General features: G+C 65.6%; 58 protein-coding genes and 1 pseudogene (2 of these 59 only partly in view). 37 read left to right on the top strand and 22 right to left on the bottom strand.

Annotated elements, in window-relative coordinates:
- A protein-coding gene (dxs, locus tag VGT77_RS09230; protein ID WP_327461788.1) for a 1-deoxy-D-xylulose-5-phosphate synthase crosses the window boundary here: on the top strand, positions 1 to 1,413 show its 3' portion. Its footprint begins 513 nt before the window's first position; only the last 1,413 of its 1,926 coding nucleotides appear in the window; its start codon lies off the left edge, out of view; its stop codon occupies positions 1,411 to 1,413.
- 17 nt (positions 1,414 to 1,430) lie between these two features.
- Positions 1,431 to 1,667 (top strand): hypothetical protein, encoded by a 237-nt coding sequence (locus tag VGT77_RS09225; protein WP_327461787.1) that lies wholly within the window; start codon positions 1,431 to 1,433, stop codon positions 1,665 to 1,667.
- A gap of 195 nt (positions 1,668 to 1,862) precedes the next feature.
- Here VGT77_RS09225 and VGT77_RS09220 read toward each other — a convergent pair whose 3' ends face one another.
- Positions 1,863 to 3,263 (bottom strand): methyl-accepting chemotaxis protein, encoded by a 1,401-nt coding sequence (locus tag VGT77_RS09220; RefSeq protein ID WP_327461785.1) that lies wholly within the window; start codon positions 3,261 to 3,263, stop codon positions 1,863 to 1,865.
- A gap of 115 nt (positions 3,264 to 3,378) precedes the next feature.
- Here VGT77_RS09220 and VGT77_RS09215 point away from each other — a divergent pair, with 115 nt between their 5' ends.
- The 3 genes from VGT77_RS09215 to VGT77_RS09205 all read left to right on the top strand — a co-directional run bounded on the left by VGT77_RS09215 (position 3,379) and on the right by VGT77_RS09205 (position 6,499).
- Positions 3,379 to 4,782, top strand: coding sequence for a hypothetical protein (locus tag VGT77_RS09215; protein WP_327461783.1), 1,404 nt, complete (start codon positions 3,379 to 3,381; stop codon positions 4,780 to 4,782).
- Positions 4,783 to 4,792: 10 nt separating this feature from the next.
- The gene (locus VGT77_RS09210; RefSeq protein WP_327461781.1) at positions 4,793 to 5,977 is read left to right on the top strand and encodes a VWA domain-containing protein; all 1,185 of its coding nucleotides are present in this window, start codon (positions 4,793 to 4,795) and stop codon (positions 5,975 to 5,977) included.
- An 87-nt stretch (positions 5,978 to 6,064) separates the two neighbouring features.
- Entirely contained in the window at positions 6,065 to 6,499 is a 435-nt protein-coding gene (locus VGT77_RS09205; protein ID WP_327461779.1) for a PaaI family thioesterase, read from the top strand.
- 93 nt (positions 6,500 to 6,592) lie between these two features.
- On the opposite strand, the gene VGT77_RS09200 is transcribed toward VGT77_RS09205, so the two are convergent.
- Both VGT77_RS09200 and VGT77_RS09195 read right to left on the bottom strand, forming a co-directional pair.
- Complete coding sequence (locus VGT77_RS09200; protein ID WP_327461777.1) at positions 6,593 to 7,444, bottom strand: MoxR family ATPase; 852 nt, start codon at positions 7,442 to 7,444, stop codon at positions 6,593 to 6,595.
- A 62-nt stretch (positions 7,445 to 7,506) separates the two neighbouring features.
- On the bottom strand, positions 7,507 to 8,172 hold the full coding sequence (locus tag VGT77_RS09195) for a DUF6975 family protein (RefSeq protein ID WP_327461775.1): 666 nt from the start codon (positions 8,170 to 8,172) through the stop codon (positions 7,507 to 7,509).
- 155 nt (positions 8,173 to 8,327) lie between these two features.
- On the opposite strand from VGT77_RS09195, the gene VGT77_RS09190 reads away from it, so the two are divergent.
- The 3 genes from VGT77_RS09190 (at position 8,328) to VGT77_RS09180 (ending at position 11,134) form a co-directional block, all read left to right on the top strand.
- Positions 8,328 to 8,753: a MerR family DNA-binding transcriptional regulator gene (locus VGT77_RS09190; protein ID WP_327461773.1), complete on the top strand. Its 426-nt coding sequence runs from the start codon at positions 8,328 to 8,330 to the stop codon at positions 8,751 to 8,753.
- A gap of 73 nt (positions 8,754 to 8,826) precedes the next feature.
- Positions 8,827 to 10,629 carry an acyl-CoA dehydrogenase C-terminal domain-containing protein gene (locus VGT77_RS09185; RefSeq protein ID WP_327461771.1) on the top strand — a complete coding sequence of 601 codons (1,803 nt, stop codon included), beginning with the start codon at positions 8,827 to 8,829 and terminating at the stop codon, positions 10,627 to 10,629.
- Between the two features lie 76 nt (positions 10,630 to 10,705).
- Positions 10,706 to 11,134, top strand: coding sequence for a response regulator (locus VGT77_RS09180; protein WP_327461769.1), 429 nt, complete (start codon positions 10,706 to 10,708; stop codon positions 11,132 to 11,134).
- Positions 11,135 to 11,137: 3 nt separating this feature from the next.
- On the opposite strand, the gene VGT77_RS09175 is transcribed toward VGT77_RS09180, so the two are convergent.
- Positions 11,138 to 11,806, bottom strand: coding sequence for a spermidine synthase (locus tag VGT77_RS09175; RefSeq protein WP_327461767.1), 669 nt, complete (start codon positions 11,804 to 11,806; stop codon positions 11,138 to 11,140).
- 71 nt (positions 11,807 to 11,877) lie between these two features.
- Here VGT77_RS09175 and VGT77_RS09170 point away from each other — a divergent pair, with 71 nt between their 5' ends.
- The 6 genes from VGT77_RS09170 (at position 11,878) to VGT77_RS09145 (ending at position 16,234) form a co-directional block, all read left to right on the top strand.
- Positions 11,878 to 12,042, top strand: coding sequence for a hypothetical protein (locus VGT77_RS09170; RefSeq protein WP_327461765.1), 165 nt, complete (start codon positions 11,878 to 11,880; stop codon positions 12,040 to 12,042).
- A complete protein-coding gene (locus VGT77_RS09165; protein WP_327461763.1) occupies positions 12,023 to 13,843 on the top strand; it encodes a hypothetical protein in 1,821 nt (606 codons plus the stop codon). Before VGT77_RS09170 ends, VGT77_RS09165 begins: the two co-directional genes overlap by 20 nt.
- On the top strand, positions 13,840 to 14,742 hold the full coding sequence (locus VGT77_RS09160) for a tyrosine-type recombinase/integrase (RefSeq protein ID WP_327461761.1): 903 nt from the start codon (positions 13,840 to 13,842) through the stop codon (positions 14,740 to 14,742). Before VGT77_RS09165 ends, VGT77_RS09160 begins: the two co-directional genes overlap by 4 nt.
- A 12-nt stretch (positions 14,743 to 14,754) precedes the next feature.
- The gene (locus VGT77_RS09155) at positions 14,755 to 15,702 is read left to right on the top strand and encodes an acetyl-CoA carboxylase carboxyltransferase subunit alpha (protein WP_327461759.1); all 948 of its coding nucleotides are present in this window, start codon (positions 14,755 to 14,757) and stop codon (positions 15,700 to 15,702) included.
- 110 nt (positions 15,703 to 15,812) lie between these two features.
- The gene (locus VGT77_RS09150) at positions 15,813 to 15,986 is read left to right on the top strand and encodes a hypothetical protein (RefSeq protein ID WP_327461757.1); all 174 of its coding nucleotides are present in this window, start codon (positions 15,813 to 15,815) and stop codon (positions 15,984 to 15,986) included.
- Between the two features lie 92 nt (positions 15,987 to 16,078).
- Complete coding sequence (locus VGT77_RS09145) at positions 16,079 to 16,234, top strand: DUF3008 family protein (RefSeq protein ID WP_327461755.1); 156 nt, start codon at positions 16,079 to 16,081, stop codon at positions 16,232 to 16,234.
- On the opposite strand, the gene VGT77_RS09140 is transcribed toward VGT77_RS09145, so the two are convergent.
- Together VGT77_RS09140 and VGT77_RS09135 are read right to left on the bottom strand one after the other, a co-directional pair.
- Positions 16,231 to 17,526, bottom strand: a complete 1,296-nt coding sequence (locus VGT77_RS09140; protein WP_327461754.1) for an MFS transporter — start codon at positions 17,524 to 17,526, stop codon at positions 16,231 to 16,233. The two genes, VGT77_RS09145 and VGT77_RS09140, sit on opposite strands and share 4 nt — an antisense overlap.
- Positions 17,527 to 17,639: 113 nt before the next feature.
- Positions 17,640 to 18,350 (bottom strand): PEPxxWA-CTERM sorting domain-containing protein, encoded by a 711-nt coding sequence (locus VGT77_RS09135; protein WP_327461752.1) that lies wholly within the window; start codon positions 18,348 to 18,350, stop codon positions 17,640 to 17,642.
- 181 nt (positions 18,351 to 18,531) lie between these two features.
- On the opposite strand from VGT77_RS09135, the gene pgsA reads away from it, so the two are divergent.
- The 3 genes from pgsA to VGT77_RS09120 are packed head-to-tail and all read left to right on the top strand — an operon-like array spanning position 18,532 to position 19,798.
- The gene (gene pgsA, locus VGT77_RS09130) at positions 18,532 to 19,104 is read left to right on the top strand and encodes a CDP-diacylglycerol--glycerol-3-phosphate 3-phosphatidyltransferase (RefSeq protein WP_327461750.1); all 573 of its coding nucleotides are present in this window, start codon (positions 18,532 to 18,534) and stop codon (positions 19,102 to 19,104) included.
- Positions 19,105 to 19,106: 2 nt separating this feature from the next.
- Entirely contained in the window at positions 19,107 to 19,361 is a 255-nt protein-coding gene (gene moaD, locus VGT77_RS09125) for a molybdopterin converting factor subunit 1 (protein ID WP_327461748.1), read from the top strand.
- Positions 19,358 to 19,798 carry a molybdenum cofactor biosynthesis protein MoaE gene (locus tag VGT77_RS09120; protein ID WP_327461746.1) on the top strand — a complete coding sequence of 147 codons (441 nt, stop codon included), beginning with the start codon at positions 19,358 to 19,360 and terminating at the stop codon, positions 19,796 to 19,798. Before moaD ends, VGT77_RS09120 begins: the two co-directional genes overlap by 4 nt.
- Positions 19,799 to 19,913: 115 nt before the next feature.
- Here VGT77_RS09120 and VGT77_RS09115 read toward each other — a convergent pair whose 3' ends face one another.
- On the bottom strand, positions 19,914 to 20,816 hold the full coding sequence (locus tag VGT77_RS09115) for a hydrogen peroxide-inducible genes activator (RefSeq protein ID WP_327461744.1): 903 nt from the start codon (positions 20,814 to 20,816) through the stop codon (positions 19,914 to 19,916).
- Between the two features lie 132 nt (positions 20,817 to 20,948).
- Here VGT77_RS09115 and VGT77_RS09110 point away from each other — a divergent pair, with 132 nt between their 5' ends.
- Complete coding sequence (locus VGT77_RS09110) at positions 20,949 to 21,494, top strand: peroxiredoxin (protein ID WP_327461742.1); 546 nt, start codon at positions 20,949 to 20,951, stop codon at positions 21,492 to 21,494.
- Between the two features lie 160 nt (positions 21,495 to 21,654).
- Positions 21,655 to 22,176 (top strand): carboxymuconolactone decarboxylase family protein, encoded by a 522-nt coding sequence (locus VGT77_RS09105; protein WP_327461740.1) that lies wholly within the window; start codon positions 21,655 to 21,657, stop codon positions 22,174 to 22,176.
- A gap of 111 nt (positions 22,177 to 22,287) precedes the next feature.
- On the opposite strand, the gene VGT77_RS09100 is transcribed toward VGT77_RS09105, so the two are convergent.
- Positions 22,288 to 23,796: a YifB family Mg chelatase-like AAA ATPase gene (locus VGT77_RS09100; protein ID WP_327461738.1), complete on the bottom strand. Its 1,509-nt coding sequence runs from the start codon at positions 23,794 to 23,796 to the stop codon at positions 22,288 to 22,290.
- A 116-nt stretch (positions 23,797 to 23,912) separates the two neighbouring features.
- Between VGT77_RS09100 and VGT77_RS09095 the strand changes: the two genes are divergently transcribed.
- The 7 genes and pseudogenes from VGT77_RS09095 to VGT77_RS09065 all read left to right on the top strand — a co-directional run bounded on the left by VGT77_RS09095 (position 23,913) and on the right by VGT77_RS09065 (position 28,337).
- On the top strand, positions 23,913 to 24,233 hold the full coding sequence (locus VGT77_RS09095; protein WP_327461736.1) for a hypothetical protein: 321 nt from the start codon (positions 23,913 to 23,915) through the stop codon (positions 24,231 to 24,233).
- Between the two features lie 68 nt (positions 24,234 to 24,301).
- Positions 24,302 to 24,436, top strand: a complete 135-nt coding sequence (gene rpmH, locus VGT77_RS09090) for a 50S ribosomal protein L34 (RefSeq protein ID WP_046348096.1) — start codon at positions 24,302 to 24,304, stop codon at positions 24,434 to 24,436.
- A 14-nt stretch (positions 24,437 to 24,450) separates the two neighbouring features.
- Positions 24,451 to 24,837, top strand: a pseudogene (rnpA, locus tag VGT77_RS09085) (ribonuclease P protein component); the annotation flags it as partial.
- Between the two features lie 2 nt (positions 24,838 to 24,839).
- Complete coding sequence (gene yidD, locus VGT77_RS09080; RefSeq protein WP_327461734.1) at positions 24,840 to 25,049, top strand: membrane protein insertion efficiency factor YidD; 210 nt, start codon at positions 24,840 to 24,842, stop codon at positions 25,047 to 25,049.
- A 9-nt stretch (positions 25,050 to 25,058) separates the two neighbouring features.
- Positions 25,059 to 26,780 carry a membrane protein insertase YidC gene (yidC, locus tag VGT77_RS09075; RefSeq protein WP_327461732.1) on the top strand — a complete coding sequence of 574 codons (1,722 nt, stop codon included), beginning with the start codon at positions 25,059 to 25,061 and terminating at the stop codon, positions 26,778 to 26,780.
- Positions 26,781 to 26,899: 119 nt separating this feature from the next.
- Positions 26,900 to 27,520, top strand: coding sequence for a ribosome biogenesis GTP-binding protein YihA/YsxC (gene yihA / locus VGT77_RS09070; protein WP_327461859.1), 621 nt, complete (start codon positions 26,900 to 26,902; stop codon positions 27,518 to 27,520).
- A gap of 148 nt (positions 27,521 to 27,668) precedes the next feature.
- Positions 27,669 to 28,337 (top strand): glutathione S-transferase family protein, encoded by a 669-nt coding sequence (locus VGT77_RS09065; protein WP_327461730.1) that lies wholly within the window; start codon positions 27,669 to 27,671, stop codon positions 28,335 to 28,337.
- On the opposite strand, the gene VGT77_RS09060 is transcribed toward VGT77_RS09065, so the two are convergent.
- Positions 28,328 to 28,780: a cupin domain-containing protein gene (locus tag VGT77_RS09060; RefSeq protein ID WP_327461728.1), complete on the bottom strand. Its 453-nt coding sequence runs from the start codon at positions 28,778 to 28,780 to the stop codon at positions 28,328 to 28,330. The genes VGT77_RS09065 and VGT77_RS09060 overlap by 10 nt on opposite strands.
- 112 nt (positions 28,781 to 28,892) lie before the next feature.
- On the opposite strand from VGT77_RS09060, the gene dapE reads away from it, so the two are divergent.
- Positions 28,893 to 30,017 carry a succinyl-diaminopimelate desuccinylase gene (gene dapE, locus VGT77_RS09055; RefSeq protein WP_327461726.1) on the top strand — a complete coding sequence of 375 codons (1,125 nt, stop codon included), beginning with the start codon at positions 28,893 to 28,895 and terminating at the stop codon, positions 30,015 to 30,017.
- Here the strand turns inward: dapE and VGT77_RS09050 are convergent.
- On the bottom strand, positions 29,999 to 30,757 hold the full coding sequence (locus tag VGT77_RS09050) for a sulfite exporter TauE/SafE family protein (RefSeq protein WP_327461724.1): 759 nt from the start codon (positions 30,755 to 30,757) through the stop codon (positions 29,999 to 30,001). The two genes, dapE and VGT77_RS09050, sit on opposite strands and share 19 nt — an antisense overlap.
- Before the next feature lie 155 nt (positions 30,758 to 30,912).
- On the opposite strand from VGT77_RS09050, the gene epsC reads away from it, so the two are divergent.
- Both epsC and VGT77_RS09040 read left to right on the top strand, forming a co-directional pair.
- Entirely contained in the window at positions 30,913 to 31,602 is a 690-nt protein-coding gene (gene epsC, locus VGT77_RS09045; RefSeq protein WP_327461721.1) for a serine O-acetyltransferase EpsC, read from the top strand.
- Entirely contained in the window at positions 31,599 to 31,943 is a 345-nt protein-coding gene (locus VGT77_RS09040) for a DUF2794 domain-containing protein (RefSeq protein WP_327461719.1), read from the top strand. The genes epsC and VGT77_RS09040 overlap by 4 nt, the downstream gene beginning before the upstream one ends.
- Before the next feature lie 63 nt (positions 31,944 to 32,006).
- Here VGT77_RS09040 and VGT77_RS09035 read toward each other — a convergent pair whose 3' ends face one another.
- The 4 genes from VGT77_RS09035 to VGT77_RS09020 form a co-directional block, all read right to left on the bottom strand.
- Entirely contained in the window at positions 32,007 to 33,101 is a 1,095-nt protein-coding gene (locus VGT77_RS09035; protein ID WP_327461717.1) for a hypothetical protein, read from the bottom strand.
- A gap of 57 nt (positions 33,102 to 33,158) precedes the next feature.
- Positions 33,159 to 34,085 (bottom strand): SDR family NAD(P)-dependent oxidoreductase, encoded by a 927-nt coding sequence (locus VGT77_RS09030; RefSeq protein ID WP_327461715.1) that lies wholly within the window; start codon positions 34,083 to 34,085, stop codon positions 33,159 to 33,161.
- A 75-nt stretch (positions 34,086 to 34,160) separates the two neighbouring features.
- On the bottom strand, positions 34,161 to 34,583 hold the full coding sequence (locus VGT77_RS09025) for a hypothetical protein (protein WP_327461713.1): 423 nt from the start codon (positions 34,581 to 34,583) through the stop codon (positions 34,161 to 34,163).
- Between the two features lie 123 nt (positions 34,584 to 34,706).
- Positions 34,707 to 36,488: an ABC transporter transmembrane domain-containing protein gene (locus VGT77_RS09020; RefSeq protein ID WP_327461711.1), complete on the bottom strand. Its 1,782-nt coding sequence runs from the start codon at positions 36,486 to 36,488 to the stop codon at positions 34,707 to 34,709.
- Between the two features lie 145 nt (positions 36,489 to 36,633).
- Between VGT77_RS09020 and VGT77_RS09015 the strand changes: the two genes are divergently transcribed.
- Entirely contained in the window at positions 36,634 to 37,854 is a 1,221-nt protein-coding gene (locus tag VGT77_RS09015) for a polyhydroxyalkanoate depolymerase (protein WP_327461709.1), read from the top strand.
- A 127-nt stretch (positions 37,855 to 37,981) separates the two neighbouring features.
- On the opposite strand, the gene chrA is transcribed toward VGT77_RS09015, so the two are convergent.
- Together chrA and VGT77_RS09005 are read right to left on the bottom strand one after the other, a co-directional pair.
- Positions 37,982 to 39,322 (bottom strand): chromate efflux transporter, encoded by a 1,341-nt coding sequence (chrA, locus tag VGT77_RS09010; RefSeq protein ID WP_327461707.1) that lies wholly within the window; start codon positions 39,320 to 39,322, stop codon positions 37,982 to 37,984.
- Positions 39,323 to 39,389: 67 nt separating this feature from the next.
- Positions 39,390 to 41,321, bottom strand: a complete 1,932-nt coding sequence (locus VGT77_RS09005; RefSeq protein ID WP_327461705.1) for an alkyl/aryl-sulfatase — start codon at positions 41,319 to 41,321, stop codon at positions 39,390 to 39,392.
- 112 nt (positions 41,322 to 41,433) lie between these two features.
- Here VGT77_RS09005 and VGT77_RS09000 point away from each other — a divergent pair, with 112 nt between their 5' ends.
- From VGT77_RS09000 to VGT77_RS08980, 5 genes are all read left to right on the top strand, one after another.
- Positions 41,434 to 42,060, top strand: a complete 627-nt coding sequence (locus tag VGT77_RS09000) for a DedA family protein (protein ID WP_327461857.1) — start codon at positions 41,434 to 41,436, stop codon at positions 42,058 to 42,060.
- A 53-nt stretch (positions 42,061 to 42,113) separates the two neighbouring features.
- The gene (locus VGT77_RS08995) at positions 42,114 to 42,287 is read left to right on the top strand and encodes a hypothetical protein (RefSeq protein ID WP_327461703.1); all 174 of its coding nucleotides are present in this window, start codon (positions 42,114 to 42,116) and stop codon (positions 42,285 to 42,287) included.
- Between the two features lie 21 nt (positions 42,288 to 42,308).
- Positions 42,309 to 43,832: a PAS domain S-box protein gene (locus tag VGT77_RS08990; RefSeq protein WP_327461855.1), complete on the top strand. Its 1,524-nt coding sequence runs from the start codon at positions 42,309 to 42,311 to the stop codon at positions 43,830 to 43,832.
- Positions 43,833 to 44,202: 370 nt separating this feature from the next.
- Complete coding sequence (locus VGT77_RS08985; RefSeq protein ID WP_327461701.1) at positions 44,203 to 44,331, top strand: hypothetical protein; 129 nt, start codon at positions 44,203 to 44,205, stop codon at positions 44,329 to 44,331.
- A complete protein-coding gene (locus VGT77_RS08980) occupies positions 44,332 to 45,000 on the top strand; it encodes a response regulator transcription factor (protein WP_327461699.1) in 669 nt (222 codons plus the stop codon).
- Positions 45,001 to 45,068: 68 nt separating this feature from the next.
- On the opposite strand, the gene VGT77_RS08975 is transcribed toward VGT77_RS08980, so the two are convergent.
- From VGT77_RS08975 to VGT77_RS08950, 6 genes are all read right to left on the bottom strand, one after another.
- Positions 45,069 to 46,598 carry a SulP family inorganic anion transporter gene (locus VGT77_RS08975; RefSeq protein ID WP_414713377.1) on the bottom strand — a complete coding sequence of 510 codons (1,530 nt, stop codon included), beginning with the start codon at positions 46,596 to 46,598 and terminating at the stop codon, positions 45,069 to 45,071.
- The gene (locus VGT77_RS08970) at positions 46,595 to 47,299 is read right to left on the bottom strand and encodes a carbonic anhydrase (protein ID WP_327461698.1); all 705 of its coding nucleotides are present in this window, start codon (positions 47,297 to 47,299) and stop codon (positions 46,595 to 46,597) included. The genes VGT77_RS08975 and VGT77_RS08970 overlap by 4 nt, the downstream gene beginning before the upstream one ends.
- Positions 47,300 to 47,382: 83 nt before the next feature.
- Positions 47,383 to 48,693 carry an ATP-binding protein gene (locus VGT77_RS08965; RefSeq protein ID WP_327461696.1) on the bottom strand — a complete coding sequence of 437 codons (1,311 nt, stop codon included), beginning with the start codon at positions 48,691 to 48,693 and terminating at the stop codon, positions 47,383 to 47,385.
- The gene (locus VGT77_RS08960) at positions 48,690 to 49,400 is read right to left on the bottom strand and encodes a response regulator transcription factor (RefSeq protein WP_327461694.1); all 711 of its coding nucleotides are present in this window, start codon (positions 49,398 to 49,400) and stop codon (positions 48,690 to 48,692) included. The genes VGT77_RS08965 and VGT77_RS08960 overlap by 4 nt, the downstream gene beginning before the upstream one ends.
- A 47-nt stretch (positions 49,401 to 49,447) precedes the next feature.
- A complete protein-coding gene (gene dctA, locus VGT77_RS08955; protein ID WP_414713376.1) occupies positions 49,448 to 50,794 on the bottom strand; it encodes a C4-dicarboxylate transporter DctA in 1,347 nt (448 codons plus the stop codon).
- A complete protein-coding gene (locus tag VGT77_RS08950; protein ID WP_327461692.1) occupies positions 50,791 to 52,395 on the bottom strand; it encodes a choline dehydrogenase in 1,605 nt (534 codons plus the stop codon). The genes dctA and VGT77_RS08950 overlap by 4 nt, the downstream gene beginning before the upstream one ends.
- A gap of 220 nt (positions 52,396 to 52,615) precedes the next feature.
- On the opposite strand from VGT77_RS08950, the gene VGT77_RS08945 reads away from it, so the two are divergent.
- Entirely contained in the window at positions 52,616 to 53,458 is an 843-nt protein-coding gene (locus VGT77_RS08945; protein WP_327461690.1) for an arylamine N-acetyltransferase family protein, read from the top strand.
- Positions 53,459 to 53,550: 92 nt separating this feature from the next.
- Positions 53,551 to 54,049, top strand: partial view of a transferrin-binding protein-like solute binding protein gene (locus tag VGT77_RS08940; RefSeq protein ID WP_327461688.1) — the 5' end (the start) only. Its footprint extends 680 nt past the window's final position; only the first 499 of its 1,179 coding nucleotides appear in the window; the start codon lies at positions 53,551 to 53,553; the stop codon falls past the right edge of the window.

The raw sequence follows: 54,049 nt of genomic DNA, 5'->3' as shown, positions 1-54,049 counted from the left end.
CGGCTGGTGGTGATCCTCAACGACAATGACATGTCGATCGCACCGCCGGTCGGCGGGCTGTCGGCCTATCTGGCGCGGCTGATCTCGTCGTCCGAATATATGGGGCTGCGCTCGCTGGCGAAGCGCGTGACGCGCAAGCTGTCGCGCCGGGTGCATGACGCCGCGGAAAAGGCCGAGGAGTTCGCCCGCGGCATGGCAACGGGCGGCACGCTCTTCGAAGAGCTCGGCTTCTACTATGTCGGCCCGATCGACGGCCACAATCTCGATCACCTCATTCCGGTGCTCGAGAATGTGCGCGACGCGGAGGAAGGGCCGATCCTCGTCCATGTCGTGACCAAGAAGGGCAAGGGCTACGCTCCCGCAGAAGCCTCGGCCGACAAATATCACGGCGTGCAGAAGTTCGACGTGATCTCGGGCAAGCAGGCGACTGCACCCGCCGGGCCGCCGCAATATCAGAACGTCTTCGGCGCGCAGCTGGTCAAGGAAGCCGAGCGCGATCCCGCAGTGTGCGCAATCACCGCCGCCATGCCGTCTGGCACCGGCCTGTCGAAGTTCGCCGAAGCCTTTCCGGAGCGCTTCTTCGATGTCGGCATTGCCGAACAGCATGCGGTGACCTTCGCGGCCGGGCTGGCAGCCCAGGGCATGCGCCCGTTCGCCGCCATCTACTCGACCTTCCTGCAGCGTGCCTACGACCAGGTGGTGCATGACGTGGCGCTGCAAAACCTGCCGGTGCGGTTTGCGATAGACCGTGCCGGGCTGGTCGGTGCGGACGGCGCAACGCACGCCGGAAGCTTCGATATCACCTATCTCGCCACGCTGCCGAACATGGTGGTGATGGCGGCCGCGGACGAGGCCGAGCTGGTGCATATGACGCACACGGCGGCGCTGCACGATAATGGGCCGATCGCGGTCCGCTACCCCCGGGGCAATGGCGTCGGCGTGCCGCTGCCGGAAACTCCGGAACGGCTGGAGATCGGCAAGGGCCGCATCGTTCGCCCGGGCAAGACGGTCGCAATCCTGTCGCTCGGCACGCGCCTCGAAGAGGCCCTCAAGGCCGCCGACCGGCTGGAGGCGCAAGGCCTGTCGACGACGGTCGCCGATCTTCGCTTCGCCAAGCCGCTCGACGAGGAACTGGTCCGCAAGCTGCTGACCAGCCACGAAGTCGCGGTGACGATCGAAGAAGGCGCGATCGGCGGCCTCGGCGCGCATGTCCTCACCATGGCGAGCGACACTGGCCTGATCGATGCCGGCCTGAAACTGCGCACCCTCCGCTTGCCCGACACCTACCAGGACCATGACAAGCCGGAGCTCCAGTATCGCGAAGCCGGGCTCGACGCCGACGGCATCGTCGACACGGTGCTGAAGGCCCTTCGCCGCAACAGCGTGGGAGTAGTGGAAGGGGCGAGAGCCTGACGGACGAGCAGTTCGAGATGCCGACTGAGGCCGAGCGGGAGGAGCTGAAACACCTGTTCGGCAGGATGTCCGAAGGCAATCAGCGACTGAGCGCCGCCTTGGCACGGATCGATGCTCTCGAGGCACGCTGGACATCGTTCGATGACGCCAAGTTCAAAGAAGAGCTCTACGAAAAGCTGGATGCCGACGGCTCGGTGAACTGGAGCATCTTCTCCGACGTGCTGGGCCTCTCGCAACAAGCGCTCGCGTCATGAGTATCTGCGCGATTTGCTCAGCGGAGAGCGAGACATTGCGCTGATGCAGGAAGGCGGACCGCGCCCTCTCAGCCGCCGAGGCCGCTATGGCTCATTCCATTGCCAATCGGGAGCGCATCGCCTCCGTCGAGGGCATGCTGAACTACGCCATTATGCGATCGGGAGGCCAGCGCCGGCTCCCACCCGAATAGTCGCCTACCGATCGATATAGGCAATTTCGAAATTGCCCCAGCGGCGGCCGTTGATCCAGAGCGGCACGAAGACGTTCTTGACCATCAGCTGCTCGGTTCCGCGCTCGAGTTGGTAGACGGCCATCATGAAGGGCGCGTCGCTCCTGACGGCGCGCATTGTAGTTTCGTCGGCGAGGATGCGGCGGTTGCGGCAGTTGCGGTCGTTCCACTCGCGGTCGCCCGGCTTGGGCGGCTTGGAGCGCTGGCTCTGGTGCGTCGGCAAATAGCCGTTCACGTCCGAGATGACCGAGCCCTCGATCGAGCCGTCGCTGTCGGTAACCCGGTCGATGATGGGCTGAACGAAGCGATCAGCCCAATCCGCGAAGTTGGTATCGAACCGCTCCGGATCCGATCCTGGGATCAGCCGGTAGTTGGTGTCGAACACATCGGCGGGGCGAATTTCGCCGCGCTCGATGGCCCGTTCGATCAGCTGCTGGATTTCGTCGCGCGCGCTTAACGCCAGTTCCACGTAGCGCTGATCGTCATGCGCGAAGCCGCTATGGACGAGCTGGTCGAACATGCGGTTGGAGAGCAGCTCCATCTCGCTCATCTTGGCCTGGGCGTCGATCAGCAGGTCTCCATTGGCACGCGCCTCCCGCACGAAGCCGGCCAGCTCGTCTTTCACACGGATTGCATTGTCGTGAATGTGGCTGGTGGAGCGGGCGATGCCGTCCGACTGCTGCTCGACCAGTTCCACGATCTGCGCGACCTCGCCGACGGTATCGTTGACCCGCCCGAAGCTTTCCTGGGCGGAGCGGCTCTTGGCTACGCCCGCGCCGATCTCGGCCACGAAGGTCTCCGCTTCGTGAGCCAACGAAGCGACGGTGGCGCTGATCTCTTCGGTGGCGCCGCGCGTGTCCTGAGCAAGCTTCTTCACTTCGGCGGCGACGACGGCGAAGGTGCGGCCGGCGGCACCGGCGCGCTCGGCTTCGATCGCGGCATTGAGCGCCAGCATGTTGGTCGTTCGCGCGATCGAGTCGATGCCGGCGGTCACGCGCTGCACCTGAGTCATCGCGGCGGCGAAATTGGTCACCTGCTCGCCCAGGCGAACCACCAGCTCCGTCAGCGCGGTGAAATCGTCCATAGACTGGCGGATGATGCGCGTGCCTTCGTCGAGCTTGGTGCGCGCCTTTTCGGCGAGCAGCCGCGCTTCGTCGGTGGAATCAGCGGCGCGCCGCTGGTCCGCCTCGAGGAACGCAGTGACCTTTTCCAAGTCGGCGAGCACGTCCATCTGCCGGCCCAGGCTCTCAGCGACGCGGGTGACATGGGTGGCCGCAGCGGTGCAGCCGACCGCAAGATCGCCGCACGACTTGGCGACCGCATCGATTGCACCCGGATCCGCTGCCTTGATCGCGCCCTGTAGCATCTTCTTCTTCCGCCTTGTTCCGACACGATTTAGGCAGAATGGGTTGAGGATGGTTTAACCGCATCCCTGCGGGACTTAGCGGCATTTTAAGGATGGTGAGGGCAGGAGACGCGCTATGCCCACTGCCGCCATTCCCCCATTGTCGCGCACCATGGCTTGGGTTCTGATCCTGACGCTGATCGGCGCCATTTTGCGCATCGCGGCGGCAGGCGGCGCCTTATGGCTGGACGAGGCCTGGTCGGCGGTGCTGGCCGACAATGTCGAAACGCCGCTCGGCATCTTCGTCCTGATCAACCACGACAATAACCATCATCTGAACTCGCTCTGGCTGCAGACGGTCGGACTCGACGCCCCGCCCTTGCTGGCCCGTGCGCTGTCGATCGTCTCAGGAACATTGTCGGTGCTGGTCGCGGGCCTGATTGGCGCCCGGAGGGGCCCGGCGACCGGCATTGTCACAACCTTGTTGTTCGCAATTTCCCCGGTCTTGGTGACGCTCGGATCGGAAGCGCGGGGATATGCGCCGATGACCCTGATGGTGCTGATCGCGGTCTGGTATATTGACCGCTACCTCGACGGCGACGAGACGGCGAACCGCCCGATCACGCTGGCAATGTGCTTTCTCGTCGGGGCGCTGTTCCAGCTGACGATGCTGTTTGCCGCTTGCGCACTGGTCGGCTGGCCAGCGCTCGTGCTGTGGCGGCGGCATGGCTGGCGGCGCGCGATTGTGGAAACGGCGCGGCTGCTCGGACCCGCGATGGCGGCTCTCTTGGTCGCGCTGGCGATTGTGTTCGCACCAGCGGTGATCGGCGGCGCCGAGTTCCGCTTCGGCTCCTATCAAAGCTTCACCATGCTGCTGTTCCTGCGCGGCGTGATCGACATGCTCGGGTACGTCGTCGGAGCGCCGGTCGTGTCCTTCTTCCTGCCGGCCGGAGCGGTGATCCTGGCGGTGCTTGCGCGCTCGCTCGGTACGCCGCGGCTGGCCTTCTACTGGCTGGCACTCGTCGCCTTTCCGCTGACCGTGGCCGCGCTGCACACGATGAACGCAGGACATGCACGCTACTACCTGCTCGCCGGGCTGGCGCTACTTCTGTTGCTGGGCGAGGCTCTCGCTGCCCTGATCCGCACCACTGGCTGGAAGCGCACCGCCGGCGCCGGCGCATTGTTGCTCTTTTCGGGGGCCAGCATGGCCACGAATGTGGAGCTGATCCGCAATCAGCGGGGAGACCAGGGTGTGGCGATCCGCGCCATGGCCGCGCGCGAGCCCGGCGGCGCGCGCGTGATCATCGATCGCGAGACGGGGCTCGCCTTGCTGAAGGTTGCTGCGGCCGCCGAAGATTACACGCTGGAGATCGCCACCGCCTGCCCGCCTGCGCGCTTCGTCTTCGCCGACTGGTTCAACGGCGAACCGGACAGCCCGCCTGTGATCGAGCGCTGCGGCGCCCGCTATCGAGCCATCGTCTCGGCCGACGGCACCGGCATGTCGGCGCAGAACTGGACGCTCTACGAACGGGTGCGCTAAGCCTGCGCCCATGTTCTTCAACTTCATGGACGAGCTGCGGCACGCGGGCATTCCGGCGTCGCTCAAGGAGCATCTGGTGCTGCTGGAGGCGCTCGACCGTGAGGTGATCGAGCGGAGCCCGGAGGACTTCTACTATCTCGCACGAGCGACCTTCGTGAAGGACGAGGGACTGCTCGACCGCTTCGACCAGGTCTTTGCCAAGGTCTTCAAGGGGATCGAGACCAGCTACGGGACGGAGACGGCCGAGATTCCCGAGGACTGGCTGCGCAAGGTCGCCGAGCTCTACCTCACCGAAGAGCAGATGAAGGAAATCGAGAAGCTCGGCTCCTGGGAAGAGATTATGGAGACGCTGAAGAAGCGGCTCGAGGAGCAAAAGGAGCGGCACCAGGGCGGCAGCAAGTGGATCGGCACTGGCGGCACCTCGCCCTTCGGCGCTTATGGCTATAACCCCGAAGGCGTCCGGATCGGCCAGGAAGAAGGGCGCCACGGCCGCGCGATCAAGGTTTGGGACAAGCGCGAGTTCAAGAACCTCGACTCGACCAAGGAGCTCGGCACCCGCAACATCAAGATCGCGCTCCGCCGTCTGCGCCGCTTCGCCCGGGAAGGGGCGGCCGACGAGCTCGATATCGATGCCACCATAGACGGTACCGCGCGCCAGGGCTGGCTCGACATCCAGATGCGGCCGGAGCGGCACAATGCGGTCAAGCTGCTGCTGTTCCTCGACGTCGGCGGATCGATGGACCCACACATCAAGCTCTGCGAAGAGCTGTTCTCGGCCGCCACCGCCGAGTTCAAGAACCTCGAGTTCTTCTACTTCCACAACTGCCTCTACGAAGGCGTGTGGAAGGACAATAAGCGCCGCTTCACCGAGCGGACGCCGACCTGGGACGTACTCCACAAATATGGGCATGACTATAAGCTGATCTTCGTGGGCGACGCGTCGATGAGCCCCTATGAGATCACTCATCCCGGCGGCTCGGTCGAGCATTTCAACGAGGAAGCGGGGGCGGTGTGGATGCACCGCATCACCAACACCTATCCGGCGGCAGCCTGGCTCAATCCGGTGCCGGAAAAGCATTGGGGCTATTCCCAATCGATCGCGATCATGCGCGAACTGATGAACGGCCGTATGTTCCCGTTGACCCTTGATGGCCTGGACGACGCGATGCGCGAGCTGAGCCGCAAGCAGGGGTAGAGCGCTGATCTCGCGCTCGGACGAGCGGTTGGGGATGGCGGACGTTCAAACCTTAGGCTGAAGCAGCACGCTGCCTAACATGGGGGCATGACGCAAACCCGCAGGTTCGACACACCAGAGGCGGCGCTCGATTACATGAAGCGCGTGGCGGTGCAGGGAAGCGGCTTCACGCGCTTCGCCAATGTAGAGCCGCTGGAAGTGTGGGAAGGGCGATCCGAACTCACCCTGGCGCTCCGGCCGGACCTCACCCAGCATCATGGCTTTGCCCATGGCGCCATTGTCGGGATGATGGCGGACAATGCTTGTGCCTGGGCGGCAGCCTCGGTCAGCGGCGATGTCGTGACCGGCAGCTACACGATCAACTTTCTGGCACCGGCCAAGGGCGAGCAACTGCGCGCCAAGGGGCAGGTGGTGAAGGCTGGCAAGCGCCAGGTGATCGTCCGCGCCGAGGTGTGGGCCGAAGGCGAGGGCAGGCCGGTGCTTGCGGCGATCGCAACTGCCACCATCGTGCCTGTCAACTAAGCCGTCATTGCGAGCGTAGCGAAGCAATCCAGTCGGGCTCGGGCGCAGCTGGATTGCTTCGTCGCTGCGCTCCTCGCAATGCCGAGGAGGAAGTTACCCCGGCCGGCCCTGGCGCTTGGCCATGAAGGCCAGGCGTTCGAACAGCATCACGTCCTGTTCGTTCTTGAGCAGCGCGCCGTGGAGGGGCGGGATCGCCTTGGTCGGGTCGCGGTTCTGCAGCACGTCCAGGGGCATGTCCTCGTGCAGCAGCAGCTTCAGCCAGTCGAGCAGCTCGCTGGTAGAGGGCTTCTTCTTGAGGCCGGGCACCTCCCGGACCTCGTAGAATATGTCCATCGCCCGCTGGACCAAAATCTTGTGGATGCCGGGGAAGTGGACGTCGACGATCGCCTGCATCGTTTCGCGGTCCGGAAACTTGATGTAGTGGAAGAAGCAGCGGCGCAGAAAGGCGTCCGGCAACTCCTTCTCATTGTTCGAGGTGATGACGACGATCGGACGCTCGGCGGCCTTCACCGTCTCCTTTGTCTCGTAGACATGGAATTCCATGCGATCGAGTTCGTGCAGCAGGTCGTTCGGGAACTCGATGTCCGCCTTGTCGATCTCGTCGATCAGCAGGACGGGCAGGGTGGGCGAGGTGAACGCCTCCCACAGCTTGCCCTTGCGGATATAGTTGGAAATGTCGTGAACGCGCGGATCGCCGAGCTGGCCGTCGCGAAGACGCGCGACTGCGTCATATTCGTACAGGCCCTGATGCGCCTTGGTGGTGGATTTGATATTCCACTCGATCAGCGGCGCGCCGATGGCGGTGGCGATTTCCTGGGCGAGCACCGTCTTGCCGGTACCGGGTTCGCCCTTGACGAGCAGCGGGCGGCGGAGCGTCACCGCGGCGTTCACCGCCACCTTCAGATCGTCGGTAGCGACATAATCCCGCGTGCCTTCGAAACGCATGCCCGGCCTTTCCTCTCTTGAGGAGCCGGGATTAGGTGACGTTTACGGTAAGGGCAATGCTTTCAGGCGCGTGAGCGCGCCGCCTCGCGCGCTTCGAGCAGGTCCCAAAGCCCGCGATGCTGATTGAGCAGCTGTTGCGCGCCAAAGCTCATCGCCCGTTCGAAGGATGCGGAGTCGGCCACCGTCATTGCGACGATCCGGGTCTCTTCCTCACCGGGGAGTACGCACGCTTGCGGCTCGATCGACACGCGGCGCGGGGCGGCGTCGAGCACGGTGCGGATCGCGCGCCAATCGAGCGCCAATGCGATCGCCGAACCAAGCGCACAGCCGGCCCGGTCGGACTGGGCGAGCATCTCGAGCGCGTGGCGCTGCTGCAGCACCGCGGCTTCGCATTCCGCTTGCCCAGGGGTGCTCGGCAGCGGCCCGGTCGCGACCGCCAGCCGCGTCAGCAGCGAACGTTCCGCGGCGAACGCTTCCGCAGCTGCCGCCAGCCAGCCCTGCGCTGCCGGGTGAGGGGTGCGGTTCAGCGCGTGGTCGATCACACCCGGAAAGCGGCCGTGCAGCACGCAGAGATAATGGGCGGCATCGGCGAGGTTGCGCACTGCCTCGCGCCCGCCGTTCAGCGCTTCGGAGCGCGGATAATCGTGCCCGGCTGTGCCGTCGACGGATGCGAGCGAGACCAGAAGGTCTGCCACCTGCTCCGAACGTGCCGTTTCGATCGCCTGCATGGTCTTTTTCCCGACAAAGCCTAGGTGCGCACGGAAGCGCCTGTTGGCTCCGGTCTAAGCAGGCGACGTAAAGAGGTCGTTTATGCGGGAGGCGGGAAACGCGGTTAACGCGTGGGCGGCTTGACGCTTACGTAAATGGGATGCTTATTCCAGCCATGGCCACACAGCACCACGCGACCGTCGACACGCCGGACATGAAGAACCGGCATCAATATTCGATCACGGACCTGTCTGAAGAGTTCGACGTCACGCCGCGGGCGCTGCGCTTTTACGAAGAGGAAGGGCTGATCAACCCGATCCGCCGCGGCACGACCCGCATCTATACCAAGCGCGACCGGGCGCGGCTTGCCTGGATCCTGCGGGCCAAGCGTACGGGCTTCAGCCTGGCCGAAATCCGCGAGATGATCGATCTATACGACCTGAACGACGGCCGGCACATGCAGCGCCGCGTCACGATCGAGAAATGCAACGCCCGTATCGAACTGCTGAAACGACAGCGGCTCGATATCGATGCGCAGATCGACGAGCTCGCCCGGTTCGTGAAGATGGTCGAAAAGGTCGAGGCGAAGGCGAGCCATTGACGCCAGCGTGCTCCGGCGAAGGCCGGAGCCCTGACCCAGCACCGGCCTTCGCCGGAGCACATCGGAGTAGGACATGCCTCAATACACGCCGCCCGTTCGCGACACTCGGTTCATCCTGGATCATGTGATCGGGCTCGATCGCTACACCAATCTGCCGGGCTTCCAGAATGCCACCCCCGACACGGTCGGGGCGGTACTGAGCGAGGGCGGGCGGTTCGTGGCCGAAGTGCTGTTTCCGCTGAACCAGATCGGCGACCGCGAGGGCTGCACGCGCCACCTTGATGGCTCGGTGACCACTCCGAGCGGCTTCAAGGAGGCTTACCGGCAGCTGGTCGAGGCGGGCTGGCTGACGCTCAGCGGTCCGGAAGAATTCGGCGGCCAAGGGTTGCCGCACGTGGTGATGACGGCGTTTGAGGAGTTTGCCATCTCCGCCAACATGGCCTTCATGATGTATCCGGGCCTGACCGCCGGCGCCGTCGCCGCGATTCTGGTGAAGGGTTCGGACGAGCAGAAGGCACTCTATGCGCCCAGAATGATCTCTGGCGAATGGGGCGGCACGATGAACCTGACGGAGCCGCAGTGCGGCACCGATCTGGGGCTCATCAAGGCCCGCGCCGAACCGCAGGCGGACGGCAGTTACCGGATCACCGGCACCAAAATCTTCATCTCGGCGGGCGAGCACGACCTGACCGAGAACATCATCCACCTGGTGCTAGCGAAGACTCCGGACGCGCCGGACAGCGTCAAGGGCATCAGCCTGTTTATCGTGCCGAAGTTCCTTGTGAACGCGGACGGATCGCTCGGCGCGCGCAACGAGGTGTCCTGCGGCTCGATCGAGCACAAGATGGGCATTCACGGCAACTCCACCTGCGTGATGAATTATGACGGCGCGACCGGCTATCTGGTCGGCGAGGAGAATAAGGGCCTCGCCGCCATGTTCATCATGATGAACGCGGCACGGCTGGGCGTCGGCTTGCAGGGGCTCGGCGTCGCCGAAGTCGCCTACCAGAATGCCGTCGCCTATGCCGGCGACCGCCGTCAGGGACGCGCGCTGACCGGCCCGGCCGAGCCGGAGCAGAAGGCGGACACGCTGTTCGTCCATCCCGACGTGCGCCGCATGCTGATGGAGAGCAAAGCGCTGACCGAAGGCCTACGCGCGCTATGCCTTTGGGCCGGGCTGCTCGTCGACCTCGCGCACAAGGCGCCGAGCGAGGAGGAGCGGGAGAAAGCGGACGCCCTGGTCGGCCTGCTCACACCCGTCATCAAGGGCTTCGGCACCGATATGGGCTATAAGATCGCGACCGACTCTCAGCAGGTTTATGGCGGCCATGGCTACATCGTCGAATGGGGCATGGAGCAATATGTTCGCGATGCCCGGATCGCGATGATCTACGAAGGCACCAACGGCGTGCAGGCGATGGACCTGGTCGGCCGCAAGCTGCCGTCCAAGGGCGGTGCCGCGATCCAGGCGTTGTTCGCCATGATCGGCGAGGATGTCGCGGCGGCCAAGAGTGGGCCGAACGCGGCGCTGGCCCAGGCGCTGGGCGACAGTCTGTCCGAGCTCCAGGCCGCGACCATGTGGCTGATGCAGAATGGCTTTGCGAACCCCAACAATGCCGGGGCCGGTGCCGTGCCTTACATGCACCTGATGGGGATCGTCATCGTTGGACTGATGTGGCTGCGCATGGCGCAAGCCGCGCAGGCGCAGCTCGAGGCGGGAGAGGGCGACAAGGCCTTCCTTGAAGCCAAGCTCACCACTGCCCGGTTCTATTTCACCCGCATTGCTCCGCGTGCGGTGAGCCTGCGCAAGGAGATCGAGGGCGGATCGGAAGCCCTGATGGCGCTGTCACCGGAGGCTTTCGCTCGGGCTGCTTGAAACCTTGGGAACTTGATCTCGGTTATGTCGTTTCCGACCGACCGGACGTGTCAAGCGTCCCGTCGCGTATGAGACGATGTTCCAGACTTATTCGAGCCCCGTAGCCCAACCTGTTCAGTCAAAGAGCAGGAACCGTATCCTGATCGTCGAGGACGAGCCGCTGATCGGCCTGGGCCTCAAGGACTCGCTGGAGTGCGCCGGCCATGACGTTGTTTGGGTGCAGAGCGACCGTGCGGCCTATGCGGCTCTACGAGGGCTTGGCCGCCCCTTTGAAATCCTGATCCTCGACATTGATCTGGGCGTCGGCACTACCGGCTTCGACATTGCGCGCACGGCGCGGACGGCTAATCCGCAGGTCGGCGTGATCTTCTCCAGCGGCAGTCCGCCCGACTGGCTGAAGCATTTCGGCGTCGACAAGGCGATCTTCCTGCCGAAACCCTGCACTGAGTTTGGATTGCTCGCTGCCGTCAGCGGCTTGAGCCAGGAGCTGTCCACCGCGGATTGACGCTTAGCGGCGTCGGGCGAACCAGATGACGTGACGCGGGCCCTTGCCGTTACTCCGGGCATGCAGCGCCATTTCCTCCACGTCGAACCCTCCCGCCTTCAATCGCCGAGCGAACGGAGCATCGGGAGCCGCCGACCAGACGGCGAGAATGCCGCCGGGCCTGAGCGCCGTCTTCGCCGCGGCGATGCCGGCCGGCGTGTAGAGCCATTCGTTGCTGTGGCGGGTGAGTCCGTCCGGACCATTGTCGACGTCGAGCAGGATCGCGTCATAGGCACCGCGCGCGATGGCAATCACCGCACCGACGTCCTCCAGCCGGATCCGGACGCGGGGATCATCGAGGCAGCCGGCGGTCAGTTCGGCCATTGGTCCGCGCGCCCAGTCGATGATACCCGGCACGAGTTCCGCCACCTCGACGGCGCCGGTTCGCGGCAGTCGGGCCAGGGCCGCCCGCAGCGTGAACCCCATGCCATAGCCGCCGATCAGCAACCGCGGCTCCGGCGTGCGCAGCCGCTCTATCGTCAGGTTCGCGAGCGCTTCTTCCGAGCCGCTCATTCGGCTGTTCATCAGCTCGTTACGGTCGACGACGATCATGAAGTCGCGGCCGCGCCGGAACAGGCGCAGCGGCTCGCCGCCGGGCACTTCCGCCGTGCCGATCAGTTCGCGCGGGATCATCCATGCCCGCTAGCACGCGCTTCGGCGCAGGGCGATTGCCGCATTTCAAGCCCTCTGCTAGCTCCACGCCCATGCGTTCCCGCTATCCTGTCCGCAAGTCGTCCAAAGGTCCCCTGATCTGGATTCTGCTCCTTGTCCTGCTGATCGGCTGCCTGTGGTGGCTGTCGACCGTGGACACGGAAAAGCCGCTCACCCGTGTCGAAAAAACGATCCCGAATGACCGCCTGGGCAAGTAAGCGGCTGCTGGGAGGCGGGGCGCTCGCGCTCGCGCTCGCTGCTTTCGCCATTCCCGCCATCGGCCAGGAGCAGGCGCCGGAGTCGCTGCTGCCGCCCGGCTTTGGCGACCCGCCGCCCGCCGCCGCTCCCGCTCCGACGGAGCCGGGCGCGCAACCGGGTGGTCCGACCTTCGCGCCGGGCGGAGAGATCGTGCAGCCGCTGCCTTCGACCGCCCTGCCCGGCGAAGAAGAGGGCGAGGAGGAAGCCGAAGAGGAAGAGGAGGTCGCAGAAGTCGATCCCTTCGACCTGCCCGAGGCCGCGCGCCGCAATCCCGACCTGGTCGGCGTGCTGACCGAAGACAATGGTGGCTACCGCGCCGACCAATGGGGCAATGTCAATGCGCGCTTCGCCTCCGCGCTGATGCGCGACATCGAGGCGCCGGTTGCTTCGCGCTGGGCGCAGATCCTGTTGCGTCGCGTGCTGCTGACCCAGGCACCGACGCCGGGCGGCGGCGTGGAAGGCGCTGACTGGGTCGCCGAGCGCGCCTGGCTGTTGCTGCGCATGGGCGAGGCGGACGCGGCGCGGCTGCTCGTCTCCAGCGTCGATGTCGACCGGTTTACCCCCAAGATGTTCGATGTCGCGCAGCAGACCGCGCTCGCCACGGCCGACCCGGCCGCGATGTGCCCGCTGACAACGCGCGTGCCGACCACCGCAGACCAGACCAGCTGGGATCTCGCGCGCGCCATGTGCGCTGCCCTGTCCGGAGATTCCGGGACGGCCAGCGCGATCATCGACGCTTCGCGCCGCCGCAGCCGTGCGCGCGGCATCGACCTGCTGCTCGCCGAGAAGGTGGTCGGGGTCGGCGGCGGCCGCAGAGCCATCAACATCCAGTGGGACGGCGTGAACGACCTCACCGCCTGGCGCTTCGGTCTCGCCAATGCCGTCAACGTGGCCATTCCAGCGCCTCTGTTCCAGACGGTCGGTCCGCAGGTCCAGGCCTGGCAGTTCCGCGCGCCGATGATCGAGCCGGAACAGCGGCTCGGGCCCGCCATCTGGGCGGCGAGCCTGGGCGTGCTGTCGAATGCCGCCTATGTCGATCTGGTCGGCGCCGCCTTCGAGGCCGCCGATCCCGACGATAACGAAGACACTCTCGGCTATCGCCTGCAGCGCGCCTATGCCGATGACGAGATCGGCAATCGGCTGGACGTCATGCGCGAACTGTGGACGCAGCCGCGCGGCGACGTCGAGCGCTATGCCAATCTGGTGCTGACCGCCCGGGCCGCGGCGCGGATCGCGCCCAGCGAGGATCATGGCGAGGATGCTCGCTATCTGGTCGCCGCGATGCTGACTGCGGGGCTGGACGATGCGGCTGCACGCTGGGGTGCGGTCGCGGACCAGCTCGGCGATGGCGACGATGCCTGGGCATTGCTCGCGGTCGGCGCCCCGCGCCGGGTGGTGACGCTCTCCGCCGGACGGGCCGGGTCCTATATCGGCGAGCAGGACGATGAGAGCAGCAAGGGCGCCTTCCTGGTCGCCGCGCTTGCCGGGCTCGGCCGCTTGTCGATGGACGACGCCCAGTCTCTCGCCACCGAATATGAGCTGCCCTTGGGGCTGACCAACAGCTGGACTCGGGCGATCGACCGTGCGGCGGCTAACAATCAGCCCGCAACCGTCGCGCTGCTCGCGGCGGCTGGCATGCAGACCCGGTCCTGGAAGGCCGTGCATCCGGCCTATCTGATGCACATCGTCGCGGCGCTGCGGAGGGTTGGTCTGGAGCCGGAAGCGCGGATGATCGCGGCCGAGGCCATCACCCGCGCGTGAGCGGCGAAGACGCCCGGCTGATCGAACGCTTTCTCGAGATGCTGGCGGCCGAAGCGGGTGCCGCCGCCAACACGATCGCCGCCTATCGTTCCGACCTGGAGCTTGCTTCGGAGCAGCTTGAGGGGTGCCTCGCCGCGGCCGACGAGGACGCGATCGGCCGCCTTGCCGAGCATTGGATGCCGCTCGCGCGCTCGACGGTGGCGCGCAAGTCGGCCGCGCTGCGCCGCTTCTTCGCCTTTCTGCAGGAGGAGGGGTTCCGAAGCGACGATCTCGGCAAGGCGCTCCCCCGCCCGTCGCCCTCTCGCCCGCTGCCGAAAGTGCTGGACCGCGCCGATGTGGATCGGCTGTTCGCAGAGATTGAGCGGCGCCTGACCCAGCCGCACCCGCCCCTTGCCGATGTGCGGCTCGCGGCCCTTGTCGAGCTGCTTTACGGTTCCGGCCTTCGAGCTACGGAACTGGTGTCTCTGCCCCGCACTGCCATCGCCAGTGACCGGCCCTTCATCATCCTGAAGGGCAAAGGGGGGCGGGAGCGGCTGGTGCCCATATCCGATCGCGCCCGTGCCGCCGTCGCGCGCTGGCGAGAGCTGGTGCCGCCGCACCAGCCCTGGCTCTTCCCATCCGGAAAGAAGCATCTGAGCCGCGTACGCCTGTTCCAGATCGTGAAGGCGCTCGCCGGCGCGGCGGGCGTGCCGCCGGAGCGGGTCGGGCCACACGGTCTCCGTCACGCCTTTGCGACGCATCTGCTGGAAGGCGGCGCCGATCTCCGCGCGCTGCAGGCAATGCTCGGTCATGCCGATATCGCGACGACGCAAATCTACACCCATGTCGACTCGCGCCGGCTGGTCGAGCTCGTCAATGCTCGCCACCCGCTCGTTGACGAGCGGCCCGGGCGATCCTAACCCGCGCGCCACATGATCACGTTCCTTGATTTCGAAAAGCCGGTGGCCGAGCTGGAAGCGCGCGTGGCGGAACTGCGCGAGACGGCGGCCGGCGGTGGCGTCGATATCGAGGCGGAGATCGGCCGGCTCCAGGCCAAGGCCGACAAGGCGCTGCGCGACACCTATGCCCGCCTGACTCCGTGGCAGAAGACGCAGGTCGCGCGACATCCGGCTCGGCCGCACTTCAAGCATTATGTCGCCCGGCTGATCGAGGACTTCGTGCCGTTGGCGGGTGATCGCGCCTTTGCCGACGATCAGGCGATCCTAGGCGGCCTGGGGCGGCTTTACGGGCGGCGCGTCATGGTGATCGGCCATGAAAAGGGCGACGACACCACAAGCCGGCTGCGCCACAATTTCGGCATGGGCAAGCCGGAAGGCTACCGCAAGGCGGTGCGGCTGATGCAGCTCGCCGACCGCTTTGGCCTGCCGGTGGTGACTTTGGTGGATACGTCAGGCGCCTTCCCAGGCGTGCAGGCGGAGGAGCGGGGCCAGGCCGAAGCCATAGCCCGTTCGACCGAGCAATGTCTCGCTCTCGGCGTGCCGATGGTCGCGGCGATCGTCGGCGAAGGCGGATCCGGCGGCGCCATCGCGCTCGCTGCCGCCAATCGCGTGCTGATGTTCGAGCATGCCGTCTATTCGGTGATCTCGCCCGAAGGCTGTGCGTCGATCCTGTGGCGCACCGCCGACCAGGCGCCCGCGGCCGCTGAGGCGATGAAGATCACCGCGCAGGACCTGAAGGAATTGGGCGTCATCGACCGAATCGTCGCCGAGCCCGTCGGCGGCGCGCACCGTCATCCTGAAGGCGCAATCGACGCACTCGGAGCAGCGATCGACGGGGCGCTGACCGAGCTGGAGGGCCAGGACCGGCTTGCGCTCCGTGCCGATCGCCGGGCCAAATTCCTGAAAATGGGTGCTATCTAAGCCGCTTAGCCGGGGGAGTGGGGTGCGAATCCCGTTCCGGAACAAGTTACCGCCGCATTAACCATGATGCAGGCGAGACGGAAACGTAAACGAAACGTTAAACAGTTTCCATGAAACGCCGTCTTGTCCTGAGCAACGAAGCCGCCCGGCACCCGTTCCGGCAGCGCCTTCCCCGGTCCGCCACGCGGACGATCGAAGCCGTTCGCGACGATTCGAACGACCTGAAGCTCTTCGCCATGAGCTTCACGGCCTTCTTCGTCGCCATTTACGGCGTGTTCGGCTGACCGGAACCGGCGGCGAGCGCTGCCTATGCGCAAAGCGGCGCGAATCGCCTAAGAACAAGCTCAAGGGCGCATCCAGGTAGGTGGCGGAGTCGATGAGCGAAAAGCAGCTCGAGGAGCTCGCGCACACCAAGCGCAAGGGCAAGCAGGAGCACGTCTCACTGTCGCCGTCATTGCGAGCAAAGCGAAGCATTCAAGTGGGGCAGCTGGATTGCTTCGTCGCTTCGCTCCTCGCAATGACGGGAGCTTAGAGCGCGGTCTTGGGCGAGTGCCCGCACGCCTGATGGAGCTTCCAGGCGAGCCAAGCCGAAATGAAGCACATTGCTGACACCATCAGCAGTTGGTCGACTGCCGAGACGCCGACTGCGCTCAGCGTAAAGGCGAGCAGCGAGCCTGCCACCATCGAGCCTGAGTTGACGATGTTGTTGGCGGCGACCGTGCGCGCGGTCTGGTCCTTCTCCACGGTGGTGGTCAGGAAGGCATAGAGCGGCACCACGAACATGCCCCCGGTCACGGCCACGCCGAACAGCGCGATCAGCATGGCGACGGCGCTCGGATGCTCGATGAATTCGGCCAGGTTGTAGAGCGAACCGGCGGTGTCGCCCTCCCAGCTTTTCGAGATGGCATAGACGCCGAGGATGAAGCCAGCCATCGCGATGACCGAGATTGGCGAATAGCGGGCCGAGACTTCGCCCTTCAGCAGCCGATTGATCGCGACCGACCCGATGGCCACGCCTACTGAAAACACCGCGAGGAAGAGACTGGCGACCTGCTCGTTCGAGGTCAGCACATTCTTCACCAGCGGCGGAAACTCGATCACCAGCACGGCGCCGATCGTCCAGAAAAAGCTGATAGAGCAGATCGCCAGGAACAGGCGCGGGATGTGCATGGTCGCGTTGACCAGGCGGAAGGAGGAGCGGACGATGTGCCAGTCAATCCCATGTTCCTCATGCACAGGCGGGGCAGGGGGCACCTGGCGCCCGGCGAACCAGCCGAGGATCGCCACCATGAGCACCATCCCCGCCGCGATGTCCGGTCTCTGGGTGATAAAGCCAGCAGTAATGGTGCCGGCCAGGATCGCGATGTAGGTCCCCGCCTCGACCAGGCCGGTGCCGCCGAGCACTTCCTCCGGCTCCAGATGTTGCGGCAGGATCGCGTATTTGATCGGGCCGAAAAAGGTCGAGTGCACGCCCATTGCCAGCACTGCGCCCAGCATCAGCGGGATGGACGGCAGCAGCAGCCCAATCGCACCGGCGATCATGATGAAGATTTCGGCCGTCTTCACCAGCCGAATGATCCGCGCCTTGTCGCGCGTGTCCGCCAGCTGGCCCGACAGCGCGGACAGCAGGAAGAAGGGCAGGATGAAAAGGCCGGTCGCGAGCGCGTTGAACTGCATCTCGACCTTCGGGTCCGAATAGACCTGATAGGTCGCGAACAGCACCATGGCCGTCTTGAACAGATTGTCGTTGAACGCGCCGAGGAACTGAGTGACGAAGATCGGCAGGAAGCGCCTTCGGCCGAGAAGCCGCATCGAAGTCTGCATGAGGTGCGGATTGGCCGTTGTTGATGCTGGCGCGCGCTTTAGCCCAGCACAAACTTCGCGCAAAGAAAAAGGCGCCCGAGAGTGACCCGGACGCCCCTTTCAAGCAACTTTGGTCAGCCGAAGGCGAGGGTGGCGCGAGCGCGGCGGCGGAGGGCCGCACCGGCGAGGCCGAAGCCGCCGATCATCATCGCCCAGGTGGCCGGCTCGGGGACAGCCGCGATCGTCACTTGCCCAAGCCGGTTCGGTCCATAGGAGGCTCCGCCCGCGACCGAGAAGCTCAGCGCCTGCGACAGTCGCAGGTTGATCCTATTCTCGAAGCCCTGTGGGCTATAGTAAGCAAGACCGGCGATCGGGCCGCGGAACAGGCTTGCCGACAGGGACCATTCGATACCGCCATCGGCGACTGCGGCCACCTGGTACAGGGAGGAGTCGAGCACCTTATTGAAGCCCGGCTGACCGTTCTTGCCCGGGATGAAAGCCGTGACGCCATTGGTGCCGATCTCAAAGCCCAGGTCGGAGCCATTGCCCGCGCTGGGATCCAGATCCCAGTAAACGTTAGAGAAGTTGCCGACCGGAGTGCCGCCGGTCAGGTCGAAATAGCCGTAGACATTGCTCGCATCGCTGCTGAGGTAGATGTCGTAACCGGCATGGGCGCGATTTTCCGGCGCCTGGAAGTTGCTGTGCGGCGCGTTCGGGTCGGTCGCGACAGTAGCGGTGGCGGCGCCGTAGCCGGCATCGCGTACGCCATCGACGGCGATCACGGCGGCAGCAGGCGCAGACAGAGTCAGAGCGAGCGAGGAGGCGCCCAGCAGAGAGATTTTCATGAAGAACCCCCTGAAAGATCGCGACTTAAACAAAGCCGCCCCGGCAGATTATCGTTAACACTGGGGTAAACAAGCGGGCAGCGGCGGCCGCGTCTGGATCAAAATGGGATGACGATTTGATGACAAGGGTATCGCTCACGTCATTTTGAACTTGGCGGCGTTGCGAGTAGAGCCAAGGCGCATGCTGACGCTGCCCAATCTGCTCACCCTGTCGCGCATCCTGGCGGTGCCGATCCTGATGGTGCTGCTCTGGTATCCGGGGTGGCGGGTGGGCTATGGCGCGGCGTTCGTGCTCTACTGCATCGTCGGCATCACCGATTATTTCGACGGTTATCTCGCGCGCGCGCAGGGCACCGTTTCGAAGCTCGGCATCTTCCTCGATCCCATCGCCGACAAGATCATGGTCGGAGCGGTGATCGTGATGCTGATTACGACCGGCGGCGGCCCCGATGGCGACCCCATCATTCATGGCTGGAACGTCATTCCGGCGCTTGTCATCCTGCTCCGCGAGATCGCGGTGTCGGGCCTGCGCGAGTTTCTGGCCCAGTTAAGCGTGTCGGTGCCGGTCAGCCGGCTCGCCAAGTGGAAGACGACCTTCCAGATGGTGGCGCTCGGTGCGCTGATCCTGTCGGGGTCGGTGCCGGATCAGCTGTGGGTGCACCAGACCGGTGTGGTGTCGCTCTGGGCGGCGGCGGTGCTGACGCTCGTCACCGGCTGGGACTATCTTCGCGTCGGCCTCAAGCACATGGACTGACCGTGGCGACGATCCTCTATTTCGCCTGGGTCAGGGAGCTTGTCGGCACGAGCGAAGAGCGGATCGACTTGCCTGACGAGTTGAGCACGCTGGGCGAGGTCGCGTCCTGGCTGCGGGGCCGCAGCGAGGGTCATCGGCAGGCGTTCGCAGATTTGTCGCGGCTGCGCGGAGCCATAGACCAGAGCTTTGCCGGGTGGGACGCGCCGATCAAAGGAGCGGGAGAGATCGCCTTCTTCCCTCCGGTGACCGGCGGATGATTTCGGTCTCGGTCCAGCAGGCGCCCTTTGCGCTGGACGAAGCACTGGCGCCGCTTGAGGCGCTTGGCGGGGGTGCGGTGGCGAGCTTCGTCGGGCTGGTGCGGGCGGATGGCGATGTCGAGCAGCTGACGCTGGAACATTATCCCGTCATGACAGAGACCGCGCTGCGCGGGATCGCGGAGCAGGCGAGCGCACGCTGGTCGCTGCTGGGTGCCACGATCATTCACCGTGTCGGGCCGATGCAGCCGGGCGAACGGATCGTCCTCGCCGCCGCCTGCGCGCCGCACCGCCGCGATGCGCTCGACGCCTGCGCCTTCATGATCGACCGGCTGAAAACCGACGCGCCGTTCTGGAAAAGCGAGAGCCGAGTCGGGCAGGCGAACTGGGTCGAAGCGCGGGAGAGTGACGAAGCGGCTGCGAGTCGATGGTCACCCTGAACGTCATCCCGAACTTGTTTCGGGATAAGGGTTGAGTAGCGGAAAGCCGGGAGTAATCCCCGCCTCAGAGCACCGGAAGCTTTATCCCGAACCAAGTTCGGGATGACGTCATACATTAGCCCGCGGCCTTGCGCAGCAGGTCCGCAAGCAGCCTGAAGTCCTTCTCCCGCGGGCTGTTCTTGCGCCAGATGAGAGCGATCTGCCGGGCGGTGTTATCGCCTTCGAGCGGGCGCGCGACGACGTTGGTGTGGTCGAGAATGCCGGCGTCGAGCGCCATTTCAGGCAGCATCGTGACGCCCAGCCCATTGTCGACCATCTGCACCAAGGTGTGGAGCGACGTACCCAGCATCGTCGCCTGGGCGCGCAGCTCCGGCCGGTTGCAGGCGGCGAGCGCATGATCGCGCAGGCAATGCCCGTCTTCCAGCAGCAGCAGCTGGTCCGGCTCGATTGCATCCGCGCCGATATGCGCTGGCAGCTCCTTCTCTCCCTTGGGGAAAGCCACCATCAGCTGGTCGTCGAACAGTTCCTCATGCTCGACCTCGCCACAGGCATAGGGAAGGGCGAGCAGCACGCAGTCTGCGCCGCCGCGGTTCAGCGATTCACAGGCGGCGGCGCTCGTCTCCTCGCGCAGATAGAGCTTCAGCTCCGGGCGTTCCTGCCGGATAAAGGGGAGGAGGCGAGGCAGGAGGAAGGGCGCGATCGTGGGGATCACGCTCATCCGCAGGTCGCCCGACAGCGGCTTGCCGGCGGCGCGGGCGAGGTCGGCGAGCTCCTCGGCTTCGCGCAAGACGCGACGTGCTTTCCCCGCGATCTTCTCGCCCACCGGCGTGAAGCGCACCACGCGCCTGGTGCGTTCGACCAGCACGATTCCGATCAGTGACTCTAATTCCCGCAGGCCCGCGGAGAGGGTCGACTGAGTGACAAAGCAGGCGTCCGCTGCCCGGCCGAAATGGCCATAGTCGTGCAGCGCGACGAGATACTGAAGCTGCTTGAGGGTCGGCAGGTAGGTGGTCGTCATCCATTGCCTCAGTCGATCAATAATCTCCAAATAATCTACTTGTTCACTAAAAACCAGCTTCCTATATGCTGCATCGCAGCGAGGGACTCCCCTCGGCTCCGCCATTCTAAACCAAAGAGGACACGCACGAACATGCTGACTGTTGGCGACAAGCTTCCCGCTCTCACCCTGCCCGTGCAGCAGGGCACCTCCGCGCTTCCTGCCGGCGAGACGATCGATCTCGGCCAGACCAACGGCAAGTGGAAAATCCTGTTCTACTGGCCGAAGGATTTCACCTTCGTCTGCCCGACCGAGATCGTCGGCTATGGCAAGCTGAAGGACGAGTTCGCCGACCGCGATGCCGAGCTGATCGGCGCTTCGACCGACACAGCGCACGTCCACTTCGCGTGGCGCCGGTCGGACGAGGAACTGGCCCAGGCCGACTTCCCGTGGATTGCCGACAACGGCGCGAAGCTGGCGTCGGAACTCGGCATTCTGGACCGCAATGAGCATGTCGCCTTCCGCGCGACCTTCATCGTCGATCCGGACAACGTCATCCAGCACGTGACCGTCAACGGCCTGAACGTCGGCCGCAATCCGCAGGAGACGCTGCGGGTGCTCGACGCGCTGCAGACCGACGAGCTCTGCCCCTGTAACTGGACGAAGGGCGAGGAAGTCCTTCAGCCGGTTGCCGCCTAACACGCGGCGCTCTGGGCGCGGGATCGCCCCTCCCTTCGGTCCCGCGCCCACCAAGCCATAGCACTTGTTCCCCGGCGAAGGCCGGGGCCCAGCCCTCACCGAATGACTCCTGGACCCCGGCCTTCGCCGGGGAACAGTCTTTCACGCCCGGAGAACATCCATGTCCCTCAAGGAATTCGCGGACACGCTCCCCGATTTCGCCAAGGATCTGCGACTGAACGTTAGCTCGATCCTCAACGATCAGCTGCTCGGCGACCAGCGCAAATATGGCCTCATCCTCGCGACCGCGCATGGCACCGGCTATCGTCCGTTGGTCGCAGCTGCCGAGGCGGAGATCGAAGGCAAGCTATCGGCCGAAGCAGCCAATGCGGCGCGCGCCGCGGCTGCGGTGATGGCGATGAACAATGTCTATTACCGCTTCACCCACCTCGCCTCGAACCCGGAATACCGAACCATGCCAGCCAAGCTGCGCATGAACGTGATCGGCAATCCCGGCATCGACAAGGCGGACTTCGAGCTGTTCAGCCTTGCCGTCTCGGCGCAGAATGGCTGCGGCATGTGCATCGACAGCCACGAAAAGGTGCTGAAGCAGCACGGTGTGAGCGCCGAAATCATCCAGGCCGGCGCGCGCATTGGCGCAGTGATGACAGCCGTCGCGACGGTGCACAGCGCGCTGAACTAGCGTCAAAACTCCGTTCGGCCTGAGCTTGTCGAAGGCCTTCCTTGTTCTTTCTGGCCCTGAAGAAAGGGAAGGCTTCGACAAGCTCAGCCCGAACGGGCTTTTGTGCCTCATCTAGTTCCGCGGCGCCTGCCTTCGGTAACTCAGCGCCTCTGCAATGTGCACGCGACCGACCGTCTCGGCGCCGGCCAGGTCGGCGATGGTGCGGGCCACACGTTGAATGCGGGTATAGCCCCGCGCTGACAGCCGCATTGCTTCAGCCGCCTGTGCCAGCAGCTTGCGGCCGGGCTCATCGGGCGTGGCGACCGCCTCCAGCACCGGCCCGTCCGCCTCTGCATTGGTGCGGACGCCAAGCCCGGCATAGCGTGCCGTTTGGACCTCTCTGGCGGCGCGCACACGTTCCGACACTTCGCGTGAACCTTCGGTCGGCGGCGGCAGCACCAAGTCGGCGGCACTGACCGCCGCAACTTCGACGTGAAGATCGATACGGTCCAACGATGGCCCGCTGACCTTCGCCTGATAGTCCGCCGCGCAACGCGGCGCGCGGGCGCAGGCGAGGGCGGGGTCGCCGAGGTGGCCGCAGCGGCACGGGTTCATCGCTGCGACGAGTTGCACCCGCGCGGGAAAGGTGACGTGCGCATTTGCCCGCGCCACGCTGACATTGCCGGTCTCGAGCGGCTGTCGCAACGAGTCGAGCACGGCGCGCTGAAACTCCGGCAGTTCGTCCAGGAACAGCACGCCCAGATGTGCGAGGCTGACTTCGCCCGGCTTGGCGCGAATGCCGCCGCCGACCAAAGCCGCCATAGACGCGCTATGGTGCGGCGCCCGGAATGGCCGGGTGCGGGAGATGCGGCCGCCCTCCAGCGTGCCGGCGACGCTCGCCACCATCGAGGTCTCGAGCGCTTCGGCCGGGGTAAGCTCGGGCAGGATGCCAGGCAGGCAGGCGGCCATCAGCGACTTCCCCGCGCCCGGGGGTCCGACCATTAGTAAATTGTGACCACCGGCCGCTGCGATCTCGAGGGCGCGCTTGGCAGTCTCCTGGCCCTTCACCTGCGCGAGGTCCGGACCGCGGCTGGGCTCAGCCGCGTCGCCCGGCTCCGGCGCGCGCAGCACGGCGGTGCCGCGCAGGTGATTGAGCAGGGCGAGCAGGTCCGGCGTGGCGACGACCTCGATCGACCCTGCCCACGCCGCTTCGCTGCCCTGCGCGGCGGGACAGATAAGACCCAACTGACGCTCCGCGGCATGCAGCGCGGCGAGCAGGACACCTGGCGAGGGCGCTACCCGGCCGTCCAACCCGAGTTCGCCGACCGCGACGAACTGGCTCAGCGACTCCGCATCCACCACGCCCATGGCGGCGAGCAGGCCCAGCGCGATCGGCAGGTCGTAGTGCGAGCCTTCCTTGGGCAGGTCGGCAGGCGACAGGTTCACAGTGATCCGCTTGGGCGGCAGCGACAGACCGAGGGACGCTATCGCCGCGCGGACGCGCTCACGGCTTTCGGCCACGGCCTTATCCGGCAACCCGACCACGACGAAGCCCGGCATGCCGGCCGCAACCTGAACCTGAACTTCGACGGCGCGCGCTTCGAGCCCCAGATACGCGGCCGTCGCCACGATGGCGACCATGTTTCCTCCCCCTGTTCAGTCAGATAGCCGCAGCGCGTCGGGATTGTCGAGCGGCCCGCTTGCGCGGGGCGGCGCCGCGCCCCATTTGCGCGGTTGTGAAGGCGCCCCCCGATTCCGTGTTGCGTATCGTCTATCTCGGGACGGGCTGGGTCATGGTCCTGGTGATTACGCCGATGGTCGGTGTGCTGCCCGGCCCGGGCGGCATTTTCATCTTCGCCGGTGGGCTGGCGCTGCTGCTGAAGAACTCGAATTGGGTAAAGCGGCTGTACACGCGCTATTCGCGACGCTTTCCGCGGCACGGCCGGCTGATCGATCGCGTCTTGCGCCGCCCGAGCGCACCGCGCGGCCGGGCGCGGCCTGCGGAACTCAAGCCCTCAGTGCGTGGATTCAAAGCAAGAGCTCGCTCCTTTGTTGACTTTTTCTCCCGCCACCCCTAACCGCGCTTCAACAGTCAGGCCGCCCTTCGTTGGCGGCCCTTTTTTGTTCAGATTTTGAGGAATGAGCGATGAAGCGCACGTTTCAGCCGAGCAACCTGGTGCGCAAGCGGCGTCACGGGTTCCGCGCGCGCATGGCGACGGTCGGCGGCCGCAAGGTGATCGCGGCGCGCCGCAACCGCGGCCGCAAGGTGCTGTCGGCCTAACCACTCTCACTCGCCGCGCGGACTTTCTCGCGGCGAACGCGGGCAAGCGGGCGCCGATGCCCGGCTTCGTCCTGCTGGTGCGCCCGCGTGGCGACGACAACGCCCAGATGCGTGTCGGCTATACTGTGACCAAGAAGATCGGCGGCGCGGTCGTGCGCAACCGGATGAAGCGACGCTTCCGCGCGCTCGCCGCTGAGCTGTTACCGGAGCTGGGCATCGCCGGCGCCGATCACGTGCTGATCGGGCGCGCGGGCGGGGTTGAACGCGAATTCGCATTGCTGCGGGCGGAGTTGGTCAAGGCGCTGCGGAAACTCTCCGATCGTCATCCCCGCGAAAGCAGGGACCCAGCTTCTTCTTCGGGATCCGGGCCAAAGGCTGGGTTCCCGCTTTCGCGGGAATGACGATGAGGAGGCTGTTCATCGCCCTCGCGCGCTTGTGGCAGCGTTACCCATCCGCCATGCTGCCGCCCTCGTGCCGCTACACCCCCACATGTTCGGCCTATGCAATCGAGGCGGTGGAGCGCTATGGCGCGGCGCGGGGCGGCTGGCTGGCGGTCAAGCGCCTTGCCCGGTGCCATCCGTTCGGCGGCCGCGGCTACGATCCGGTACCCTAGGAGTTAGAGTTGGAAAATCAGCGCAACATGATCCTTGCGATCGTGCTTTCGGCCATCGTGCTGTTCGGCTGGAGCGCGCTGTCCGATCGATTCTTCCCGACTGCCAATCCGCCGGCGACTAAGGTGGTGGACGGCAAGCCGGTGCCGGTGCCGCAGCCCGGCGCCAATCCGGCGTCCAGCGCACCGGCGACGGTTCGCAATCGCGAGCTGGTGCTGCGCGAGACGCCGCGGGTGCGGATCGACACGCCCGCCCTTGCCGGTTCGATCAATCTGACCGGCGCGCGCATCGACGATCTGGTGCTGAAGCGGCACCGCGAGACGATCGCGAAGAACTCGCCGCCAATCCGCCTGCTTTCGCCCGAGGGCGGGCCGAACCCGGTTTACGCCCAGTTCGGCTGGTCGGGCGAAGGCGCGCCGATGCCCGGCAACGACACGGTCTGGCAGGCGGATGGGCAGTTGCTTGGCGTCAACCGGCCGGTGACTCTCAGCTGGGCTAACGGCACCGGCCAGACCTTCCACATTCGGCTGTCGATCGACGCCAATTACATGATCACGGCCGAACAGAGCGTCGCCAATAGCGGCAGCGGCCCGATCGCCGTGCGGCCCTTCTCGCTGGTAAAGCACACCGGCATCCCCAAGGAGCCGGATAGCTGGACCGTGCATATCGGCCCGATGGGCGTGTTCGATGGCGTGGCCAATTACGACGTCAATTATCCCGATCTCGACGAGGCGGGCGCAGTAGGGCGCAGCTTTACCTCGACAGGCGGCTGGCTCGGCTTCACCGACAAATATTGGCTGACTGCGCTCGCCCCTGCTGCCAATGCCCGGGTCAGCGCCTCCTTCCGCACGATCGGCGACAAGACCTATCTCGCCGCCTTCACGCCGGCCGATCAGTCGGTGCTCGCGCCCGGCAAGGCAGTGACCAGCACGACGCGGCTTTTTTCCGGCGCCAAGGAAGTCGGCGTGCTCCAATCCTATGAGCGCGATCTGAACATCGCCCAGTTTGATAAGGCCATCGATTGGGGCTGGTTCGCCTGGTTTGAACGGCCGATCTTCTCCCTGCTGGACTGGCTGTTCCGTGCGGTCGGCAATTTCGGCGTCGCCATCATCCTGCTGACGGTGATCGTCCGCTTGATCATGTACCCGATCGCGCAGCGGCAATTCGCGTCGATGGCGGCGATGCGCGTGCTCCAGCCCAAGGTGAAGGCGCTGCAGGAGCGGCACAAGGACGACAAACAGAAGCTGCAGCAGGAAATGCTGGAGCTGTATCGGAAGGAGAAGGTCAATCCGCTCGCCGGCTGCCTGCCGATCCTGATCCAGATCCCGATCTTCTACGCGCTCTACAAGGTGCTGATCCTGACGATCGAGATGCGGCACCAGCCGTTCGCGCTGTGGATCAAGGATCTCTCGGCGCCGGACCCCATGACGCCGGTCAACCTGTTCGGCCTGCTCAACTTCACGCCGCCCTCTTTCCTGGCGCTGGGCGTGCTGCCGATCCTGCTTGGCGTCACCATGTACATCCAGTTCAAGCTCAATCCTGCGCAGATGGACCCGGTGCAGCAGCAGGTTTTCTCGATAATGCCCTGGGTGTTCATGTTCATCATGGCGCCATTCGCGGCCGGCCTGCAGCTTTACTGGACTGTCTCGAACATTCTGGCGATCGCGCAGCAGAAATGGCTCTACAGCCGCTATCCAGCGCTCAAGAGCCAGCCAGGACCGATAACGTCTTGACGCCCGAACAGCCCCGTTCGTCCCGAGCGAAGTCGAGGGACCCTGCCGAGCGGAGCGAGGCTCTCGCCGATGCTCGAGAGGGTGTCTCGACTGCGCTCGACACGAACGGAAAGAGTGAGCTGGTCGAGGCCGCCCGCAAGCTGTTCGCGGGCCCGATCGCGTTCCTGAAGTCGGCGCCGGAGCTAAAGTTTCTGCCCGACATGGATGCGCCGGAGGTGGCGTTTGCCGGCCGCTCGAACGTCGGCAAGTCGTCGCTCTTGAACGCGCTTACCGGCCGCAACAGCCTGGCGCGCACCTCCAACACGCCGGGCCGTACGCAGGAGTTGAACTTCTTCGATGTCGGCGAGCCGCTGGTGCTGCGGCTGGTGGACATGCCCGGCTATGGCTTTGCCAAGGCGCCCAAGGACATGATCCGCAAGTGGCACCATCTAATCAATGATTTCTTGCGCGGCCGCGCGGTGCTGAAGCGCGTGCTGGTGCTGGTCGATAGCCGTCATGGCCTGAAGGATGTCGACCGCGAGCTGATGGCGATGCTGGACAAGGCGGCGGTCAGCTATCGGCTCGTGCTGACCAAGGCGGACAAGGTGAAGGCGACCGACCTCGCCAAGGTAAGCGACGCGACCGCCGCCGAAGCCCGCAAACACCCCGCCGCGCATCCCGACGTGATCGCCACGTCGAGCGAGAAGGGGATGGGCATCCCCGAACTGCGCGCCGCGGTGTTGGAGAGCGTTACCGTTTGATCGTCATCCCGAACTTGTTTCGGGATAAGGGCGGTTCCAACTCGTGGCCGACGTCTCGCTCCGATCGCCCGATAGCTTATCCTGAAACAAGTTCAGGATGACGGGAGGGTGGTTGCGACTTTCGTGCCCACCCGGCTAGGGCGGTTCCATGCTCAAGCTCTTCATCGGCAACAAGGCCTATAGCAGCTGGTCGATGCGCGGCTGGCTGGCCGTCAAGCAATCCGGCCTGCCGTTCGAGGAAGTGACCGTTCCGCTCTACAACGAGGAATGGAACCGCCTGCGCGAAGGCGACGAGTTCGCTCCCAGCCAGGGTAAGGTGCCGATCCTGTGGGAAGACGAAGTCGTCGTCTGGGACTCCCTCGCCATCGTCGACTGGCTCGCCGACAAGGTGGGGCGGGACCGGTTCTGGCCGGAGGACGAAGCGGCGCGAGCCATGGCGCGGTCGATGGCGGCGGAAATGCACTCGAGCTACCAGCATCTACGCCGCGAGATGCCGATGAACGTCCGCAAGCAATTCTCGACGCCCGAGCTGAAGCCGGAGGTGCTGCAGGAGATCGGCCGCGTACTGAGCCTCTGGGCGCAGGCCCGAGCGCGCTATGGTGGCACCGGCAAATTCCTGTTCGGCGACTATTGTGCGGCCGACATCATGTTCGCGCCGGTGGCCACCCGCTTCGTCACCTATTCCGTGCCGCTGCCAGGCTTCGCCGCCACCTATGTCGAGGCGCTCTACACCCATCCCTGCGTCCGCGAATGGATCGAGGCGGCGCAGCATGAGGAATGGACGATCGAGAAGTTCGAGCAGCCGGTTCAGGTGTAGAAGGAGGAGCCATCCTTCCGCTTGAACCCCTCGCCATTGAACAGGTGCATGTCGATATCGGGATAATGGCAGTCGCTGGCCGCGGGGCGGCCGATAGCCACGAAAACGCAGTCGCTCTCGCTTTCGTTGATCAGCACATGGCCATTGCCATCGCCCTTCGGAAAGGCCGCGACGTCGCCGGGGCGCATCGGTGTGCGGCCGCTATCGTCGACTAGCACCGCCTCGCCCGAGAGCATCACAACTAGCTCGTCCTCATCTTCGTGCCAGTGGCGCTGGGACGACCAGGCGCCGGGCTTCAGCACGACATGGCTGGCGCCGAAGTCGCTGATGCCGGACGCGGGCGCAAGGCGCCGGTACCAGCGGCCCTGCACCTTATCGGCATAGTCGGGTGGGTATCCGGTAGCGTTCGTTTGCGAGATTTGGTCGAGGTTGAGCTTGGGCATTCACCACCCTTTCGTCATCCCCACGGAAGCCGGGACTCAGTTTCCCCTGATTGCCACGAAAAGGAAAGAAGGTGGGTTCCCGCGTTCGCGGGAATGACGAATAGAGAGGGGGATGGTTCTTGAACTCGCCAAGCAACTGATCGCGTGCCCCAGCATCACGCCCGCGCGCGGAGCCGTATTCGACGCGCTTGAAGCCGTGCTGACGGCGCGTGGCTTTCAGGTCGACCGCTTCACCGCTGGGGAAGCACCGGATGGACCGGTCGAGAACCTGCTCGCCTGGCGCGGTGAGGGCGCGCCGCATTTTGCCTTTGCCGGCCATGTCGATGTCGTGCCGCCGGGAGAGGGCTGGTCCGCCGATCCATTCACTCCCGAAGTCCGCGGCGAATTGCTCTACGGTCGCGGCGCGGTCGATATGAAAGGCGCGCTCGCCGCCTTCGTTGCAGCACTGGATCGTGTCGAGCAACAGCACGGCACGATCAGTCTCATCATCACCGGCGACGAGGAAGGCCCGGCCATCTTCGGCACCCGTGCGCTGATTGGCCGGATGGCGCAGCACGGGCTGAAGCCGGACCTGTGCCTCGTCGGAGAGCCGACCTCGGTGGCGCGGCTGGGCGACACGATCAAGATCGGCCGTCGTGGTTCGGTCAATATCTGGATCGAGGTGCCCGGCACCCAAGGCCATGTCGCCTATCCGCATCTTGCCGACAATCCGGTGCCCAAGCTCGTGCGCGCCCTGGGCGCCATCGATGCGATCGAGCTGGACCGCGGTACCGACTGGTTCCAGCCGTCCAACATCGAGATCACCGATCTGGAAGTCGGCAATCCGGCCACCAACGTCATCCCGGCAAGGGCAAAGGCCCGGCTCAGCATCCGCTTCAACGACCTGCATCGCGGCGACGAGCTGGTGGCGCGCATCGCCGAGATGGTGCTTGCCGAGGCGCCCAGCGCGATCGTCCGCCCGGTCGTCTCCGGCGAGGCGTTCCTGACCGCACCGGGCGAACTTTCGGAGCTCGTCTCTGCGGCCATTCAGGAGAAGACCGGCATCACTCCGGAACTCTCCACCAGCGGCGGCACTTCGGACGCGCGTTTCCTGTCGAAGCTGTGCCCCGTGGTGGAGTTCGGACTGCCTAATGCGACCATGCACAAGCTGGACGAAGCGGTGGCGGTCAGCGATTTGGAACTGCTCGCCGAGATCTACGCTGACATTCTCAGGCGGGTTCAGGTCAGCGCGCGGTAGAGGCCGTAGAGGCTGGTCAGCGTCACCAGCGCGCCGACGAAGGTGAGCAGCAGGTCCGGGTTCACCCGCTTGGCGATGATGGCGCCGAACGGTGCCGCGATCACGCCGCCGACCAGCAGGCCCATGGTCGCCGCGGTGAAGGCTTCCCAACCCAGCGTCGCGATGAACGTGGCGGAAATGGTCACAGTCAGGAAGAACTCGGCCGTGTTGACCGTGCCGATCGTCTTGCGCGGGCTGCTTCCCTGGACGAGCAGGTTGGACGTCACGATCGCACCCCAGCCGCCGCCGCCGCCCGCGTCGAGAAAGCCGCCGATCAGGCCAAGCGGCGAGACGAACTTGGGCTCACGCTCGGTATGCCGATGCATCACCCCGCGGTAGAAGAGATAGATGCCCAGGCTGGTCAGATAGGCGAGCACGAAGGGACGGGCAGTGTTCGCGTCGATCTGGGTCAGCACATAGGCGCCAAGCACCCCGCCGATCACGCCGGGCACGGCCAGGCGCATGAACAGCCGCCAATCGACATTGCCGTGCAGCACATGGCTGATGCCGGACACAGCGGTGGTGAAGGTCTCCGCCGTATGGACCCCCGCCGACGCCGCCGCAGGCGGAACGCCGGTCGAGATCAGCAGCGTGCTTGAAATCTGCCCGAAGGCCATGCCGAGGGCGCCGTCGACGATCTGCGCGGTAAAGCCGATCGCGACGAATATCAGGATCGTCTGCAGATCCAGCCCTTCGATCATCCGGTACGCCGCCCCCTTGAGAGTTGATTGCCGTCTGCGGCCATATCGGACGTTCGGCAAGAACAGTTGCACTTGGGGCTCGCATAGCCCGAGCCGCATAAGCTGGCATTGCGTCGATCCGTTCCCTAAATAGGTTGGCCGAAAGGGAGGGACGAATGGCCAGTAGAGTGTTCGCGTATCTGGATTCGATCCGCGCGCGCGACCCGGCTCCCCGGACCCGCTGGGAAATCCTGCTCTATCCGGGCGTGCTTGCCGTGGCGCTTCACCGCGTCGCGCATTGGCTGTTCGAAGGCGAGCTGTTCTTCCTGGCACGCTTCGTCAACCACCTGTCCCGCTTCCTGACCGCGATCGACATCCATCCGGGCGCGAAGATCGGACGCAACCTGTTCATTGATCATGGCTTCACCGTGATTGGCGAGACCGCCGAGATCGGAGACAATGTGACCATCTACCAGTGCGTCACCCTCGGCGGCACCAATCCGGCGAACGGCGTCGCGGGCAAGCGCCACCCGACGCTCGAGGATGGCGTGATCGTCGGTTCGGGTGCCCAGGTGCTGGGGCCGATCACGGTCGGCAAGGGGGCGCGGGTCGGCGCCAACGCGGTGGTCACCAAGGACGTGCCCGAAGGCGCGGTGATGGTCGGCATTCCGGCTAAGCCGACGCTGATGGACGCCGAGCAGAAGCAGGACTTCATGCCGTATGGCACGGTCTGCTCCGATCTGTGCGACCCCGCCGGGCAGCGGCTGGAGAGCATGAAGGGCGAGATCGACCGGCTGCAGGCGCGCATCAACGCGCTCATTGCGGAGCGGAAGGAAAGCGTGGAGCGTCAAGACCTGTTCGGATGAGCAATATCCACCCTTTTCCGGTATGGCAGCGCGGTGTCGGGCAGGTCGGGTTCGAGCGGCCGGAACTGACGCGCATCCTCGATCTCTATGGGCGCATGGTCGCAGCGGGAATGTGGCGGGACTATGCGATTGATCTCGGACGCGACGCCGCGATCTTCTCGGCCTTCCGCCGCACCGCCGAACGGCCGGAGTTTCGGATCGAGAAACGTCCGGCGCTGCGCGCCCGGCAGGGGCAATGGGCGTTGATCGCCGAGAGCGGCTCGGTGCTCAAGCGCGGCCATGAGCTTGGGCCAGTGCTGGCCCCAGTTGAACGGCGGCTGCTGAAGGTGGTGGAAGAGTAACCATCCGTTCGTATCGAGCGAAGTCGAGATACGCTCCTCGACTTCGCTCGAAGCGAACGGGGTTCAGGCGGTTTGAGCTTGAACGGCCAGCCCTGTCTCATGCGCCGGCGGAACTTTGTTCGCCAGCCGGTATGGCAGCCGCTCCACGATCAAAGCTCGCGCATTGTGCCAGAAGGCGGAAAGCAGCAGCAGCGCCGAGCCGATCACCAGCGCGGTGAGCGCCACGTTGAGGCCGACGGCACCGAGTTCGCGGAACAAGGCGCTGAGCGCGTAGAGCACATAAGCCAGCGCCGAGACCATCAGCGCCCGCCGGTCGACTGCGAGGGCGACGATCGCGAGAACGATGTAAAGCAGCACCACGACGATCGCGCTGCCCATCGACACATTGTTGTCCAGCACGCCGAGCGCATGAAAAACCGGGTGCACGATCAGCGGCGCAGCCAGCAGGTGCAGCCAGAAGGCGACGTCGGAGCGGCGGGTGGTCCGTTCGCGGTCCGATGCGTCCCACCGCATGGCAAAGGCAAAGACGGCAAGGCCGAGCACGAACATGCCGGCGAACATGATATCGCGGAACGCCGGCGCCTCGCTCACCGCCGAAGCGATCAGAGCAAGGACCACGCCGCCCGCGGCGGCCGCACCGGCGGCGATGGTGATCGGCACGCGAAAGCGCCGCCAATGCGCCCAGGTGGCAATGCCTGCGATGGCGGCGGCGATGGCGAACAGAAAGGCGGCGGTGCTTGGGCTCTGGTCGATGGTGGCTTCACCCACTGCAAAGACGAGCGCCACCATCGCGGTGAACAGCACGCCGCCGGCAAAGGCGAGCAGCAATAAGATGCTCGGCAACGCCATGCGCCGGCGACGGGTGAAGAACTCCGCCAGTCCCCAGGCGGCTGCGGCGACGAGCAAGCCCGACATCAGCGACGGTCCATTGGGAATCCGCGGACCGATCTCGTAGCCGATCCAGGCGAGCGCGGTCAGCAGCAGCGCGCTGGCGATGGCGACGAAGATGTCGTTAAACCCGCTGATCAGGCGGAATTGCTCCTCGTCGGCGACGGGTCCCACTGACTGCTCGGCGACGAAGCGCCGGAGCGCGCCGGCCGCTTCCGGCGTCAAGGCACCCGCGGCGACGGCACGTTCGAGATCATTATCGCTATACATCGGCATCCTCCCTCGGGCCGATCTAGCAGAAGTGTATCAGTGTAGCAACACACTGCTTCAGCGGGTGGAGCCCGGTCCTGCCACGCCGGCGCGCTGCATCATCTGAAAGATGCCGATCGACTGTTCGCGGCCGGACTCCGGCACCGTTTCGCCCGTGCGGTCAATGATCTCGGCCCAATGCGCCGCGACGCCCTCCGGCGTGCGCTCGCCTTCGGGTAGATATTTGCCCTGCGTCATCGTCACATAAGCGGCGTGAAAGCCGCCCGCTCCGGCGCCGATGATCATATTCGTCGGCGCGTCTTCGCTCACGAGATAAAGGGCGGCGGGCACGACATTCTCCGGCGCGAAGGCGGCGAACGCCTCGGGCGGAAACAGGTCCTCGGTCATCCGCGTGCCGGCGACCGGCGCGATGGTGTTCACGCGAACATTATATTTCGCGCCCTCCAGGTAGAGCGTCTTGGTCAGCCCGGCGAGTCCGAGCTTGGCTGCGCCGTAATTGGCCTGGCCGAAATTGCCGTAGAGCCCGGTCGACGAGGCGGTCATCAGGATGCGGCCATAAGCCTGCTCGCGCATCGTGTCCCACACCGCCTTGGTGCAGTTGGCCGATCCGTTCAGGTGCACGTCGACAACGAAGCGGAAATCCTCGGGCTCCATCTTCGCGAAGCTCTTGTCGCGCAGCACGCCTGCATTGTTGATCAGCACATGGACGCCGCCCCAGCGTTCCTTGGCCTTGGCAACCATCTCGACCATTTGGGCATATTCGGTGACGCTGCCGCCATTCGACATCGCCTCGCCGCCGGCCGCCTCGATCTCCTCGACAACCTTGAGCGCGGCGTCCGAATGACCCGTGCCGTCCCGCGCGCCGCCCAGATCGTTGACGACGACCTTGGCGCCGCGCCGGGCAAGCTCCAGCGCATACGCGCGGCCGAGCCCGCCGCCGGCGCCGGTGACGATCGCGACGCGGTCCTTGAAGCTGATGGTCATGCGAAAAGAGCCTCCCGAAATGGTTCGGGAGGCTCTTTGCTCTTGAAGCGGGCAAGCCCGCAAGTCCGCTACGGATTAGCGGCGGCGACGCGCCGGCGGACCGCCGCGGCGGTCGGACGCGCGGCTTTCATCCTGTACGCAATTGTCGGTGATGGTGCGCGAGCAGCGCGGATAGCTGTCGCGCGGGGTCGGCGGCGCGGTCATGTTGCCGCCCTGCTGAACCATGACGGTGCCCGAACCGGTGGTGCCCATGGTGGTCGCGCCGGTGGTGGCGGTCGTGTCGGTGCTCATCGTCGAGCCGGTCGACATGTCCGTGGTCGTCGTTGTCGTGGTGCCCGTGGTGGTTCCCTGCGGCAGGGAGTCGCGGTCGCCCATGGACGATCCGGGCTGCATCACATTGCCCGATCCGACCGGCTGGCCGGCGTCGCGCGGATCGGCCTGCGCATAGGCAACGCCGCTGATCATCAGCGCAGTGCTCAAAAGAATCGTCTTCATCATCGTCTCCTCCGTTGCGCACGGGCCTTACAGCCCCGTGCGCTTCAAAGCCCCGTGCCCGAAGCGCAAAGCGCGCGGGGGTGTAACGATGCAGGCGGAGACTCGTTTCCAGCCTTGGCTAAGATTCTAGGCGGCAAGTCCTTCGAACTGAAGGCGGGCCAGCCGTGCATAGAGGCCACCCGCCGCGCTCAGGCTCTCGTGATTGCCCTGCTCTGCTATCCGCCCCTCATCCATGACGATGATGCGATCGGCGGCGCGCACGGTGGCGAGTCGGTGGGCGATGACGATCGTCGTGCGATCGACCATCAGGCGCTCCAGCGCATCCTGGACCAGCCGCTCGGACTCGGCGTCGAGCGCGCTCGTCGCCTCGTCCAGCAGCAGGATCGGCGCATCGCGCAGGATCGCGCGGGCAATCGCAAGCCGCTGCCGCTGCCCGCCAGACAGACGTGCGCCGCCTTCGCCCATAAAGGTGTCGAGGCCGTTCGGCAGCGCCTTCAGAAAAGCGGCGGCATTGGCCGCTTCGGCCGCGGCCCATAGCTCTTCGTCGGTCGCTTCCCACCGCCCATAGCGGAGATTGTCACGCGCGGAGGCAGCGAAGATCACCGTTTCCTGCGGCACCATGGCCAGGCGCGCGCGCACTTCGGCGGGGTCCGCCTTGCGCAGATCGACGCCGTCGATGCGGACGGTGCCCATTTGCGGGTCGTAGAAGCGCTGGGCGAGCTGGAGCAGGGTCGACTTGCCCGCACCCGAAGGCCCCACCACCGCCACCGTCTCGCCCGGCCGCACGTCCAGCGAGAAATCGTGCAGTGCGCTTGCGTCCGGCCGTGTCGGGTAGCGGAAAGTCACATTTTCGAACGAGAGCCGGCCCTGCGGCGGGGTCGGCAGCTGCAACGGCTTCGCGGGCGCGGTGATCTCGGGCTGTTCGGCCAGCAGTTCGGCGAGACGGCCCGCCGCGCCCGCGCCCCGCAGCAGGTCGCCATAGACCTCGGTCAGCGCCCCGAACGCTCCGGCGACTAGGCCCCCGGTCAGCACGAAGGCGGCAATCGAACCGCCGCTGATCCGGCCTGCGGCGACGTCCGTGACGCCTTCCTTGAGCACCAGCGTAATCGACCCGAAGATCAGCGCGATCACGATCGCGGTCATGATCGCACGAATGAAGATGCGGCGCTTGGCGGTGCCGAACGTCGCCTCAACGGCTGCGGCGAAGCGGCTCTTCTCCCGCTCTTCCTGGCCGAAGGCCTGGACGATTTTCATCGCGCCGAGCGTCTCGGAAACCATGGCCCCGACATCGGCAATGCGGTCCTGGCTGGCGCGGGAGAATTGCTTCACCCGGCGGCCCAGCACGACGATCGGCACCACCACCATCGGGATGCCGATCATCAGGAACCCGGCAAGCTTTGGCGACAGGATGAAGAGGTAAATGATGCCGCCGATGCCAGTGAAGGTGTTGCGCAGCGCCACCGAGACCGTCGTGCCGACGATCTGTTCGATGACAGCGGTGTCGCTGGTCATGCGCGACGCGATCTCGGACGGGCGGTTCTCTTCGAAGAAGCGGGGCGCCAGGCGGACGAGGTTCGCGTGTACCGCGCGGCGAATATCTCCGACCACCCGTTCGCCGATCCAGGAGACGAAATAGAAGCGAAAGGCGGTCGCTACTGCGAGGACGCCGACGATCATCAGCAGATAGTAAAAAGACGCGGAAACCGCCGCAGGATCGCCGTCTGACGCAAAGCCGCGGTCGATCACGCGCTTGAAGCCATAGGGAATCGCTATCGTTGCCCCCGACGAGATGACGAGCGCTGTCAGCGCCGCAGCGATCTGACCCGGATAGCGGAGGGCAAAGCGCCATACGGTGGCAAGATGGCCGAGCTTGCGGCTGATCGGTTCGGCGGTCTTGGTCTCAGCCATGGCAGCGCCGGTTAGCAGGGGGCACCGCGTGTCTCAACCTGGGCCGCGCCCTTCCGCCAACGCTGTCATGGCCGTTGCGTAACGAAACCGATTGAGCCAAACCCAGCCCCAAGCGTTCAGGGGTGGGCGCTATATAGGAACGCCGATGCTATACGACGCGTACGAACTTCAAAAATCTTGGCTGGCCGGGGCGAGCGCTTTTGCGAATGCCAGCGCCGGATTTCTCAACAACCCCGCTAATCCCATGGCCTATTTCGGTGGCGGACCGCTGATCGCGTCGGCGCTCGAGGTGTTCGCGCATGCGGCTGCGCCGCGTGGCAAGCCGGAGTTCGGCCTGACCTCGACGACGGTCGAGGGCCGCAAGGTGCTGGTCGAGGAGGAGATCGTCCTTCGCAAGCCGTTCGGTCAGTTGAAGCGCTTCCGCCGCGAAGGGGTCGAGGGCGGGCAGAAGCTGCTGATCGTCGCGCCCATGTCCGGCCATTATGCGACCCTGCTGCGCGGCACCGTGGAACGAATGCTGCCGCGGCATGACGTCTACATCACCGATTGGCGCGACGCGAAGCTGGTACCGTTAGAAGAGGGCAGCTTCGACCTGGACGACTATGTCGATTATCTGATCGAGTTCCTGGAAGCGATCGGGCCGGGCGCGCACATGCTTGCCGTCTGCCAACCCTCCGTTCCCTGCTATGTCGCGGCCTGCCTGATGTCGGCGGGCAAGCATCCGTGCCGGCCGAGGACGCTGACGATGATGGGCGGGCCCGTGGACACGCGCGAGGCGCCGACGGCAGTGAACACGCTCGCCACTCAGCGGCCGCACGCGTGGTTCCAGCAGAATGTAATCGCGACGGTCCCGTTCAGCTATCCGGGGGCAGGGCGAAAGGTTTACCCGGGTTTCCTGCAGCTCGCAGGTTTCATGTCGATGAACCTGGGCGATCACCTGATGAGCCATTGGGAGATGTTCAAGCATCTGGTCCAGGGCGATGGCGAGAGCGCGGACCGCACCAAGGAGTTCTACGACGAATATCGTTCGGTCTGCGACATGACGGCCGAGTTCTACCTGCAGACGATCGATCTGGTGTTCCAACGCCACGCCCTGCCCAAGGGCGAGTGGGTGCATCGCGGCGTGCGCGTCGACCCGGCCGCCATCACCGATATCGGCCTGCTCGCCATCGAGGGCGAGCGCGACGATATTTCCGGTATCGGCCAGACCAAGGCGGCGCTGAAGCTCGCCACCAAGCTGCCAAAGGCCGAGAAGAAGTATCTGCTGGCGGAAGGCGTCGGCCATTACGGCATTTTCAACGGCAGCAAATGGCGCGACCGCATTGCGCCCGTGGTCGAGGACTGGATCGCGCAGCACGCGGCGTAAAGTGCCTGCTGGCTGAGTTCCCGTCGTCATCCCCGCGAAAGCGGGGATCCATCTTCTTCTTCCTTCTCGTGCGCGACTCTGGGTTCCCGCTTTCGCGGGAATGACGAGGAGGAAGTTGCGTTCTGCGCTAGCTCGCCATCGAAAGCAGGACTCCCGCGCTTCCGCACAAACCAAGCAGCGGCAAGACCCCGACGTTCAGCCTGAAGGCGGCTATCAGCGCTGCGATGGACAACGCCGCTGCGCGCCAGTCGAGGCTGCGCCAGTCGGGCAGTTCCAATGCGAATGGACCAGGCATCAGCCTTCCGAACCAGTAATGGAGCACGAACCAGAGGGCGAGGTTCAGCACGACGCCGACAACGGCCGCGGTGATCGCCGACAGAGCGGAGGCGAGGGCGCGGTTGGCGCGCAGCCGCTCGACATAGGGCGCGCCGGCGAAGATCCAGACGAAGCAGGGCAGGAACGTCACCCAAGTGGTCAGCAATGCGCCGAGCGTCCCAGCGAGCAAGGGATCCAGGAGCCCGGCATTGCGATAGGCGGCGAGAAAGCCGACAAATTGCGTGACGATGATAAGCGGTCCGGGCGTCGTCTCTGCGAGCCCCAGTCCGTCCAGCATCTCGTTCGGCCGCAGCCAGCCGAACTGATCGACCGCCGCCTGCGCAACATAGGCGAGCACCGCATAGGCGCCGCCGAACGTCACCACCGCCATTTGCGAGAAGAAGATGGCAATGTCGCCGAACACTCGCGGTGCGGCGACGGCCAGCAGTGCGACCGGTGCCAGCCACAGCGCCAACAGCAGCGCGGCGACGCCCAAGGTGCGGTGCCCGTGCGCATGGGCGGGCAGTTCGGTCCCAAGTGCGCTTTCGTGATCCGGCAGGCCCGGTCCCGCGCTGCCATGCCCGCCCGCAGCGAAAGCTAGGCTGCCGGAGCGTCCTGCGAAAAAGCCGATCAAGCCCGCCGCCAGCACGACGAGCGGGAAGGGCAGGCCGAAGACGAACAGCGCCAGGAACGCCGCGGCTGCAAGCGCCTGCTGGGCACGGCTCCGCAAGGCGCGCTTGCCGATCCGCACCACTGCCTGAAAGACGATCGCGACCACGGCCGCTTTCAGGCCGAAGAACAGGGCTGCGACTGGCCCTACGCCTGCATAAAGGACATAGACCGAGCTGAGCGTCAGCACCGCCAACGCTCCCGGCAGCACGAAGAGGGTACCGGCAACGATGCCGCCTTTCACCCGATGCAGGAGCCATCCGATATAGATTGCCAGCTGCTGCGCCTCTGGCCCGGGCAGCAGCATGCAGAAGTTCAGCGCGTGCAGAAAGCGCTCCTCGCCGATCCAGCGCTTCTCCTCGACGAGCACGCGGTGCATCAAGGCGATCTGGCCGGCGGGGCCGCCGAAGCTGAGCAAGGCAATGCGCGTCCACACGCGCAGAGCCTCCCCGAAACTGATGCCGTGATCCGGTGCACCGCTCATCGGTCTTCAGACTAGCGGCCGCGCTCCCGGCGTCGCCGCAGTTTTTCTGAACGGCACAACATTGCCGCTATTGCGGCCGCGGCAGCACCAGCGGGAAGGTCTCGGGCGGTGCTTCGAACAGGCCGGCGAAGCGTTGCAGCGCTGCGCTGTCGCCGTCGATCTTCAGCGCTCCAGAGCCGACCAGCTCCATCGGCGTGCGGGCGCGGGTGAGAAGGGCGAGGATGGTCGGCACCGAACCGGTCAGCGTGGCTGCGGCCGCGGCGTCGCTCCGCTCATGGGTGAGCACCGATCGCGCCACCCGAACGAGGCGGCGCTCTCCCGTGGTCGGATCGGCGAAGGCCACCGCCAGAGTGACGCCCTGCGCCTTGGCAGGATCGAGCCGCACCGCCAGCACGTCCAGCAGCGACGAGAGCGGCATGCCGCGCGCGAGCTCCGATGCTCCGCGCTCCGCCTCCTTGGCGTGCGGACGTCCGCGGAGGTCCTGTGCGCCCGAAAGGTAGATATTCCGCCATGGGGCGCTCTCCGCCCGGTAGCCGAGCTGTTCCAGCGCAGAAGCCAGAGCGGCGCGCGCCTCGGAGGTGGGCTCGGCCATGACAAGGCGGCCGAGCAGCTCCGCAGCCCATCGGTGATCGCCGGCGGCATTGGCCTCGCGCCCAAGCTGCAGCACCCGCTGCGACCCGCCCAGCGCCGCCACATAGCGCTTGGCGAGGTCAGGCGCGGGCAGCGGGTCCAGACTCACCGGATTGCCGTCATAATGGCCCATATAGCGTTGGTAGACGGCGCGCGCGTTGAAGCTGACCGTGCCGTAATGGCCTCGGTTGAACCAGGCGCGGCCGAGCTCCGGCGGCAGTTCCAGCATGTTGCCAATCTCGACGCCGTTATGACCCTTGTTCATCAGCCGCACGGTCTGATCGTGGATGAACTTATAGGCGTCGCGATGCCGCTCCATGGCGTCCGTGATGGTGGCGCTGCCCCAGCGCGGCCAGAAATGCGGCGTGAACACCACTTCCGCCCGGCCCCCGAACCGCCGCCGCGCCTCGCTCAGATACTCCGCCCAGGCTTTCGCGTCGCGGACCAAAGCGCCGCGCGGCGTCAGCACATTGTGGAGCGCGCCGTTGAGATTCTCTGCCATGCACAAGGCCTTGAGCTCGGGCAGGTAGAAGTTCATCTCCGCCGGGGCCTCGGTGCCGGGCGTCAGCTGGAACTCGAAGCGGACGCCGTCGATTTCCAGTGTCTCGTCGCTCGCGATCTCGCGCGTTGGCGGGATCAGCGTGATGGCGCCGCCGGCCTGGCGCGCGCCGATGCCGGTGCCGATATGCCCCGCGGGACCGGTCGCGAGATTGTTGCCGAACATGTAACGGGCGCGGGTGCTCATTGCGGGGCCGGCGATCACGTTCTCGCTGAGAGCATGCTCCAGGAAGCCCGCGGGCGCATAGATGGCGACCTTGCCGGCCCTCATGTCCGCTTCGTCGACCACGCCGCGCACGCCGCCGAAATGATCGACATGGCTGTGCGTGTAGATGACGGCGCTGACCGGCCGCGCGCCGAGATGCTTCGTCACCAGCGCCATGGCGGCACGGGCGATCTCCGCCGTGGTCAGTGGATCGACGATAATCCAGCCGGACCGACCGCGGATCACGGTCAGGTTCGACAGGTCGAGCCCGCGCACCTGCCAGATGTCATTCGAAACCTTGAACAGGCCGTGCCGTGCAGTCAGCTGCGCATTGCGCCACAGGCTGGGATTGACCGTATCCGGCGCTTCGCCCTTGAGGAACTCGATCGACCGGAGGTCGCGCACCACTGCGCCTTTCCCATCGCGGATCACCGGGTCGGCGAAGCTGGCAATGAAACCGCGCTCGGCAAAGTCGAAATCCTGCCGGTCGGCAAAGTCGAGCTGCCGGGCGAGCGTCGCATTCGCCTCGCGCGTCGCTTTCGTCGGCGCATCCTGAGCCGATGCGCTGCCCGCCGCCAGCAGCATCGCAAGCATGATGGTCCGCATGACCGCTCCCCCTTTTCCGGCCGCGAATGTTTCAGAGGGGCGCGGCAGCGTCAAACCCTGACAGCGCTGAACAAAGCCGCTAGGGGCCCGCGCCATGGAAGCCATCTCGCACATGATCGAGGCGATCATCGCCTTTCTGGCCTATTACATCATCGCGGTGATCAGCTGGGGGGGCTATTGGGGGATCGTCATCCTGATGGCGATCGAGAGCGCCTGCATTCCGCTTCCGTCCGAGATCATCATGCCGTTCGGCGGCTATCTGGTCTCGACCGGCGAGATGAACCTCTACTGGGTCGCCACCGCGGGTGCGTTCGGCTGCAATGTCGGCTCCATCCCGGCCTATGAGCTCGGCAAGCGCGGCGGCCGGGCGGCAATCGTCAAATGGGGCAAATATGTCCTGCTCGACACCTATGACCTTGAGTTGGCGGAGCGCTTCTTCGCCCGGTTCGGCAGCGCGGCGGTGCTGATCGCGCGCATGCTGCCGATCGTGCGCTCCTTCATCGCCTTTCCCGCCGGCATCGCGCGCATGCCGCTGCCGCAGTTCCACATCTACACTTTCATCGGCTCCTGGCCGTTCTGCTTCGGCCTTGCCTGGATCGGCATGGTGCTGGGCGAGGCATGGAACAACGATCCACGAGTGAAGGCCTGGTTCCACCGTTTCGACGCGATCATCGTGCTGGCGGGCGTGGCATTCGTCGCCTGGTTCCTCTGGACCCGCTGGAAGCGCCGCGCACGCTAAAGGCCGGAACCATCTGCCCTCCCGGACGTGAGTGCCGGCAAGGAGGACCGGAGATGGACCGCACGCGCGAGCAGCAGGAAAATGAGGAACTCAACTCGGTGGGCGCCGGCGCCCAGAGCAGCGACTTGAACGTATCGGAGCCGGTCAGCGGCATGCCGGCCGGAGGCCCGCACGATCTTGGCGACAAGGCGGCGCGCGAAAAGCAGGACGCGACCGGCCAGGCCTGAACTCAGCAGAGGAGAGCCAAGCTGCCTTTTTGGGCAAGCCTGAACGCCATTCTCCAGACGTCGCTGGACGGCGTCGTCGTGGTCGATCGGGCTGGCACGGTCCGAGGCTGGAATCGCTGGGCCACCACCATCTTCGGCTGGACAGACAAGGAGGCGATGGGAAGAAACTTCGCCGATCTTATCATCCCCGCCCGTCACCGAAAGTTAGCGACGGCCAGGCTCGTTCAGCTGGCGCAGGAACCCGGCGAAGGTGAGTTCGTGTCGCGTGTGGACGTAACCGCCTGCCGCGCCGACGGGAGCGAGTTTCCGGTCGAACTCGGCGTGGTCAGGACAGAGGCCGATGACGGCGACATGCTCCTGCTCGGCTTTGCCCGCGACGTGACGGCCGAGCGGCGGGCGATGAGGGAATTGGAGACTGCGCAGGAACAACTGCGGAGAAGCGAAGAACTTTACCGGTATGTGGTCGAGCTGGGCAGCTTCATTCCCTGGATCGCTGACGAGGACGGCAGCCTGCTCACGATCGGTCAGCGCTGGACCGAATGGACGGGAACGCCCGTGGAAGCGGGACTCGGCGAGGGCTGGGTCGGCTTCGTACATCCTGACGACGCCCCTGAAGTAGATGCAACCTGGCAGCGCGCGGTGCGCTCCGGCGACCGGCTGGAGATCGATTATCGGCTCCGTTTCGCAGGCGGCGATTACCGCTGGTGCCGGGCAAGGACAACGAAACGGACCGACGTGGTGGCCGGGGCGGCGAGCTGGTACGGCACGCTCGAAGACGTGCACGAGCACCGCCTGGCCGACGAAGCGAGCCGGCGCGCTCAAGCAGAGCTGTCGCATGTGTCGCGGCTGAGTGCGATGGGCGCCATGGCGTCCGTCATTGCGCATGACTTGAACCAGCCGCTGACCGCTGTCGCCCATTATGTGCGGGGATGCAAACAGCTCCTTCCGACGCTTGCAGGCGACAATCGGGACGCGATTGCGGAAGCGATGGAGGACGCCGATCGCGGCATTGTGCGCGCCGGAGACATCGTCCGCCGCATGCGCGAATTCGTCCAGCGCGGCACGGTCGAGTGCCAGGCCGAGGATCTGGCAGAGCTGGTGGAGGAAGCCTGCCGCCTGGCCCTGATCGACGCGCCGATGCGGGGCGTCACTCACCGTCTGTCTGCAAACGCGAGGTGCACCGTCATGGTAGACCGGGTCCAGATCCAGCAGGTGGTGGTCAATCTGCTGCGCAACGCGGTCGAGGCGCTCAAGGACCAGCCCAGGCGCGAGATCCGGATCAGCATCGGCCAGGAGAAGCCCGGCTATTGCGAGGTCGCTATATGCGACACTGGCCGCGGCATCCCCGCCGAAGCCGCCGAGCGGATGTTCGACCCCTTCTTCACGACGCGCAAAGACGGAATGGGCATAGGCCTGTCGATCAGCCGCATGATCATCGAGGCGCATGGCGGCACGATCTGGAACGACAGCAAGGCCGGGCAGGGAACGACCATCCGCTTCACCTTGCCGATCGCGTCCGGTCACGAGTCCCCAGCCAGCTCTTGAACCAAGCGGATGAGTTAGCGCCATAGATAATCTCCCTCCCCGCCATGTGCTGGAAGGCTTCCTCCACGGTCGCCCCGCCGAATGTAGAGTGGCCGGGGAGTGGCCTTCAACCAGCGCGTGAAGCGGCGCCGACCGATAGGCCCTCACCCCGGAAACGGATGTCGGATGAGCGCGAACCGCGCCCGATGGTTTTTTGACGGACCGTCCCGTGCAACCCGCGCTTCTCAATCGCTCGGCACACGACAACCGAGCAAAATGGAGCAACTTGCGACGGTATCCTCCGGAACGTCTCTCGCAATGGAATGTTGATGAACTCCCCCCCCCCCGGGGGCTGCTGCCCGGGCGCAAGATCCGGGTCGGTTGCGGATCCATGCGAACTCTCACGGCCACGGTCCGCTGGGTCCATCACGGGCAGGCCGGGCTGCGGCTCGACAAGCCCATCGACTTGGCGGAGTTCGAAAGCGCCACGGCCGAGGCGGCGCTGGGAAGAAGGATCTGAATGGACGACACACCATCAGCGATCGGCTACAAGGCGGAAGACCTGCCGCCAGACCGGATCGTCTATGTGGTGGACGATGAAAGCGATGTCCGGCGTTCCTTGGGCTTCTTCTTGAAGACGGCGGGTTTTCTGCCCCGCCCCTTCCTGAACGGCCGCGATTTCCTCGCCGAATCCGACAATCTGGCGCCCGGCTGTGCGCTGATCGATGTGCGAATGCCCGATGTCGATGGGCTGGAGGTGATCGGGGAACTGGCGCGGCGACGCTTTCGCTTGCCTATCATCGTGATGACTGGCCATGGCGACATCGCCACGGCCGTCCGTGCGATGAAGCTGGGCGCGGTAGACTTTCTGGAGAAGCCATTCGAGGACGGAGTATTGATCGAAGCGCTTAACCGCGGCTTCGAAGCACTGGGCAAGGACGTGCATTTTGAGCGGGAACGGAGCGAGGCGGAACGCCGGCTGTCGGCGCTTACCCCCCGCGAACGCGACGTGCTGGGCCTGCTGGCGGATGGCAAGTCTAACAAGGAAGTGGCGATCGCGCTCGATCTGAGCGTTCGAACAGTGGAAATGCACCGCGCGACGATGTTCGACCGCTTGGGCGTGCGGACCTTGCCGGAAGCGCTGAAGATGGCGTTCCGGGCACGCCCCGATCTGGTGCTGTCGGAGTGATCTGAGACACGATCCGGCGCGGCCCCCCTGGGACCGGGCCGGACCGGCTCCGGCCTCGGGATGGGGTCCTAGGCCGTGAGCGCGGGGAGGCGCGGGTCGGCGCCCTTGATCGACACCGGAGCACCGGCGCCCTTGCGCCGGCGGAGCCAGTCGCGGACCATCTCGGCCGAGGTGTGGTCGATCGCCTCGAGTTCGCTGACGTCGATCTCGACCGGCTTCGAAGGCGGCGAGTCCTCCAGCACGGCCGAGAGCTTCGGCAGGGTCAGAAAGCTCGCCACGCCGCGCAGACGGATGGCATGGGCCTCGCCGTCGTGCGCTTGCTCCACCCGCAGCTTGAGGCGGCGGAGATAGGGCACAACCTCCAGCATCGATAGCGCGATGCCGACCAGCACGCCGGTTAGCAGGTCGACGGCCACGACCGTAACGAGGGTCGCTCCCCAGATCAAGGCAGGCAGCACACCATAGCTCTGCAGCAGGTTGCGGACGTGGCCGACATGGACCAGCCGCCAACCCGTCACGACCAGCACTGCCGCGAGCGAAGCCATTGGGATCTCGCGCAGGATCCAGGGTAGCAAGGCAACAAAGCCGAGGATCCAGGTGCCGTGCAGGATGGTCGAAAGGCGCGTCGCCGCACCGGCCTGCACGTTGGCGGAGCTGCGGACGATCACGCCGGTCATTGGCAGGGCTCCGGCGGCACCGCACAGCAGGTTGCCCACGCCCTGCGCGCGCAATTCCTTGTTATAGTCGGTGCGGACGCCATTGTGCATCTTGTCGACGGCGGCCGCCGACAGCAGCGTCTCGGCGCTGGCGATGAAAGCGATGGCCACGGCCGCGACCAGGATGGCGGGGTTGGCCCAGCTGCCGAGCAGGTCGGCGGGCGGGGCGATGGCGCTGACGATATTCTCCGGCACGTCGACGCGCGCGACCGGCAGGCCGAAAGCGAAGGCGACAAGGGTGCCGAGAAGCACGCCGGTCAGCGCACCGGGGAGAAGCTTCAGCGGCTGCGGCTTGAACTTGTCCCAGAGCAGCATGCCGGCGATGGTGGTCAGGCCGATGCCGAAAGCCAGCTCCGTGGCGCCGAGGCTTGAATCCGGAGACAGGCCGACCAGCCGGCCCGGCATGGCGAACAGGTTGGCAAGGCCGCTGGGCAGGGGCTTCTGGTCGAACAGCACGTGGAATTGGCCGACCACGATCAGCACGCCGATGCCGGCCAGCATGCCATGCACCACGGCCGGCGAAATGGCGCGGAACCAGCCGCCAAGCTTCATCGCGCCGGCAATCAGTTGGATCGCTCCGGCGAGGATCAGGATCGGACCGAGCGCGCTCAGGCCCAGATCCCGCACCATTTCAAAAACGATGACCGCAAGGCCCGCGGCCGGGCCGCTGACCTGAAGCGGGGAGCCGGCCAGGGCACCAACCACGATGCCGCCTATGATGCCGGTGATCAGGCCCTTTTCCGGGGGCACGCCCGAAGCAATGGCGATGCCCATGCAGAGCGGCATGGCAACCAGGAAAACGACGACCGATGCCGCGAAATCCCGCGGCGCCGATGCAAGGGTCGGACGCGAAACGCCCGGCGTGAGAATAGCGGCGGTCACTCGGCCGCCTCCGCATAGACCGGCGCGTCGATGTCCGCCGCGCGCCGCGGGGCTGCCGCGAGCGCGACCGGGATCGGCTGATCATGTTCGATGCGGCGGAAGCGGCCGGTCTGCCCGTCCAGCGCCAGCACACCGCCCTGCTGAATGTCGAAATACCAGCCGTGCAGCGTCAGCTTGCCACGCGCGATGCAGGCCGCGACGGAGGGATGGGTACGCAGGTGCGTCAGCTGGACCACTACATTCTCCAGCGCGGCCGCGCGCGGCTTCTCTTCGGGCGAGAGGTCCGGATAATTGGCTTCGACGACCTGGCGTGCCGCGGCGCTGTGCCGCAACCACGCCGCGACGTTCGGCATCTTGGCCGTGATCTCGGGGTTCATCAGCCCCTTCATCGCGCCGCAATCGGAATGGCCGCACACGATGATATCGCGCACGCCCAGCGCCTCGACCGCGAACTCGACCGTCGAGGTCACGCCGCCATTGGCCTGAGAATAAGGGGGCACGATGTTGCCGGCGTTGCGGCAGACGAACAGGTCGCCCGGCTGCGCCCGCATGATTTCTTCAGGCACCACGCGCGAATCGGCGCAGGAGATCATCAGCGCCTTGGGGCTCTGGCCCTTGGTGGCGAGGCGCTCGTAAAGATCTGAGCGGATTGGAAAAACTTCCCGCTGGAAGTCGAGAACGCGTCCGATCAGCTCGTTCACAGCTGCAAGCTCCTTCACTGGTGGAGCGGTGCAGATACAGCGCGAGTTTTGCCGCCGTTCGGCTGGTTTGTAAGGAAATGTTGCTAGGTGCGATGCAGCAAAATGCGCGCGGAGAGGCCGCCCTCGCGCCGATTCGCCAGAGTGAAGGTGCCACCTTCCGCCTCAACCGCCCGAGCGACGATCGGCAGACCGAGGCCGAAGCCGACGGTGTCCCGAGGCCGGGCCGTGTCGAGGCGCACAAACGGTTTCAGCACTTCCTGCAGCTGGTCTTCAGGCAATCCGGGACCATTATCCTCGACAATGATCTCGACCTCTTCGGTGCGCTCCTCGACCCGCACGACGGCGCTGGTGCCATGGTGCACCGCATTGTCCATCAGGTTGGAGATGGCCCGCTTCAGGCCCAGCGGCCTGACGGCGAGTTCCAGATGGTGGGGACCTTCGTAGCGCACGTCGAACCCGCGATCGGCTGCGTCGTCGGCCAGGGTCGCGCACAGCACCGCAATGTCGGTCGAGGCAGCCGCCTCCGGATCGCTGTCGCCGCCCAGATAGGCGAGCAGCGACTCAACCATCGCTTCCATCTCGCTGATGTCCTGCTCGATCGCCCGCCGCGCCTCGCCGTCCTCCACGCTCTCGGCGCGCAGCCGCAGCCGGGCGAGCGGCGTGCGGAAATCATGGCCGACCGCCGCCAGCGCCTGGGTGCGGTTCTCGATCAACTGGTGGATGCGCTCCTGCATGTTGTTGAAGGCGCGGATCACCGTCACGACTTCGTTCGGTCCCTGCTCGGGGACATGTTCTTCGAGACCATGCCCGACCCGATCGGCGGCGAGCGCCAACCGTCTCAGCGGCTTCAGGACGACGCGCATCAGCAGCCCCGCCAGCAGCACCAGGCCAAGCGCGGGGATCAGCGCGAGCAGAATGCGCTCGGCCGCGAGGTTCAATCCGTCGAGTGGATGAAGGGTCTGAAAGTAAAGCCAGGACCCGTCGTTCAGTCGCATCAGACCCGCCACGACGGACTTGCGGCCCGGCGAGACGAGCCACATGCGCACGTCATTCTCGCGCAGCGACGGCTCCCAGGCGATCACCTGCTTGCGCATCCCATCGACCGCCGGCGCGATCCTCGGTACGCTCGGCTCCTGCGGTTTCCAGCGTACCAGATAGCGGTCGGTGGTGAGTTCAGCGGCCATGGCGGGCCGCTGCTCCGGCGGCCGCTCGACCACCAGCCGGCGGCAGATGATCAGATGCTCGGCCAAGCGGCGCGCCTCGTCCTCGCGCACCGAGAACTGGCTTGCCCGCTCATAGAGTAAGGTGGAGATGCCGAACTCGATCGTGACGGTCAGCAGCAGAATGGCGATCAGCCTGCCGATCAGGCCGACGGAAGGCCGGAGCAGGCTCATCGCCGCTCGACGGGCACGTTCAGCATATAGCCGACGCCGCGCACGGTGAGGATCGGCGCTTCCTTGCCGGAACCGGACAGCTTGCGCCTTAGCCGGCTGACCAGCACGTCGACGCTGCGATCGGAGCTGTCGCCCAGCCGCGCGCGGGAGAGTTCGATCAGGCGTTCGCGCGCGATCACTCGCTGGGCATTGTCGCAAAGCGTCACGAGCAGGTCGAACTCGGCGCCGGTCAGCTCGACGATCGCGCCGGTGGGGGAGCGGAGCTGGCGACGGGGCAGGCTCATCGTCCAGCCATCGAAGCCGAGCTCGCCCTGACTGTCCTTGCGCTGCGCTTCGGAGAGTGGCGGACGGCGCAGCACGGCGCGCACCCGGGCGACAAGCTCGCGCGTGCCGAAGGGCTTGGGAATGAAGTCGTCGGCGCCAAGCTCCAGTCCGATCACCCGGTCGGTCTCGCTGCCCTTGGCCGACACGAAAATGATCGGCGCATCGGTGCGCTGGCGCAGCTGTCGGCAAAGATCGAGGCCATTGGTGCCGGGCAGCATGATGTCCAGCAGCACGAGATCGGCCGGTCCCTGCTCCAGCGCCCCCCACATTTCGGGCGCCGCGGCCGCCGCCTGCACGGCAAAGCCGTTTTCCTTGAGCGCGCGGACCATCAGCGCGCGGAGCGCAGGATCGTCTTCCACCAGCAGGATCTTGGGAGCAGTCATCGGCAGGAGAGCTTAGTAACGCGGCAACCTGAACGATCAACCGGGGCCTAGTCGAACCTGACGATCTCGGCCGATCCGGGGCCTGCCGCCGGAAGGGCATGCTCGACCGGCGCCACGGGCGTTCCGCTCAGCGCCGCTGCAAGCCGCTCCGTGTTCAGCGCTCGCTGCCACTTGGCGACGACGATGGTGGCGACCGCATTGCCGATGAAGTTGGTGAGCGCCCGGCATTCGGACATGAAGCGGTCGACACCAAGGATCAGCGCCATGCCGGCGACCGGCACGCTCGGCACGACCGAGAGAGTTGCGGCCAGGGTGATGAAGCCGGCGCCGGTCACGCCCGCAGCACCCTTGGAGCTGATTACCGCTACGCCCAGCAGCAGGAGCTGCTCGCCCAGACTCAGTTCGATGCCGAGCGCCTGGGCGATGAACAGACTGGCCAGCGACATGTAGATGTTGGTGCCGTCGAGGTTGAAGCTGTAGCCGGTCGGTACGACGATGCCGACCACGCTGTCATCGACGCCGGCGCGCTCCATCTTCTCCATCAGGCTCGGCAGCGCGGCTTCCGATGAGGAGGTGCCGAACACCAGCAACAGCTCTTCCTTCAGGTAGGCGATCAGCCGTAGGATCGAGAAGCCGGCGGCAAGCGCGATGCCGCCCAGCACGATCAGCACGAAGGCGAGCGAGGTGGTGTAGAAGGTCGCGACCAGCGCGATCAGGTTCACCACCGATCGGATGCCATATTGGCCGATGGTGAAGGCGAAGGCGCCGAATGCTCCTATCGGCGCCGCTCGCATGAAGATCGAGACGAGCGTGAAGAAGGCGTCGGTCAGCGCGTCGAGCAGGGTCATCACCGGCGCGGCCCGCGCGCCGATCAGCGCCAGTGAAATGCCGAACGGGATCGCCACGAACAGCACCTGCAGGATGTTGCCGCCGGTGAAGGCGCCGACGAACGTTTCGGGCACGATGTCGAGCAGGAAGCCGGTCAGCGTCAGCTCGTGCGACTTGGCGGCATAGCCGGACACGGCGCCGGCATTAAGCGTCGCCGGATCGACCGCCATGCCCGCGCCCGGCCGCACGACATTGGCGACGACCAGGCCCCACACCAGCGCGAAGCTGGAAACAACGATGAAGTAAGTGAACGCCTTGGCCGCGACGGAGCCGACGGTGCCGAGACTCCGCATCCGCCCGATGCCGGTCGCGATGGTCAGGAAGATGACCGGCGCGATGATCATCTTAACGATCTTGATGAAGGTATCGCCGAGCGGCTTCAGCGCGACGCCGGTCTGCGGCCAATAATGCCCGACCAGTGCGCCCGCGACGATCGCGACCAGCACCTGCACATAAAGCTGTGTCCACCAGGGCCGCCGGCGGGCGGGCTCGGCCGTGCGCATCATTTTTTCGCGGCCAGGATCATGTCGCTCGCCTTTTCCGCGATCATCATGGTGGGCGCGTTTGTGTTGCCGGTGATCAGCGCCGGCATCACGCTAGCATCGACGACGCGTAGCGCTTCGACGCCGCGTACCTTCAGCTCGGGATCGAGCACGCTCGTCGGATCGCTGCCCATCCGGCAGGTGCCGACCGGGTGATAGATGGTCTCGGCCCAGTCCCGGACCGCCGAAACCATTGTCTCGCGGTCGCGGACCTGATCGCCTGGCCACACTTCCGGTCCGCGATAGGCATCAAAGGCGGGCGCCTGGGCGATGCGCCTCGTCACCTCGATCGCCGCGAGCAACGTGTCGAGATCGGCCGGTGCGGAGAGATAGTCGGGATCGATCGCCGGATGCGCGGTCGGCTCGGGTGCCTTCAGCCGGATGGTGCCGCGGCTCTCGGGGCGAAGCTGGCAGACATGCATTTGAAAGCCATGCTCCCGCTCCATGCCGCCGCGGCCGTGCGGCGGCACCAGTGCGGCGACGAAGTGGATCTGGATGTCGGGCGCGACCAGGCCAGTCCGGGTCGAGAAGAACGCGCCAGCCGGCGTCGGGATGTAGCTGCCTTGCCCCGTCTTGCGGAACAGCCACTGCGCGAAGGTCGCGATCTGGGCGACCAGCCGCGCATTGGCGTTCAGCGACACCTGCTGCGTGCAGCGCCATTGCAGGATCACATCGAGATGGTCCTGCAGATTGCCGCCCACGTCGGGGCTGTCGTGCACCACGGCGATGCCATGATCGCGCAGATGCTCGGCCGGACCGATGCCCGACAGCATCAGCAATTGCGGCGAGTTGATCGCGCCGCCGCACAGAATAACCTCTCGCGCGGCGACGGTCTGAGTCTTGCCGTTTCGCCTGAGCGCCACGCCGTTGGCCCGTTTGCCGTCGAACACCACGCGTTCGACTAGCACGTCCGTCCACACGTCGAGATTGGGACGTTTCAGCGCCGGTTCGAGATAGGCCTTCGCGGCCGACCAGCGGCAACCGTTGCTGGTTGTCGAGTCGTAGATGCCGGCGCCTTCCAGCTGCAACCCGTTGAAGTCGTCTGTTCGGGAAATGCCCGTCTGCTCGGCGGCCTCAAGGAATGCATCGATCAGCGGATTGTCGAGGCGGCGGATCGAGGTGTGGAGCGGCCCCTCGCCGCCATGCACGTCGCAGGCGCCCCGCTCCGACCGTTCGGCGCGCCTGAAATAGGGCAGGACATCGTCCCAGCCCCAGCCGGTACAGCCAAGCTGCGCCCAGCGATCATAGTCGCTCGCATGGCCGCGGATATAGACCATGCCGTTGATCGAGGAGGAGCCGCCAAGCGCCCGCCCGCGCGGCCAATAAAGGCGGCGCCCGTTCAGATGGCGCTGCGGCTCGGTCCAGTAATTCCAGTTGGCCTTGTGCTGCTTTTCCGGCGGTAGGATCTGCGCGATGCCGGCGGGCATGTGGAACATCGCCCCCTTGTCGCGCCCGCCCGCCTCCAGCAGCAGCACGCGCGCGTTCGGATCCGCCGAGAGCCGGTTGGCGAGCACACACCCGGCGCTACCCGCCCCGACGATCAGGAAATCATAGTCAGTCGCCACTGCGCTTACATCGCAGTCAGCAGCGGCTTCCGCAACCGAGCTTGAAGGTTCCATCGAAGTGGCGCCCCGCCGCTACCGGGAACACCACGCCCGCTAGAAGTGTCCTTCGCCTGCGGAGACAGGCTGATGGCGCGTTCCAATGTAGCGCCGTCGCTCGCGAAGCCGAGTTCGTCGCTTGCTGCTCGTCATGGCGCAGCGGAGACCAAGAAAGAAGCGCGCAATGATCAACCTTTCGCTTCCCAGTCCAACCCAACTTGCCGCCTATCTTGCGCGGATCGGGTTTTCAGGTCGGCCCCGCCCCGATTTCGAGACGCTGGCGGCGCTCAATCGGCTTCACGCCGAAGGGTTGCCTTACGAAAATTTCGACGTGCAGCTCGGCCGCCGCGTGACTCGCGATCCGCGTGCTGCCTATGTCAAATTTCTCGAGCAGCGGCGCGGCGGCTGGTGTTACGAGTATAACGGGCTGTTCGCCTGGATGCTTGAAGGCGTCGGCTTTCGCGTGCGGCGCCTGGCCGGCGCGGTGATGCGGGAAGCGGCCGGCCAGGCGGCTGTCGGCAACCATCTCGTTCCCGTTGTCGAGCTTGACCAGCTTTACGTCGCCGACCCTTCAATGGGGCTTATGGAGCCGGTGCCGATCGCGGAAGGTCCGATCCGCCACGGCTGGCGGCGCTTCGCGTTCGAGCGGCTGGACGGAGGCTGGTGGCGTTTCCGCAATCATCCCGACATTCCGCCGCCTTCGATGGATTTCAACCTCGCCGTCGATGATCCTGCCCTGCTTGACGAACGCTGCGTCTGGCTTCAGACCGACGCCAGTTCGCCCTTCGTGCGGAACGCCATCCTTCAGCGCAATTTCGCCGATCGGCTGGAGGCGATTGTCGGCCGGGCGCACATGACGGTGAACGCGCAAGGCAAGCAGGAGCGGGAGATCGCGGGACCGGACGAGCTGGCGCACATCGCCCGCGAGCGTTTCGACGTCGACGTGCCGGATCTGCCTGCGCTCTGGGCGCGCATCGCCGCCGCGCCGGCTGGCGGGTTCCTCGCTCCAATGGAAACTGCAAGCTAGCCGCCCATGACGATTTTGTTCGCGTCGTTTTAAGGGGTTTTAACCAAGTCGACCTTAAGCCTGCCGCCGAACTTCTTTCCGAAGGACGGCTCATGCGTAAACTCGTGCTTCTTGCCCCGATCGTCACTCTCGCCGCGTGCGGGGGCGCGGGGCCGCAGTCGGTGGGCAGCAACGCCGCGCCCGCCGGTGCGCCGCAGAGCCCGTCGAACAGTCACAGCTTCGTCGCGCCGACGGTGCAGAAGACCTATTCGGCGATTGGCGGCGTGCACAGCTATGCCTACACAACCCAGACGGGCGGGAATGCCCAGACTGGGCAGCTTTACGCCGGCGACGGCTCCACCGCCCGCAACAGCGGCATCACCGTCGACTATAATCCGCGGGACGCGATCTTCGAGGTCAAGATCGTCGCGCCGAACGCCAATGTGAACCAGACGCTGCGCTTCCAGGACCCGCTGCACCGCACTGATTTCGGCGGCCTGCGCGAGCCGCAGGTGGGCGTGCCGCGCCTCTCCGCAGGCGGCATCCAGTATCTCCAGGCGGGAGCGCGCAAGGAGCCGGTCCGCTTCGATCCGGCACAGACGGACATGGTGC

Origin of the sequence: Sphingomonas sp. (assembly GCF_035944535.1) — a bacterium.
In the GTDB taxonomy this organism is placed as follows: Bacteria; Pseudomonadota; Alphaproteobacteria; order Sphingomonadales; family Sphingomonadaceae; genus Sphingomonas_B.
The sequence above is the reverse complement of the archived record's forward strand: the minus strand, read 5'-3'. Positions and strand labels throughout refer to the sequence as shown.

What these genes read in the sequence shown, in the direction of transcription:
- VGT77_RS09225 (WP_327461787.1), top strand. Translation starts at nt 1,431, where the DNA reads ATGCCGACTGAGGCCGAGCGGGAGGAGCTGAAACACCTGTTCGGCAGG.
- VGT77_RS09220 (WP_327461785.1), bottom strand. Translation starts at nt 3,263, where the DNA reads ATGCTACAGGGCGCGATCAAGGCAGCGGATCCGGGTGCAATCGATGCG.
- VGT77_RS09215 (WP_327461783.1), top strand. Translation starts at nt 3,379, where the DNA reads ATGCCCACTGCCGCCATTCCCCCATTGTCGCGCACCATGGCTTGGGTT.
- VGT77_RS09210 (WP_327461781.1), top strand. Translation starts at nt 4,793, where the DNA reads ATGTTCTTCAACTTCATGGACGAGCTGCGGCACGCGGGCATTCCGGCG.
- VGT77_RS09205 (WP_327461779.1), top strand. Translation starts at nt 6,065, where the DNA reads ATGACGCAAACCCGCAGGTTCGACACACCAGAGGCGGCGCTCGATTAC.
- VGT77_RS09200 (WP_327461777.1), bottom strand. Translation starts at nt 7,444, where the DNA reads ATGCGTTTCGAAGGCACGCGGGATTATGTCGCTACCGACGATCTGAAG.
- VGT77_RS09195 (WP_327461775.1), bottom strand. Translation starts at nt 8,172, where the DNA reads ATGCAGGCGATCGAAACGGCACGTTCGGAGCAGGTGGCAGACCTTCTG.
- VGT77_RS09190 (WP_327461773.1), top strand. Translation starts at nt 8,328, where the DNA reads ATGGCCACACAGCACCACGCGACCGTCGACACGCCGGACATGAAGAAC.
- VGT77_RS09185 (WP_327461771.1), top strand. Translation starts at nt 8,827, where the DNA reads ATGCCTCAATACACGCCGCCCGTTCGCGACACTCGGTTCATCCTGGAT.
- VGT77_RS09180 (WP_327461769.1), top strand. Translation starts at nt 10,706, where the DNA reads ATGTTCCAGACTTATTCGAGCCCCGTAGCCCAACCTGTTCAGTCAAAG.
- VGT77_RS09175 (WP_327461767.1), bottom strand. Translation starts at nt 11,806, where the DNA reads ATGATCCCGCGCGAACTGATCGGCACGGCGGAAGTGCCCGGCGGCGAG.
- VGT77_RS09170 (WP_327461765.1), top strand. Translation starts at nt 11,878, where the DNA reads ATGCGTTCCCGCTATCCTGTCCGCAAGTCGTCCAAAGGTCCCCTGATC.
- VGT77_RS09165 (WP_327461763.1), top strand. Translation starts at nt 12,023, where the DNA reads ATGACCGCCTGGGCAAGTAAGCGGCTGCTGGGAGGCGGGGCGCTCGCG.
- VGT77_RS09155 (WP_327461759.1), top strand. Translation starts at nt 14,755, where the DNA reads ATGATCACGTTCCTTGATTTCGAAAAGCCGGTGGCCGAGCTGGAAGCG.
- VGT77_RS09150 (WP_327461757.1), top strand. Translation starts at nt 15,813, where the DNA reads ATGAAACGCCGTCTTGTCCTGAGCAACGAAGCCGCCCGGCACCCGTTC.
- VGT77_RS09145 (WP_327461755.1), top strand. Translation starts at nt 16,079, where the DNA reads ATGAGCGAAAAGCAGCTCGAGGAGCTCGCGCACACCAAGCGCAAGGGC.
- VGT77_RS09140 (WP_327461754.1), bottom strand. Translation starts at nt 17,526, where the DNA reads ATGCAGACTTCGATGCGGCTTCTCGGCCGAAGGCGCTTCCTGCCGATC.
- VGT77_RS09135 (WP_327461752.1), bottom strand. Translation starts at nt 18,350, where the DNA reads ATGAAAATCTCTCTGCTGGGCGCCTCCTCGCTCGCTCTGACTCTGTCT.
- pgsA (WP_327461750.1), top strand. Translation starts at nt 18,532, where the DNA reads ATGCTGACGCTGCCCAATCTGCTCACCCTGTCGCGCATCCTGGCGGTG.
- VGT77_RS09120 (WP_327461746.1), top strand. Translation starts at nt 19,358, where the DNA reads ATGATTTCGGTCTCGGTCCAGCAGGCGCCCTTTGCGCTGGACGAAGCA.
- VGT77_RS09115 (WP_327461744.1), bottom strand. Translation starts at nt 20,816, where the DNA reads ATGACGACCACCTACCTGCCGACCCTCAAGCAGCTTCAGTATCTCGTC.
- VGT77_RS09110 (WP_327461742.1), top strand. Translation starts at nt 20,949, where the DNA reads ATGCTGACTGTTGGCGACAAGCTTCCCGCTCTCACCCTGCCCGTGCAG.
- VGT77_RS09105 (WP_327461740.1), top strand. Translation starts at nt 21,655, where the DNA reads ATGTCCCTCAAGGAATTCGCGGACACGCTCCCCGATTTCGCCAAGGAT.
- VGT77_RS09100 (WP_327461738.1), bottom strand. Translation starts at nt 23,796, where the DNA reads ATGGTCGCCATCGTGGCGACGGCCGCGTATCTGGGGCTCGAAGCGCGC.
- rpmH (WP_046348096.1), top strand. Translation starts at nt 24,302, where the DNA reads ATGAAGCGCACGTTTCAGCCGAGCAACCTGGTGCGCAAGCGGCGTCAC.
- yidD (WP_327461734.1), top strand. Translation starts at nt 24,840, where the DNA reads ATGAGGAGGCTGTTCATCGCCCTCGCGCGCTTGTGGCAGCGTTACCCA.
- VGT77_RS09065 (WP_327461730.1), top strand. Translation starts at nt 27,669, where the DNA reads ATGCTCAAGCTCTTCATCGGCAACAAGGCCTATAGCAGCTGGTCGATG.
- VGT77_RS09060 (WP_327461728.1), bottom strand. Translation starts at nt 28,780, where the DNA reads ATGCCCAAGCTCAACCTCGACCAAATCTCGCAAACGAACGCTACCGGA.
- dapE (WP_327461726.1), top strand. Translation starts at nt 28,893, where the DNA reads ATGGTTCTTGAACTCGCCAAGCAACTGATCGCGTGCCCCAGCATCACG.
- VGT77_RS09050 (WP_327461724.1), bottom strand. Translation starts at nt 30,757, where the DNA reads ATGATCGAAGGGCTGGATCTGCAGACGATCCTGATATTCGTCGCGATC.
- epsC (WP_327461721.1), top strand. Translation starts at nt 30,913, where the DNA reads ATGGCCAGTAGAGTGTTCGCGTATCTGGATTCGATCCGCGCGCGCGAC.
- VGT77_RS09040 (WP_327461719.1), top strand. Translation starts at nt 31,599, where the DNA reads ATGAGCAATATCCACCCTTTTCCGGTATGGCAGCGCGGTGTCGGGCAG.
- VGT77_RS09035 (WP_327461717.1), bottom strand. Translation starts at nt 33,101, where the DNA reads ATGTATAGCGATAATGATCTCGAACGTGCCGTCGCCGCGGGTGCCTTG.
- VGT77_RS09030 (WP_327461715.1), bottom strand. Translation starts at nt 34,085, where the DNA reads ATGACCATCAGCTTCAAGGACCGCGTCGCGATCGTCACCGGCGCCGGC.
- VGT77_RS09025 (WP_327461713.1), bottom strand. Translation starts at nt 34,583, where the DNA reads ATGATGAAGACGATTCTTTTGAGCACTGCGCTGATGATCAGCGGCGTT.
- VGT77_RS09020 (WP_327461711.1), bottom strand. Translation starts at nt 36,488, where the DNA reads ATGGCTGAGACCAAGACCGCCGAACCGATCAGCCGCAAGCTCGGCCAT.
- VGT77_RS09015 (WP_327461709.1), top strand. Translation starts at nt 36,634, where the DNA reads ATGCTATACGACGCGTACGAACTTCAAAAATCTTGGCTGGCCGGGGCG.
- chrA (WP_327461707.1), bottom strand. Translation starts at nt 39,322, where the DNA reads ATGAGCGGTGCACCGGATCACGGCATCAGTTTCGGGGAGGCTCTGCGC.
- VGT77_RS09005 (WP_327461705.1), bottom strand. Translation starts at nt 41,321, where the DNA reads ATGCGGACCATCATGCTTGCGATGCTGCTGGCGGCGGGCAGCGCATCG.
- VGT77_RS09000 (WP_327461857.1), top strand. Translation starts at nt 41,434, where the DNA reads ATGATCGAGGCGATCATCGCCTTTCTGGCCTATTACATCATCGCGGTG.
- VGT77_RS08995 (WP_327461703.1), top strand. Translation starts at nt 42,114, where the DNA reads ATGGACCGCACGCGCGAGCAGCAGGAAAATGAGGAACTCAACTCGGTG.
- VGT77_RS08985 (WP_327461701.1), top strand. Translation starts at nt 44,203, where the DNA reads ATGCGAACTCTCACGGCCACGGTCCGCTGGGTCCATCACGGGCAGGCC.
- VGT77_RS08980 (WP_327461699.1), top strand. Translation starts at nt 44,332, where the DNA reads ATGGACGACACACCATCAGCGATCGGCTACAAGGCGGAAGACCTGCCG.
- VGT77_RS08965 (WP_327461696.1), bottom strand. Translation starts at nt 48,693, where the DNA reads ATGAGCCTGCTCCGGCCTTCCGTCGGCCTGATCGGCAGGCTGATCGCC.
- VGT77_RS08960 (WP_327461694.1), bottom strand. Translation starts at nt 49,400, where the DNA reads ATGACTGCTCCCAAGATCCTGCTGGTGGAAGACGATCCTGCGCTCCGC.
- dctA (WP_414713376.1), bottom strand. Translation starts at nt 50,794, where the DNA reads ATGATGCGCACGGCCGAGCCCGCCCGCCGGCGGCCCTGGTGGACACAG.
- VGT77_RS08945 (WP_327461690.1), top strand. Translation starts at nt 52,616, where the DNA reads ATGATCAACCTTTCGCTTCCCAGTCCAACCCAACTTGCCGCCTATCTT.